This window comes from Streptomyces sp. NPDC001920 (assembly GCF_053594495.1).
The window spans coordinates 229,420-287,090 of record NZ_JBSFEP010000001.1 but is presented as its reverse complement, the minus strand read 5'-3'; the positions used below and the strand labels follow the sequence as shown (position 1 = coordinate 287,090).

Below are 57,671 nucleotides of genomic sequence, written 5' to 3'. Positions count from 1 at the left end.
CAGCGACCAGCCATGCCGCGATCACCCGCCAGGGATGGCGGGCGGCGCTTGCGCCCAGGCGCAACAGGGCTTTCGAGAGCATCGGTTCCTCCAACCACCTCGTCGGCCGTCCTTGTACGGCCGCCGATGCCGAGGCTCGTCGCCACGGCGCTCCGCGGCATCGGCTCGCGGGCCGCGGATCCGTCGGCCCCAAGTCGGAGTGACGTCCCGTCCTTTCGGCCGATGCGCGGCACGGCGCGGTCCCTACGCTGAGAACCGTGCTGCGAGAAGACCTGCGAACCCTGTGGACCGAACCCCGGCCGCCCGACGCGCCCGCCCGGGTGTGGCGGGACTGGGTGCTGCTCGCCGCGGGCGTTGCCGGCGTGGTGCTGGAGGCCACCCTGCGCGAGAACGTCGTGTGGCGGCCGGTGGCGGTGGTGTTCACCGTATGGCTGTGCCTGCTGCCCCTGTGGCGCCGGACCCGCCCGCTGGCGATGGTGACGCTGGCGTTCGGCTCCGTGATCCTGCTCCAGGTGGCCTCGCTGGTCGCCGCACCGCGCGAGCCCGTCGGCCTGTACACCGGCGCGGTCGTGCTCCTGCTGGTGTACGCGCTGCCCCGGTGGGGATCGGGACGCGAGATCGTGCTGGGCGTCGCGGTGGTCCTCGCGGCCGCCGCGCTGTGCTCCGTCACGGACGAGACGCCGGTCGTCGAGAACCTCGTGGGCTTCGTCTTCCTGCTGCTGCCCGGCGTGTTCGGGGCTGCCGTGCGGTTCTGGGTGACCGCTCGCGAGCGGCAGTTGGAGCAGGTGCGCTCCCGCGAGCGCGAGCAGCTCGCCCGGGAACTGCACGACACGGTGGCCCACCACGTGTCGGCCATGGTGATCATCGCCCAGGCGGGCCGGGTGCTCGCGGGCGCCGACCCGTCCGCCGCCGTCGAGGCGCTGGAGGGGGTCGAGGAGGAAGGGGCGCGCACACTGGAGGAAATGCGCGCCATGGTCGCCGCGCTGCGCGACCGCGGGGTCGGCGCCGAGCTGGCGCCCCCTGCCGGAGTCGCGGATCTGGAGCGCCTGGCGCGCACCCCTGGTGGCCGCCTCAAGGTCGACCTGGGGCTCGACGGCGAACTGGACGCGCTGCCCCCCGCCGTGGACGCGGCCGTCTACCGGATCGTGCAGGAGTCGGTGACCAACGCGCTGCGCCATGCGGTCGACGCGACCGAGCTCGTCGTCCGGGTCGCCGCGGAACGCCACACGGTACGGGTGAGCGTGCGCGACGACGGCCGGCGCACCGGCCGGGGCCGCGACGGATACGGACTCACCGGACTGCGCGAGCGCGCGACCCTGCTCGGCGGCACACTACGAGCCGGCCCGGGTACCGACCGGGGCTGGCATGTCGAAGCCGAACTGCCGAGAGCGAGGAACGAGAGCGGTGTCCATTCGCGTCCTCGTCGCTGACGACCAGACGATCATCCGTACCGGATTGCGGATCATGCTGAACGCCCAGCCCGGCATCGAGGTGGTCGGCGAGGCCGCCGACGGACGGGAAGCGGTACGGCTGGCCCGTGAACTACGCCCCGACGTCTGCCTGTTCGACATCCGCATGCCCGTACTCGACGGGCTCGATGCCACCCGGCTGGTCGCCGGCCCGGGCGTCGCCGACCCGCTGGCCGTGGTCGTCATCACCACGTTCGACCTCGACGAGTACGTCTACGGCGCGCTGCGTGCCGGCGCCCGCGGATTCCTCCTCAAGGACACGGGACCGGACCTTCTGGCCCAGGCCGTACGGTCGGCGTCCGACGGTGAGGCGCTCATCGCGCCCAGCGTCACCGTCCGTCTGCTCCAGGCATTCGCGGACCTGCCCGCCGGCCGGCCCGCGGCCCAGCCGGTCTCCCCCGTCACCGCCCGCGAGGAGCAGGTGCTCCTCGCCGTCGCCCGCGGGCTGACCAACACCGAGATCGCCGACGCACTGCACATCAGCCTCAGCACGGTGAAGACGCATCTGGCCAGCCTGATGGCCAAACTCGGCGCCCGCAACCGGGTCGAGATCGCGATGTGGGCCTACGAAACGCGCCGTATCCTCCCCGGAACCTGAGCCGGGTGCCGGGCAATATCCCACGAGTCCCCGCCCGGACTTCAGTGCGGGGACGGTGAGACACCCGATACGGCAAGACTCCCGACAGCTACCTTCGCCAACCTCCACCTGCACGCCTCGACCTGGATGCCCTCGTCCCGCTCACCTCATGGGGCACGGTGACCGTCATGGCCGGTGGCTTACACCCCACGGCGGACCCCCGCTTTCAGCACCCGACCTTTGTGGCTCGGAGTCTCACAGGGCGATAGCGGATTGCTCCCGTGCGACGGCTGCCGATCGCGGCCAACTGGGAGCACTCCCCATGAGGCCGCGAGTCCCTGAGAAGTCCCGGACGCGCCGCCGCATCCACCCCGACCTGTGTTGGTACTGGTCAAAATGAGTGCAGCGGCGTTCATCCGGAGATGCGTCAGATGTCCCGGAAGATCTCGATCTGCGCCCCGATCGAGTTCAGACGCTCGGCGAGGTCCTCGTAACCCCGGTTGATGACGTACACGTTGCGCAGCACGGACGTGCCCTCCGCCGCCATCATCGCCAGCAGCACGACCACGGCCGGCCGCAGGGCGGGCGGGCACATCATCTCGGCCGCGCGCCAGCGGGTGGGGCCCTCCACCAGGACCCGGTGCGGGTCCAGCAACTGCAGCCTGCCGCCGAGGCGGTTGAGGTCGGTCAGGTAGATGGCGCGGTTGTCGTAGACCCAGTCGTGGATCAGCGTCTTGCCCTGCGCGGAGGCCGCGATGGCCGCGAAGAACGGGACGTTGTCGATGTTCAGGCCCGGGAACGGCATCGGGTGGATCTTGTCGATCGGCGCCTCCAGCTTGGAGGGCCGGACCGTGAGGTCCACCAGGCGCGTACGGCCGTTGTCCGCGCAGTACTCGGGCGTGCGGTCGTGGTCGAGCCCCATCTCCTCCAGGACCGCGAGCTCGATCTCCAGGAACTCGATCGGCACCCGGCGCACCGTCAGCTCCGACTCGGTGACGACGGCGGCGGCCAGCAGGCTCATCGCCTCGACCGGGTCCTCGGACGGCGAGTAGTCCACGTCGGCGTCGATGGTCGCCACGCCGTGCACGGTGAGCGTGGTGGTGCCGATGCCCTCGACCCGGACGCCGAGCGCCTCCAGGAAGAAGCACAGGTCCTGGACCATGTAGTTGGAGGAGGCGTTGCGGATGACCGTGACTCCGTCGTGCCGCGCCGCGGCCAGCAGGGCGTTCTCGGTCACCGTGTCGCCGCGCTCGGTCAGCACGATGGGCCGGTCGGGGCGCACGGCCCGGTCGACCGTGGCGTGGTAGTGGCCCTCGGTCGCGGCGACGTCCAGGCCGAACCGGCGCAGCGCGATCATGTGCGGCTCGATGGTCCGGGTGCCCAGATCGCAGCCGCCGGCGTACGGCAGCTTGAAGCGGTCCATGCGGTGCAGCAGCGGACCGAGGAACATGATGATGGACCGGGTGCGCACGGCGGCCTCGGCGTCGATCGCCGCCATGTTCAGCTCGGCCGGCGGCACGATCTCCAGGTCGACACCGTCGTTGATCCAACGGGTGCGCACGCCGATGGAGTTGAGCACCTCCAGGAGGCGGTAGACCTCCTCGATACGGGCCACGCGGCGCAGCACCGTGCGCCCCTTGTTGAGCAACGAGGCGCACAGCAGGGCCACACAGGCGTTCTTGCTGGTCTTGACGTCGATGGAACCGGACAACCGACGTCCGCCGACGACCCTCAGATGCATCGGACCGGCGTAGCCGAGGGACACGATCTCGCTGTCCAGGGCCTCACCGATTCGGGCGATCATCTCAAGGCTGATGTTCTGGTTGCCGCGCTCGATGCGGTTGACGGCGCTCTGAGAGGTGCCGAGCGCCTCGGCCAGCTGCGTCTGTGTCCAGCCACGGTGTTGCCGGGCGTCACGGATGAGCCTGCCGATGCGTACGAGGTAGTCGTCTGCCATGAGGTTGAGGTTATCTCAGATATGAGATGGCACATCCCTGCGGGGGCCATCCGGGTGATGGATCGTCAACGTCGCCTGGTCGTACGGGTACGACGCCACCCGAAAGGTCCAGGCAAATCCACCGATGTCGTACGACGTCCGGTGCTGCTGTGGGTGTGTCGCGGGCCGTTCTTGCCGCCGGTGGTGATGGACCAGGAACGCCGGTTGATGTTCAGGCGCACTCCGGGCAGGATGCGGAAACTCTTGCGGAACGTGAGGGGCATGGACGCCTCCTTCTCGGGTCGCTTCCCTTCGAGGTCGCGTGCGTACCCCTTCGGTTACCCCGACTCGGCGAACTGATGGCATGCCGGAAGGCCGGCTCGACGCCCTGGGCGCCGGCCGGCCTTCCGGTGTGGTCCGTCCTCTCGGCCGCGGTCAGTCCGTGCCGGACTCCATCGCGGCGCGGTCCAGCCACGCGTCCTCCTCCGAGACCTCGCCGCGGGAGGCGATGGCCTCGGCGCCGCCCTCCGGCAGCTCCGGCATCGTGCCGATCAGGCCGGTCGCGGCCGCCTGCGAGGCGCCGATGGTGGGGGAGCCGGTGCCGATCAGGCCGAGGCCGGCGTACTGCTCCAGCTTGGCGCGCGAGTCGGCGATGTCGAGGTTGCGCATGGTGAGCTGGCCGATCCGGTCGACCGGGCCGAACGCCGAGTCCTCGGTGCGCTCCATGGACAGCTTGTCCGGGTGGTAGCTGAACGCCGGGCCCTTGGTGTCGAGGATCGAGTAGTCCTCGCCGCGCCGCAGCCGCAGCGTCACCTCGCCGGTGACGGCCGCGCCCACCCAGCGCTGCAGCGACTCGCGGATCATCAGCGCCTGCGGGTCCAGCCAGCGGCCCTCGTACATCAGGCGGCCGAGGCGCCGGCCCTCGTTGTGGTACTGGGCGAGGGTGTCCTCGTTGTGGATGGCGTTGACCAGGCGCTCGTAGGCCGTGTGCAGCAGGGCCATGCCGGGCGCCTCGTAGATGCCGCGGCTCTTGGCCTCGATGATCCGGTTCTCGATCTGGTCGGACATGCCGAGGCCGTGCCGGCCGCCGATGGCGTTGGCCTCCATGACCAGGTCGACGGGGGAGGCGAACTCCTTGCCGTTGATCGTCACCGGGCGGCCCTGCTCGAAGCCGATCGTCACGTCCTCGGTGGCGATCTCGACCTCGGGGTCCCAGAACCGCACGCCCATGATGGGCTCGACGGTCTCGATGCCGGTGTCGAGGTGCTCCAGCGTCTTGGCCTCGTGGGTGGCGCCCCAGATGTTGGCGTCGGTGGAGTACGCCTTCTCCGTGGAGTCCCGGTAGGGCAGGTTGTGGGCGACCAGCCACTCCGACATCTCCTTGCGGCCGCCGAGCTCGGTCACGAACTTCGCGTCCAGCCAGGGCTTGTAGATCCGCAGGTTCGGGTTGGCGAGCAGGCCGTAGCGGTAGAACCGCTCGATGTCGTTGCCCTTGAAGGTCGAGCCGTCACCCCAGATCTGGACGTCGTCCTCCAGCATCGCCCGTACCAGCAGCGTGCCGGTGACGGCGCGGCCCAGAGGCGTGGTGTTGAAGTACGCGCGCCCGCCCGAGCGGATGTGGAACGCGCCGCACGTGAGCGCGGCCAGGCCCTCCTCGACCAGCGCCGCGCGGCAGTCGACCAGGCGCGCGACCTCGGCGCCGTAGGTCTTGGCGCGGCCGGGCACCGAGGCGATGTCGGGCTCGTCGTACTGGCCGATGTCGGCGGTGTAGGTGCACGGGACGGCGCCCTTGTCGCGCATCCAGGCGACCGCGACCGAGGTGTCGAGACCGCCCGAGAAGGCGATGCCGACGCGCTCGCCGGTGGGGAGGGAGGTGAGGACCTTGGACATAGGAAGAGTATGCATCATCCCGCATGATCATGCAAAGGGCTCGGGTGTGAGCTCGCGGGACCCCTGCGGGGGTGATGGTCAGGGGGTCGCCCCACGGGGTTGGGGGAGCTATGGGCGTGCGTGCCCCGCCGTACGGCTCCTGCGGTGGAGCGCGGAGGCGTGAGCCGGATGCGTGGAATGTCGCGGCGGGGTGTGGGCAACGACACGGCCGGACGCAACGCGACAGGGAGGCCGGGCATGACCATCCCGGCCCCATGTACTAGAGTTATCTCGACATCGAGATATCTGCCGAGGCGTACCGCAGTCGCACGCTCTCGCTGGGTCTGGCAGTAAGGCATGCCTAACTTAGCCTTACCTTAGCGGATCGGCCAAGACGGCGTGGCGGCAGGATGCGGTGGTAAGCGCACAAAAATGAAGGAGACTGTCGTGTCGGCGAACAGCTTCGACGCCCGCAGCACGCTGCAGGTGGGCGACGAGTCGTACGAGATCTTCCGGCTGGACAAGGTCGAGGGCTCCGCGCGCCTCCCCTACAGCCTGAAGGTGCTGCTGGAGAACCTCCTCCGCACCGAGGACGGCGCGAACATCACCGCCGACCACATCCGCGCCCTCGGCAGCTGGGACTCGCAGGCCCAGCCGTCGCAGGAGATCCAGTTCACGCCGGCCCGCGTGATCATGCAGGACTTCACCGGTGTGCCCTGTGTCGTCGACCTCGCCACCATGCGTGAGGCCGTCAAGGAGCTCGGCGGCGACCCGGCGAAGGTCAACCCGCTCTCCCCGGCCGAGCTGGTCATCGACCACTCCGTCATCGCCGACAAGTTCGGCACCCACGACGCCTTCGCGCAGAACGTCGAGCTGGAGTACGGCCGCAACAAGGAGCGCTACCAGTTCCTGCGCTGGGGCCAGACCGCCTTCGACGACTTCAAGGTCGTACCCCCCGGCACCGGCATCGTCCACCAGGTGAACATCGAGCACCTGGCGCGCACGGTCATGGTCCGTAACGGCCAGGCATACCCCGACACCCTCGTCGGCACCGACTCGCACACCACCATGGTCAACGGCCTCGGCGTCCTCGGCTGGGGCGTCGGCGGCATCGAGGCCGAGGCCGCGATGCTCGGCCAGCCGGTCTCGATGCTCATCCCGCGCGTCGTCGGCTTCAAGCTCACCGGTGAGCTCAAGCCCGGCACCACCGCCACCGACCTGGTGCTGACCATCACCGAGATGCTCCGCAAGCACGGTGTCGTCGGCAAGTTCGTCGAGTTCTACGGTGAGGGCGTGGCCGCCACCTCGCTCGCCAACCGCGCCACCATCGGCAACATGTCGCCGGAGTTCGGCTCGACCGCCGCGATCTTCCCGATCGACGACGAGACGATCAAGTACCTCAAGCTCACCGGCCGTTCCGAGCAGCAGCTCGCGCTGGTCGAGGCGTACGCCAAGGAGCAGGGCCTCTGGCTGGACCCGGCTGCCGAGCCGGACTTCTCCGAGAAGCTGGAGCTCGACCTGTCGACGGTCGTGCCCTCCATCGCCGGCCCCAAGCGCCCGCAGGACCGCATCGTCCTCGCCGAGGCCGCCCAGCAGTTCGCGAAGGACGTCCTCAACTACGTCGAGGCCCCGATCGCGCAGACGCCGGCCGCCGCGGCCTCCCCGGTCGACGAGGCGAGCGCCGAGTCCTTCCCGGCCTCCGACGCGCCCGCCTACGGCAGCCAGGAGAACGGCGCCGGCGCCCCGCAGCACGCCGACGGCACCGGTGCCGCCGTCCCGTCCAACCCGGTCACCGTGACCGCCCCCGACGGCTCGACGTACGAGATCGACCACGGTGCCGTGACGGTCGCCGCCATCACCTCCTGCACCAACACCTCCAACCCGTACGTCATGGTCGCCGCCGCGCTGGTGGCCAAGAAGGCGGTCGAGAAGGGCCTGACCCGCAAGCCGTGGGTCAAGACCACCCTCGCCCCGGGTTCGAAGGTCGTCACCGACTACTTCGACAAGGCGGGCCTGACCCCGTACCTCGACAAGGTCGGCTTCAACCTCGTCGGCTACGGCTGCACCACCTGCATCGGCAACTCCGGCCCGCTGCCGGAGGAGGTCTCCAAGGCCGTCAACGACCACGACCTCGCGGTCACCTCGGTCCTCTCCGGCAACCGGAACTTCGAGGGCCGTATCAACCCCGACGTCAAGATGAACTACCTGGCCTCCCCGCCGCTGGTCGTCGCGTACGCCATCGCGGGCTCCATGAAGGTGGACATCACCAAGGACGCCCTGGGCACCGACCAGGACGGCAACCCGGTCTTCCTGAAGGACATCTGGCCCTCCGAGGCCGAGGTCAACGACGTCGTGGCGAACGCCATCGGCGAGGACATGTTCTCCAAGTCCTACTCCGACGTCTTCGCGGGCGACGCCCAGTGGCAGGCCCTGCCGGTCCCGACGGGCAACACCTTCGAGTGGGACGCCGAGTCGACGTACGTCCGCAAGCCCCCGTACTTCGAGGGCATGACCATGGAGACCACCCCGGTCTCGGACATCACCGGCGCCCGCGTCCTCGCCAAGCTGGGCGACTCGGTGACCACCGACCACATCTCGCCCGCCGGCGCCATCAAGGCCGACACCCCGGCCGGCAAGTACCTCACCGAGCACGGTGTGGAGCGTCGTGACTTCAACTCCTACGGCTCCCGCCGAGGCAACCACGAGGTCATGATCCGCGGTACGTTCGCCAACATCCGCCTGCGCAACCAGATCGCGCCGGGCACCGAGGGCGGCTACACGCGCGACTTCACGCAGGAGGGCGGCCCGGTCTCCTTCATCTACGACGCCTCGCAGAACTACCAGGCCGCCGGCACCCCGCTGGTCATCCTGGGCGGCAAGGAGTACGGCTCCGGCTCGTCCCGTGACTGGGCGGCCAAGGGCACGGCCCTGCTCGGCGTCAAGGCCGTCATCACCGAGTCGTACGAGCGCATCCACCGCTCGAACCTCATCGGCATGGGCGTCCTGCCGCTGCAGTTCCCGGCCGGCCAGTCGGCCGACTCGCTCGGCCTGACCGGCGAGGAGACCTTCTCCATCACGGGCATCACCGAGCTGAACGAGGGCACCACCCCGAGCACGGTGAAGGTCACCACCGACACGGGCGTCGAGTTCGACGCGGTCGTCCGCATCGACACCCCCGGTGAGGCCGACTACTACCGCAACGGCGGCATCATGCAGTACGTCCTGCGCAGCCTGATCCGCAAGTAGGCGCTACGGCAGGGCGGCAGACGCCGCGAAGGGCCGCATCCCCGGCGAGGGGGTGCGGCCCTTCGCCGTGCCCCGGCGAGAAGCTCCAGGGCTCACCCCCGCGCTCACCGACCCGCAGCCGGCTGTGTACGCCTGTCGCGCGTCAGGCGTTTACAACTGCGCCACATGGCGCTACTTTCCGGAACAGGCGGTGGTGGGAGCGCTCCCATATGGGTGGACCGGAACCCGCCCCGGGTCGCTCCCGCCCCCGCCTGTCCTCACTCGCGCGCCCGTCATGGCGTGCTTCGGTATGACCTCACACGCATCCGCACGGCCGTACCTGAAGGAACGGACTCGACTGTCATGATCCTGACAAAAGTGGAGCCGAGCGCACCTTCGGCTCGTCGGTTGACTCTCCCCACTCGCGCCAGAGCCCTCTTCCTCGTCCTGGTCTCCCTGCTCGCGACGATCCCGGCGGTCGCCCTCGTCATGAGCACCGGGGGTGAGGCGGAGGCCCACGGGACCCCCATGAAACCGGGCAGCCGCACCTTCCTGTGCTGGCAGGACGGCCTCACCGACACCGGTGAGATCAAGCCGGTCAACCCTGCCTGCCGGGCCGCCCAGCAGGTCAGCGGCACCACGCCGTTCTACAACTGGTTCTCGGTGCTCCGCTCCGACGGCGCCGGCCGCACCCGCGGCTTCGTGCCCGACGGCGAGCTGTGCAGCGGCGGCAACACCAACTTCACCGGCTTCAACACACCCAGCAAGGACTGGCCGCTCACCCACCTCACGTCGGGTGCCACGGTCGACTTCTCCTACAACGCCTGGGCCGCGCATCCGGGTTGGTTCTACGTGTACATCACGAAGGACGGCTTCGACCCGACCAAGACCCTCACCTGGAACGACATGGAGGAGCGGCCCTTCCTCTCCGTCGACCACCCGCCGCTCAACGGCTCCCCGGGCACGGTCGAGGCCAACTACTCCTGGAAAGGAAAGCTCCCTGACAACAAGTCGGGCCGCCACATCATCTACATGGTCTGGCAGCGCTCCGACAGTCAGGAAACCTTCTACTCCTGCTCCGACGTCGTCTTCGACGGCGGCAACGGCGAGGTCACCGGCATCAAGGAACCCGGCACCCCGACCGACCCGGTGCCCGGCGAGTGCTCCGCCACCCGCCGCACGACCGGCAGTTGGAACGGCGGCTACCAGTCGGAGGTCACCGTCACCAACACCGGTGACGTCCCGATGCTCGGCTGGATGGTCGACTGGACGCTCCCCGCAGGTCAGAAGGTGGAGAGCCTCTGGAGTGGCAACGCGACCTACAACGGCCAAGCCGTGATGGTCCACAACGCCAACTGGAACGGCTCCCTGAGTCCCGGTCAGAAAGCGACCTTCGGCTACGTCGTCTCCGGCTCCGGCGGCGACAGTACGACGATCCTGCCCTGCCGGGTGGGCTGAACCTCCGCCGCGCACAGGTCCGGTGGGCGTGAGCCGTCGCCCATCGGGCCCCTCGCCGTGCGGCGTTCGAAGAAGTGTTTGACAGGAGAACAAACTGATAACAGCGGGCAACCGAAGGGGAGAAGACACGGTCTAGCTCGCCATGAAGATCTCTTTCCTGCTGCACAACGCCTACGGGATCGGAGGCACGATCACCACCACGTTCAATCTGGCCCAGGCGCTCGCCGAGCGGCACGAGGTGGAGATCGTCTCCGCGTTGCGGCACCGGGAACGTCCCAATCTCGCCCTGGACCCGAAGGTTGCCTTGCGGCCGTTGGTGGATCTGCGGCACGAGAAGGAACATCCCCTGCACCTGAGACCGGCGAGAGTGTTCCCCGACGCCGAGTACCGCCATCACCAGTACAGCGAGCTGACCGACGAGCGGATCGGCGCGTACCTGGCGGCGACCGACGCCGACGTCGTCATCGGCACCCGGCCGGGACTCAATGTGCACCTCGCGCTCCAGGCGCCGGACCATGTCGTGCGGGTCGGGCAGGAGCACCTCTCCCTCGACAACCATCCGCCCGCGCTGCGCACCGCGCTGCGCCGGGCCTACCGCCGGCTCGACGTGCTCACCACCGTCACGCAGGCGGACGCCACCGCCTACCAGCGCAGGATGCGGCTGCCGGGCGTACGGGTGGCGGCACTGCCCAACAGCGTCCCCGATCCGGTGCTGCCCCCGGCGGACGGCACCGCGAAGGTGGTGGTCGCGGCGGGCCGGCTCGGCCCGGTGAAGCGGTACGACCTGCTCATCGAGGCGTTCGCCCGGGTGGCCGCCGAACGTCCGGACTGGCACCTGCGCATCTACGGCAAGGGAGACGAGCACGCCCGGCTCCAGGAGCTCATCCAGCGCCTCAACCTGTGCGAGAACGTCCTCCTGATGGGCGCGGCCTCGCCCATGGAGGCGGAGTGGGTCAAGGGTTCCATCGGGGTGGCCGCGTCGGACTTCGAGGCGTTCGGCATGACCATCGTGGAGGCGATGCGCTGCGGGCTGCCGGTCGTGAGCACCGACTGCCCGTACGGACCCGGCGAGATCATCGAGGACGGCGTCGACGGCCGACTGGTGCCGGTCGGCGACCGCGACGCGCTCGGCGCCGCGCTGCTGGACCTCGTCCGCGACGACGAGCGTCGCCGGCACATGGGTCGTACGGCCATGGAGAACGCGCGCCGGTTCGCCCCGGCCCCGGTCGTGGAACGGGCCGAACGGCTGCTCGACGAGGCGATGGCGGCCCGCAGGTCCGGGCGACGGGTGGCACCCGAACCCGGCCGCATGCGCAACCTCCTGATCAGCCAGGGCCTCGCCGCGCGCGACACCGCACACGCCGCGGCCTCCCGCGCGCTGCGCACCGTACGAAAGGGACGGCCATGACGACAGACCCCGGCGCCTCGCGTGACACGCAGCTGCGTGCCGACTGCACCATCGACACGGACGGCCGGATCACCTTCTCCCTTCGCCCACCCGCGGCCGTCGACTTCCGCTCGTCCCGGTTGCTGCTGCGGCTGCGCCCCAAGAAGGGGCAACCGGAGAAGGTCGTGCACACCCTCGATCTGGATCCCGTGGACGACGGCAGCCTGCGTGCCGTCCTGGAGCCGGATCCCGCACTCGCCGAGGGGCGATGGGACGTGTACGTCCTGGCCGAACCGGGAGAAGCCGGTGAGTCCGGTGAGTCCGGTGAGTCCGGAGCGCGACGGCAGCGCGTCCGCCCCGGTCTGCGTGATCTGCGGGCCCTCGTCGGCGGACAGGCACGTGACCGGTCGTCACCGGTGGCCGTGCGGATTCCGTACACCACCAAGGACGGCTACCTCGCGCTGCGGGCCTGGCTGCGCACCGCCCACGCCGAGGTCGAGCGCGTCGATGTCACGGACCGGTCGATGACGGTCAGGGCCCGGCTGCACGGCGCCACACTCGACGACGGAGCCACCGTACGGCTGCGCCTGCGGGGCGGGGACGGCGTCGTACGGGCGCTGGAGCCGCAGGCCGCGAGCGACGGCCGGGCGTTCTCCTTCACCGTGGCCTACGGGGAGCTCACCGCCGGCCACGGCGCCGCAAGCCGTGTCTGGGACCTGTCCGTCCAGCCGCGGCCCGATGCGGGCGCTGCGGGCGCTGCCCCGATCCGGCTCGGCCGTCTGCTGGACGACATGGCCGACCGCAAGGAGATCTTCGTCTACCCGCGTGCCGCGGTGGCCGGATTCGCCGTGCGTCCCTACTACACGGTCGACAACGACCTCTCCGTGGAGGTGGCGGCCGGGAAGGCGTGATGGCGGCCCCGCTCACGAAAAGCCCGGCACCGCCTTCAGCCAGTCGAGTTGGCGGCGCACATGCACCGCCTCGCCGCCTTCGTGACCGTTGAACGGATAGGCGTGGATCTCCTTGCGCGGATCGGCGCCCGACAGCTCCGCATAGCGGTTGAAGGCGCCGTACGCCCCGCTCGGCGGGCACACCGTGTCACGCAGGCCGACTCCGAAGTGGGCCGGGGCGTGCGCGCGCCGCGCGAAGGAGACCCCCTCCAGGTAGGAGAGCGTGTCGTACGCGGCCCGCTCGGCGCCCCGGTGCACGGAGAGATACGCGGTGATCTCGCCGTACGGTGACGCGTCGGTGAGGTCCAGCGCGCGCCTGATACCGCACAGGAACGGGGCGGTGACCAGCAGCGCCGCGAGGTCGGGGACCAGACCCGCGACGGCCAGGGCGAGCCCGCCGCCCTGGCTGTTGCCGACGGCGGCGACCCGGGAGCCGTCCACGCCCGGCAGCGTGCGTACCGCCGAGACCGCCCGGACCGCGTCCGTGACGAGCCGACGGTAGTGGTAGTCCCGCGGGGACAGCAGGCCGCGCACCGCCGGGCCCGGGCCGCCCGGGGCCGTGGCGTACGGGTCGGGGGTGGCGCCGCCGTTGCCGTACTGGTCACCCTGGCCCCTGTTGTCCATCACAAGATGGGCGTACCCGGCGTTCACCCAGGTCAGCCGCTCGTGGGGGAGGCCGCGGCCGCGACCGTACCCGACGTACTCGACGACGGCCGGCAGCGGATCGTCCGCCCCGGCCGGTCTGCTGTACCAGGCACGCACCGGATCGCCGCCGAAGCCCCGGAAGGTCACGTCAAAGGTCTCGGTCAGCCGCAGGCCGGTCGCCACCGGGTGTACCGACACCAACACCCCGGTCTGTGCCGCCCCCTTGAGGGTGTCGTGCCAGAACTCGTCGAAGTCGGCCGGCTCCAGGGGATCCGGGCGATAGCGCTTCAGGTCTTCCCAGGGCAGGTCGAGCACGGGCACGACATCACCTCCGATAGTTGCGTTGGCTCAGCAGAATGTTTCGGGTCGTTCGGTTCGCTTGATTACGGGCAATCCTCACTCCCCTTCCCCGTCAGCACCATTGACAGCCATTACACCCACCCATAACCTCGCCGCAAAGTTGCCGGTACGATCCCGAAACTTTCGGTGCCAACCGGGAGGCCACCGTATGAGCACCTCCACCACGTCGGCTTTACCGCCCGGCACACAGGAGCCTCCGCCGGCGAAGGCACCGCCCCGCCGCCGACGTCATCCGACCCGCACTGGTCTGCGGCGGGCGCTGCGCCGGGACTGGCAGCTGTACTCGCTGGCCTTACTGCCGCTGCTGTTCTTCCTGGTCTTCCGCTATCTGCCGATGCTCGGCAACGTCATCGCCTTCAGGCGCTTCGAGCCGGGCGGCTCCCTCTTCGGAGAGCAGTGGGTGGGGCTGCGCTATGTCGAGATGTTCCTCAGCGACCCCACCTTCTGGCAGGTGTTCCGCAACACGCTGTGGCTCGGCGGACTCACGCTCGTCTTCTGCTTCCCGATCCCGATCGTGCTGGCGCTGCTGCTGAACGAGGTGCGCCAAAGGGCGCTGAAACGGTTCGTGCAGTCGGTGTCGTACCTTCCGCACTTCCTGTCGATCGTGATCGTCGCGGGCATCACCCTGCAGATGCTCGCCACGGACGGACCGGTCAACCACGTCCTCGGCTGGTTCGGGCACGACCCGATCCGCTTCATCCAGGAACCCGAGTGGTTCCGCACCGTCTACTTCGGCTCGGAGATCTGGCAGACCGCCGGCTGGGGCACGATCCTCTACCTCGCCGCGCTCACCACCATCGACGACGAACTGTACGAGGCCGCCCGCATCGACGGCGCGGGCCGCTGGCGGCAGATCTGGCACGTCACACTGCCCGGCATCCGGCCCACCATGATCACACTGCTGATCCTCAACGTGGGCACGTTCATGGCCGTCGGCTTCGAGAAGGTCCTGCTGCTGTACAACCCGCTGACCTACCAGACCTCCGACGTGATCTCCACATACGTCTACCGGACCGGTGTGGAGTCCAACAGCTTCAGCTACGCCGCCGCCATCGGCCTGTTCGAGGCGATCATCGGCCTGGTCCTGATCACCTCCGCCAACCAGCTCTCGCGCCGCACGGTGGGGACCAGCCTGTGGTGAAGCCGAGCCGTTCCCACCGGGTCTTCCAGGGCGTCAACGCAGTGATCCTCACGGTCGTCGTGGCCGTGACCCTGTATCCCTTCGTCAACATCGTCGCCCGGTCCTTCAGCGGGGAGCGCCAGATCAGGGCCGGTGAAGTGACCCTGTGGCCCAAAGGGTTCGACCTCACCACGTACAAGATCGTGTTCCAGGACTCCATGTTCTGGCGCAACTACGGCAACACCGTGCTCTACACGGTCGTGGCGACCGCGGTCGCCATGGTGCTGACGACCTGTTACGCCTACGTCCTGTCCAAGAAGCACCTCAAGGGCCGCTCCGTGCTCGTCGGCGTCGCCGTGTTCACCATGTTCTTCACCGGCGGGCTGATCCCGAACTACGTCCTGATCACCAGCCTCGGCCTGAAGAACAGCGTCTGGGCGATCGCGCTGCCCAACGCGATCAGCGTCTTCAACCTGCTGGTGATGAAGGCCTTCTTCGAGAGCCTGCCGACCGAACTGGAGGAGGCCGCGCAGATCGACGGTCTGAGCACCTACGGCATCCTGCTGCGGATCGTGCTGCCGCTGTCCAAGGCCGTCGTCGCGACCATGGTGCTCTTCTACTCGGTGTCCTTCTGGAACTCCTGGTTCAGTGCCTTCCTCTACATGGACCGGACCGATCTGATGCCGGTCACCGTCTACCTGCGCAACCTCATCCAGGGCGCCACCGGCGGCTCCAACGCCGGTGCCGGCACGGAACAGCTCAGCCAGGTCGGGGCGAACATCCAGGCGGTCACCATCGTGCTCACCGCTCTGCCGATCCTCTGTGTGTACCCGTTCGTCCAGCGCTACTTCGTCTCGGGCGTGATGCTCGGCGCCGTCAAGGGCTAACAAGGGAGCAACTGTGAAGAACACGGGACAGCTGTCGCGGCGTCAGGTCCTCGGCGCCGCCGGTCTCATCGGTCTGGCGACCCTCACCGGTTGCGGCAGCGGCGACGACGGCCCGGACGCCAAGGACCTGTCGAAGAAGCGGAAGGGCGCGATGAACGAGTACCGCGCCGGCCGGCAGTTCAAGGCCGCACGGCCGCTCTCCTTCTCGCTGCTGCACAACAACAACCCCGTGTACCCGATGAAGAACAGCTGGCTGTTCTGGAAGGAGGTCACCAAGCGCACCAAAATCACGCTCGAGCCGGTCGATGTACCCCTCGCCGACTACGAGAAGAAGCGCAGCGTCCTCATCGGCGCGGGCGACGCCCCCTTCCTGATCCCCAAGACCTACCACCCCTCCGAGGTCGCCTTCGTGTCGTCCGGAGCGATCCTCCCGGTCAGCGACTACGTACACCTCATGCCCAACTTCCAGGACAAGGTGAACAGATGGAGGCTTGAACCGGAACTCGACTCCATACGCCAGTCCGACGGCAAGTACTACCTGCTGCCCGGTCTGCACGAGAAGCCCAAGTCCACCTACTCGCTGTCCCTGCGCACGGACGTCCTCGACAAGCACGGCCTGTCCCTTCCCACCAGCTGGGACGAGGTGTACGACGTCCTGAAGGCCCTCAAGGCCGAGTATCCCGACAAGTACCCCTGGACCGACCGCTGGAGCACCAACACCCCCTTCCCGTGCGGGGCCCTGTTCGGCTATCTCGGCCAGGCGTTCGGGGTCAGGGCGGGCTGGGGGTACGACAACATCAGCTTCGACACCGAGGCGCGGCAGTTCGTCTTCACCGCCGCCCAGGACCGCTACCGGCAGATGATCGAGTACCTGAGGAAGCTCGTCGCCGAGAAGCTGCTGGACCCCGAGAGCTTCACCCAGCAGGACGACCAGGCGGTGCAGAAGCTGCTCGCCGAGAAGTCCTACGCCATCAGCGCCAACCCGCAGGAACTGGTGCAGAACTACCGCTACAACCTGCAGAAGCAGGTCAAGGGCGCACAGATCGAGATGGTGCCGGTGCCGCTCGGCCCGGCGGGCCCGGTACTCATCGGCGGGGCCCGTTTGGAGAACGGCATCATGATCTCCAGCAAGGCCCTGGAGAGCGACAGCTTCGTCGCGATGATGCAGTTCGTGGACTGGCTCTGGTACTCCGAGGAGGGCCAGAAGTTGTGCAAGTGGGGCGTCCAGGGCGTCACCTACACCGAGTCCGGCGACACCTACGAGCTGAGGCCCGGTATCTCGCTCATGGGCTCCGACCCGGACGCCCCGAAAGACCTCCAGAAGGACTACGGCTTCTTCAACGGCGTCTTCGCCTACGGCGGCAGCTGGGCCCTGGTCTCCTCCAACTTCAGCCCGGACGAGAAGAAGTTCCAGGACGCCATGGCCCAGCGCGAACAGCTGCCCGTCGACCCCGCCCACCCGCTGCAGTCGATGGAGCAGGAACAGGCGACCCTGTGGGAGACACCGCTCAAGGACCACGCCATCCAGAACACCCTCAAGTTCGTCCTCGGCAAGCGCCCGATGTCCGAATGGGACGCCTATCTGGCCGAGTTGAAGGCCAAGAACATGGACCGGCTCGTCGACCTGCACAACAAGGCGTACGAACGCTTCAAGAAGGAGAACGGGTGAGCGGCGGCGTACCCACGGCCGACTTCGGCGCGGGAGCCCTCTCCCGCGCCGCCGCCCTGATCCACACCCTGGTGACGGTCGAGGCCCTGCTGCTCCTGGCCGCCGCACCCGGACTCGTCGGCCTGTTCCTGCTAGGGCCCGACCCCGCCGCCCTGCCGCTGGCCGCCGTATGCCTGCTGCCACTGGGCCCGGCGCTGTCCGCCGCCCTGTACGCGCTCCACCACCGCAGCAACGACCTCACGGACCTGCACCCGGCACGCACCTACGCGCGAGGCTGGCGGCTCAACGCCCTCGCCGCGCTGAAGCTGTGGACACCCCTGCTCGCCTGGCTGACCGTGATCGCCTTCACGCTCACGCACTTCTCCGCCACCGGCCTGCCGGGCTGGTGGGCGGGAGCGCTCGGGGCGATCGGCGCCGGCTCCCTGCTCTGGGGCGCCCACGCGCTGGTTCTGACCTCCTTGTTCACGTTCCGCGCCCGCGACACCGCCCGCCTCGCCGCGTACTTCCTGGCCCGGCACCTGCGCGCCACCCTCGGCGCCGCCTCCCTGCTCCTGCTGGTGGCCGCGACCACCGCACTGCTGACCGAGGCCCTGCCCGCCCTGCTGGCCGCCCCGCTGCTGCTCTCCCTGCTGCACAGCAGCCGCCCGGTCCTCGCCGAGACCCGGAAGGACTTCACCGCGTGACCGCGCCGAGCACCTGGCAGAGCAGACGAGCCCCCAGCCGCTCGACCGGCTGGGCACGGCGGTCCCGCACATCAAGGGGCGCGGTTGTCAGTGGATGCGCCGCCCATGTGCGTCGGCCACACCGGACTTACGGAAGAAGTAGCTGTTGATCTGATCCCGCCACTCACGGGCACTGCGGAGCTGCTCCTCGAACAGCTCCGCCACCCGTGCGTGGCGCGCCGGCTCCACCAGCCCGGCCAGCGAGTCCCAGGTCCGCCGGGCCTCCGCCACCTCCGCGACGCCCTCGAAGTGCGTGTCGTAGATGTGCTGGATCACCGTCTTGCCGCTGCGGAGCATGTGCCCGTACGACACGTGGTGGAAGAACAGCAGCAGCTCGTCGGGGCAGGTCTCCGGCGACTCGTACAGCTCGGCCCAGGGCTTGGCGTACTGCCCCGCGTACCCGGTGCCGGTCGCCACGCTGCGGTCGACGCCGACGCCGTCGCGATCGGCGAAGTGGTAGGTGCCCCAGGGGCTGTACTCGTAGCCGTCCACGCTCGGTCCGTAGTGATGACCGGGCTGCACCATCCAGCCCACCCCGAGCGGCGCGGTGTACTTCTCGTACGTCCGCCACGAGCCGTCGAGGATCGCGCGCAGCCCGGCCGCCGGACCATGGCCGAAGGTGAGCCGGATCCATTCGTCGAGGACCTCGTACGGATCGGCGTCCGGCTGCCAGGCCAGCCGCCCGAACGTGTACAGGTTCGCCTGGGCCAGTGGATGCCCCGTCCAGAACGGGTCGTCTCCGACATTGGACACGGCGACCAGACCGCCACCCGCCAGCTCCCCGACGGGCGACTCCCCGTCGGCCCGGAACCGCAGCACCTCGCTCCACATCGGCCCCAGCCAGCACACATGGCGCTGCTGCCCGGTGTACTCCTGCGTGGCCTGCACCTCCACGGCCAGCCGGGTGCGCGGCATCGCGCCGATCAGCGGTGAGACCGGCTCGCGCACCTGGAAGTCCATGGGCCCGTGCTTCACCTGGAGCACGGCGTTGCCGGCGAACTCCCCGTCCAGTGGCGCGAAGTGGTCGTACGCGGCCCGCGCCCGGTCCGTCGTCCGGTCCCGCCAGTCCTGGCGGTGGTCGTAGACGAACGCCCGCCAGTGCACCGTGCCGCCGTACGGCTCCAGCGCGGCGGCCAGCATGTTCGCACCGTCCGCGTGGCTGCGCCCGTACGCGAACGGGCCCGGCTGCCCCTCCGAGTCGGCCTTCACCACATACCCGCCGAAGTCCGGGATCGCGTCGTGAACCCGCGCGGTCGCCTCGGCCCACCACGCCCGCACCGCCCCGTCCAGCGGATCGGCGGTGGGCAGCCCGCCGAGCAGCATCGGGGCGGCGAACGTGACCGACAGATGGGTGCGGACGCCGTACGGTCGCAACGCGTCCGCGAGGTCGGCCACATCACCGATCCGGTCGGTCAGCAGACGCGCCTCCGCCCTGTGCACGTTGACGTTGTTCACACACAGCGCGTTGATCCCGCACGCCGCCAGGAGCCGGCCGTACGCCCGCACCCGGGTCAGATCACCCCGCGCCCGCCCGTCCTCCCAGAACAGCGAGCCGCCCGCGTACCCGCGCTCCACCTGGCCCATGACCGGGTGCACGGCCACGTTGTCCCAGTGGTCGAGCATGCGCAGTGCCGACGCCGGTCCGTGCCGTTCCCGTCCGTGCTCGCCGCGGAACGCGGCCTCTCCGAGACGTACGACGTGGAACAGGCCGTACAGCAGCCCTCGTCGGCCCTGGGCGGTCACCGTCGTACGACCGCCCTGCCGCTCGTGGGTGAACCCCTCCGAGGAGCCCTCGCCGGTCAGCTCCAGCACCAGGTCGAACGGACCGGGGGCCGCGTCGTGCTCGACGCGGCCCCCGAAGCGCGCACAGGACCTCGCCACCTCCGCGCGCACCGTGTCCACCAGCGGACCCGAGCCGCGGATCAGTGTCCGCCGGGTGCCGATCGGCCGGAACGCCTCGTCCGGCAGCCAGGCCGGATCGACACCCTGCATGGAACCCCCAACACGTGTGCTCAGGCGAGCAGTTCGACTTCCGAGACCACCGCCTCGCCGTCGAACACCAGGCGGTACTTCCGGTACGTACCCGGGGACCCCACGGTGAACGCGCGTGTCTGCCGGTCCCAGGAGAAGGACTGCCCGGAGCGCTCGTCGAGGGTGCGCCACGTGGTGCCGTCCCTCGACCCCTGCACCTTCCACCCGGTCGGCGCCTTCGTCCGGTCCGACGACGAGGTGAGGGTGTACTGCACGGCCCTGGTGCCCCCGGTCACCGGCAGGTCCACCGAGGTGACGCTCGCCTGGGTCGCCGACGTGTCGTCGAACAGCGCCCCGTCGCCCTTCAGGACGTCCGCCCGCGGCCGCGGCACCTCGTCGTCCTGGGTGATCGACACGGGCGCCGCGTGCCTGCCGGTGCCCCACGAGGAGGGCCGCGGCCCCATGTCGAACTCCAGGACGCCGCCCTTCGCGATCAGCGAGTGGGGGAGGGAAGTCGACCTCCACGTCACGCCGTTGACCTTCAGGCCCTGGACGTACACATTGCGGGCGCTGTTCTTCGGCGCCTTGACGACCAGTTCCCGGCCGTTCTCCAGCCGGACCGTCGCCTTGGTGAACAGGGGCGAGCCGATGGCGTACTCGCCGCTGCCCATCACCAGCGGGTAGAAGCCCAGCGCGGAGAACAGGAACCAGGCCGACTGCTCGCCGTTGTCCTCGTCGCCGTGGTAGCCCTGCCCGATCTCGCTGCCCACGTACAGCCGCGACAGCACCTCACGGACGTGTCTCTGCGCCTTCCAGGGCTGCCCGGCCGCGTCGTACATGTAGATCGCGTGGTGGGCCACCTGGTTGGAGTGGCCGTACATGCCCATGCGGACGTCCCGCGCCTCGGTCATCTCGTGGATGACACCGCCGTAGGAGCCGACGAAGTCGGGCGAGGCCGTCTCGGGGGTGGCGAAATACTCGTCGAGCTTGTCGGCGAGGCCGTCGCGGCCCCCGTAGAGGTTGGCCAGACCCCGGCTGTCCTGTGGGGCGGTGAACGCGTAACCCCAGCCGTTGGTCTCCGTGTAGTCATAGCCCCACACGCGCGGGTCGTACTTCGAGGACTCGACGCGCCAGTCGCCCTTCGCGTCGCGGCCCTGGAAGAAGCCCGCCTCGGCGTCGAAGAGGTTCACGTAGTCCCGGGCGCGGTCGAGGAAGTACTCCGACTCCTCCTCGTACCGCTTGTCGCCGGTCTTCCGGTACAGCGCCCGGCCCATCCGCGCGATGCCGTAGTCGTTGAGGTAGCCCTCCAGCGCCCAGGACAGGCCCTCGTGGGTCTCGGTGCCGGTGTAGCCGAGGAAGGGCGAGGTCGCCATGCCCTTGCGGCCCACGCCCGACGAGGGGGGCACCACGGTCGCGTTCTTCACGGCCGCGTCGTACGCCGACCTCGCGTCGAAGTCGACGCCCTTGACGTAGGCGTCCGCGAAGGCGACGTCCGAGGAGGTGCCGGTCATCAGGTCCGCGTAGCCGGGTGAGGACCAGCGGGAGGTCCAGCCGCCGTCCTTGTACTGCTGCACGAAGCCGTCGGCCATCTCGCCCGCCTGCCGCGGGGTCAGCAGCGAGTACGCCGGCCAGGTGGTCCGGTAGGTGTCCCAGAACCCGTTGTTGACGTAGACCTTGCCGTCGACGATCTTCGCGCCGGTGTGTGTCGGCGTGTCGGGGCCCGGCATCGGCGAGAACGGCGACGCGTACCGGTACCCCGACCCCACCTTCTCGAAGCCGGAGTTCGGGTACAGGTACAGCCGGTACAGGCTGGAGTACAGCGTGGTCAGCTGGTCCGGCGTCGCGCCCTCCACCTCGACCTTGCCCAGCAGCCGGTCCCACTGGCGCTGGGCGCGTGCCTTCACCGCCTCGAAGGAGGTGCCCTCGGGGATCTCCTGGCGCAGGTTGTCCTTCGCCTGGTCGATGCCGATGAGCGAGGTGGCCAGGCGCAGCGTGACGGTCCGGTCGTCACCCGCGTCGAAGCGCAGGTGCCCCTTCACCCCACTGGCGGAGCCCTGGGTCACGGGCTTGTCGAACACGCCGTACACGAAGAGCCGGGTGGCGCCCGTCGACAGCCCGGACTTCACGTCCGAGTAACCGGTGACGACTCCGTTCTCCTCGTCGAGGGTGAGCCCCGCCTGGTCGGTGACGTTGTCGAAGAGGACGCTCGCGTCGTCGCCCGGGTAGGTGAAGCGCAGCACCGCCGCGTGGTCGGTCGGTGTCATCTCCGCCTTCAGCCCGTTCTCGAACCGCACCCCGTAGTAGTACGGCCGCGCGGTCTCGTTCTCGTGCCGGAAGGCCAGCTCACGGGCCTCACGCCCCAGGTCCGGGGTGCCGGGGGCGGCCGACGGCATCACCTGGAAGGTCTGCCGGTCGCCCATCCAGGGACTGGGCTCGTGGCTGGCGCTGAACGCCTGGATCGTCGGCAGGTTGTCGGCGTTGTTCGCGCGTGCGTAGTCGTACAGCCAGCTCAGCGAGCCCGCGTTGGTCACCGGCGTCCAGAAGTTGAAGCCGTGCGGGACGGCGGTCGCGGGGAAGGTGTTGCCACGGGAGAAGCCGCCGCTGGAGAGGGTGCCGCGGGTGGTGAGCGCGTAGTCGGAGGGATGCGCCTTGGGCTTCTCGGGCGCCGCGCGCCGCAGGGTGACGTCGTCCAGCCAGCCGCGGAACTTCGCCGGGCCCTCGGGGGAGTCGTAGGCCACGAGGATCCGGTCGACGGTCCTGCCCGCCGCGACCGACCCGATCCGCGACGCCACGTGGTTCCACTGGTTGACGTACAGCACCTTGGCCGCGCCCTGCCCGCGCGGGGAGAGCGGGAAGCCGTGCTGGTCGGTGGCGCCGAGCTCGCTCAGCCGGGTGCCGTCGGTGAAGGCGAGGTCGACGGAGACGTTCGTGGCGGCGTAGTCGCGGTCGCCGTCGGCCATCGACGGGAAGACGCGGTAGGACAGCCGGGTGTCGCGGCCGACCGCCACGTTCACGTCGTAGACCTTGTTGTACGAGTACGCCCGCCCGTCTGCTGTGTGCCGTCCGGCGTACCTGAGGGCCCGCTTGCCGGTGAACCCGGCGCCCGCCTTCGCGGTGGGCGAGCCGCTGGGGCCGCGGTCGACGAGGGACAGCATGTCCTGGGGGACCGGCCCCTCGGAGCCCCCGGCCGAGAACTGGACGTCGGCGAGCTGGAGGATGCCCGAGGCGCCGTTGTTCCTGGTGACCTCCAGCCGGAAGTGCCGGTACTCGGCCGGCTCCGGGAGGTCGTACGTCTTTGTCCAAAACCGTTCGGTGAAGGTCTCGCCGGAGCGGGAGTCCAGGGTCTTCCAGTCCTTGCCGTCGGTGGAGCCCTTCAGGGTCCAGTCCCGCGGGTCGCGCTCGGCGTGGTCGTTGGCGGAAGTGAGCGCGTACCTGAGGACCCGCACCGGCTTGTCCATGTCGAACTCCACCCACCCGGTGGGTTCGAAGACCAGCCACTTGCTGCTCGGCTCCCCGTCGACGAGGTTCTCCTTCACCTCTGCGCCGCCGGTGTTCTCGCCGTTCGCCCGGACGTCGGTGACACGGTCGGTCACGTTGCCCGGTATGCCGCTGCTGTAGCCGCCGTCGACGCCGGAGGCACGCTTGTCGCCGTCCGGTCCGGTGTCGACGGTATTGAGCCAGTCGGGTGCCGGGTCGTCCGCCTCGAAGGAGGAGGCGAACTCGTGGTCGGCCGCCGCGGGAGCGTCCGGCAGGGCCACCGCGGCGCCCTGCGCGCTCACCGCCAGAGCGAAGGCGGCCGCCGACACGACCGCCCTTTCATGCCATCTGTGCCGAGCTCTCTGCTGCTTCAAGGGGTACCCTCCCTGCGCACGGGACAACGTTGTCAACTTCGATGCGCAAGGATCAGTTGTGGCCCAAGTGCTCAGTCATGTCAAGGGTGTTGGGTGTGGCATTCGGGGCCGATGACGGGGAATTTTCCGCCAAGGAACACACAGGCCGCTGGTATTTCCGGCAGGTCTCAACTCGGAAAAGACCACCGGCCAACCTTGCATTCGATCTTGATCCGTTGGCGGGAAGTGGACTATACCTGTCGGCGATTCACACGATCCGCACTTCCTGCACGACCCAGCCTGCACGACCAGCTCGACCCGATCGCGGTGCCGGGGAGGATCCGGTTCACCGCCTGAGTCCTGGAGAAGGCGAGGACTTGAGCATGGGATCCACTTCCGCCGAGAACACCGAGAACACCGAGACCGACGGCTCGGAGAACGCCGGCGCCCCGGGTGTGGGACGCCGCGACCTGATCAGGCGGTCCGTCGCGCTCGGTCTGGTCTCCGTCCCGACGATGAGCTTCCTGTCGGCCTGTGCCACCGGCGGGGGCGGCGACGGCGAGGCGAGCAAGGCGCCGGGTGGTGCGAAGTCCGCCACCAACCCGCTCGGTGTCAAGGAGGGCGCCGCGCTGGAGGCGTTCATCTTCAAGGGCGGCCTCGGTGACCAGTACGCCAAGGACGCGGAGGCCGACTACAAGGCGAAGTACAAGGCCGAGGTCAAGCACACCGGCACCCAGCAGGTCGGCCCCAAGCTCACCCCGCGCTTCGCGGGCGGCAACCCGCCGGACGTCATCGACAACTCCGGCGCCGACCACCTCGACATGAACAAGCTGTCCACGCAGGGCCAGCTGCAGGACCTGCAGGCGCTGCTCGACGCACCCTCCTTGGACGACGCGAGCAAGAAGATCTCGGACGTCATCCACCCGAGCACCATCGAGAAGGGCAAGCACGGCGACACCTTCGACGTGCTCTACTACGCCTTCACCATCTACGGCACCTGGTACTCGCAGAAGGTCCTCGACGACAACGGCTGGGAGTACCCCACGTCGCTCGACGACATGGTCAAGCTGTGCGGTGAGATCAAGAAGAAGGGCATCGCTCCCTGGACGTACGCCGGAAAGTATCCGTACTACGTCCATTTCAACCTCTTCGCCCAGATCGCCAAGATCGGCGGCATGGACGCCTGGATCGCCATCGACAACCTGGAGCCGAACGCCTGGACCGGTAACGACGCGGTGAAGCAGGTCGTCGGGCACTACGAGGAGCTGGCCGCCAAGGGGTACTTCCTGGAGGGCAGCCAGGGCCTGACGCACGTTCAGTCGCAGACCGCCTGGAACAAGGGCAAGGCCGTCTTCATCCCCAACGGCTCCTGGGTGGAGAACGAGGCCGCACCGACCACGCCCAAGGACTTCCGGATGTCCGTCGGGGCCCTGTTCGACGGGTCCGGTGACAAGATGCCGCACGGCACCCTGCGCGCCGAGCCCAGTGAGCCGTACATCGTGGCCGCCAAGGGCAAGAACCCGGCCGGCGGCATGGAGCTGCTGCGCATCATGCTCTCCAAGAAGCACGCCCAGAACTTCGCCACCAAGGTCAAGTCGCTGACCTGTGTCGTCGACGCCACCGAGGGCATGACTCTCTCGCCGGGCCTCGCCTCGGCGAGCAAGGCGTTCAAGGACGCCGGCGACAACATCATCAGCCTCCAGCTCCAGGAGTGGTACCCGTCGTTGACGGACGAGAAGATCGGCGGCCTGACCGGGCAGCTGCTCACCGGTGAACTGAAGGCGGCCGACTGGATCAAGAAGACCCAGGAATACGCCGACGCCGTGGCGAAGGACGACTCCGTGAAGAAGTTCAAGCGCGAGAAGTAGGCCGGGCAATCACCGAGGGGAAGGGCCGGGAAGCACACCATGCAACACGGCAAATACCGATTCATCGTGGGCTTCCTGGCCCTGCCCGTGATCGTCTACGCGATCTTCGTGATCTCGCCGTTCGTCCAGGCGTTCCAGATCTCGATGACCGACTGGTCCGGCCTTGTGGGAACCGCGAAGTTCGTCGGTTTTGAGAACTTCGAAAAGCTCTGGAACAACGAGGACTTCTGGAACGCGCTGTGGCACAACGTCTACATGCTGATCGCGGTGCCGCTCGTGACACTCGCGCTCGGTCTGTTCTTCGCCTTCATGCTCAACGTCGGCGGAAAGCGCCGTAAGAACGAAGTCATCACCGGGGTGGCGGGTTCGAAGTTCTACCGGTTCGTCTTCTTCTTCCCGCAGGTCATCTCCATCACCATCATCGCCGTCATCTGGTTCAACATCTACAACCCGGACCCGCAGGACGGCATGCTCAACTCCCTGCTCGGCGCGGTCGGCCTGGACGGCTGGCAGAACGCCTGGCTGGGGGAGAAGAGCCTCGCCCTGATGTGCATCATGGCGGTGATGATCTGGTCCCACGTGGGCTTCTACGTCGTGCTGTTCTCGGCGGCGATGGCGTCCATCCCCCGGGACATCTACGAGGCGGCCCTGCTGGACGGCGCGGGCCGCTTCCCCACCTTCTTCCGGATCACCCTGCCGCTGCTGTGGGACACCGTGCAGACCGGGTGGGTGTACATGGGCATCATCGCCCTGGACGGCTTCGCCCTGGTGCAGATCATGTCGGTCAACATGGGCGGCCCCGACGGCGCCACGGACGTCATGCCGCTGCGCCTGTACCTGACGGCCTTCCGCGACAGCCAGTTCGGGTACGCGTCCGCGATGGGCGTCGCGATGCTCATCGTCACCATGACGTTCGCAGTGCTCACCCTGCGCTTCGCGCGGCGTGAGCGGATCGAGTTCTAGGGGTACGGGGCGATGACGACCGACACCAACACCGGCACGGTGACCAAGGCGGCCGAGGCGGACCGTCCGGGGGTCGCCAGGAGCTTCGGCCCGGCTGACGGCCGCACCTCCGAGGGCGGGGTCCTGCATGTCTTCTCGCACGGCATGCTCGTCCTGTGGGCGCTGATGGTGGGCGTGCCGCTGCTGTGGGTGCTGTGGAGCTCCTTCAAGACCAGCAACGGCATCCTGTCCGACCCGTGGGGGCTGCCGGCCACGCTGCACTTCGAGAACTGGGCCAACGCCTGGAACAAGGCGAACATGGGCCAGTACTTCCTGAACACCGCCATCGTGGTGGGCGGTTCGGTGGTCGGCACGATGGTGCTGGGTTCGATGGCCGCCTACGTGCTGGCGCGCTTCACCTTCCCCGGCAACCGGTTCATCTACTTCATGTTCGTGGCCGGCATGTCCTTCCCCGTCTTCATGCTGGTCATTCCGCTGTTCTTCGTGCTGCGGGACTTCCCGGGCAGCCCGCTGCTGGCGACGTACCACGGGCTGATCCTCGTCTACATCGCCTATTCGCTGCCGTTCACGGTCTTCTTCATGACCGCGTTCTTCCGCACCCTGCCGACGTCGGTCGCGGAGGCCGCGCTGATCGACGGCGCCTCGCACACGCGAACGTTCTTCCAGGTGATGCTCCCGATGGCAAAGCCGGGCCTGATCAGCATCGGCATCTTCAACTTCCTGGGGCAGTGGAACCAGTACCTGCTGCCGATGGTGCTCAACCAGGACGAGGACAAGTACGTCCTCACCCAGGGCCTGGCGATGATCGCCCTCCAGCAGGGCTACGAGAACGACTGGGGCGCGCTGATGGCCGGCATGATGATCGCGATGCTGCCGGTGCTCGTCGTCTACTTCATCTTCCAGCGGCAGGTGCAGGCGGGCCTGACGGCCGGTGCGCTGAAGTAAACGCTGTCTGTTGGGCCCTGCGTAAGGAGCATGTCACTCCACGTCCAACGTGAGCCGCCCCACTCAGGGGCGGCTCACGTGTGCGCGTACACACTCCCGGATCCGGTTCAACCTCTTGACGGGAGGCAACCCGAACGGCTCAGCTTAGAGTTCACTAGTTGGACACGAACGGGGCCTCGTCGATGCGGTCCCGCGCGCAGGAGGTCGTCGTGGAGACTCCGGGGTCGCAGTCATCGCTGCACCGAGCCAACCTGGAGCGGGTCGTCCGTGCCGTCAGGCTGGCCGGATCGCTCACCCAGGCGGAGATCGCCAGGACCACGGGTCTGTCCGCGGCGACGGTCTCGAACATCGTCCGGGAACTCAAGGACGGCGGAACGGTCGAGGTCACGCCCACATCGGCGGGTGGCCGCCGGGCCCGCAGCGTCTCGCTCAGCGGTGACGCCGGCATCGTCATAGGGGTCGACTTCGGCCATACGCACCTGCGTGTCGCGGTCGGGAACCTCGCCCACCAGGTGCTCGCCGAGGAGTCCGAACCGCTCGATGTCGACGCCTCCTCGACCCAGGGGTTCGACCGGGCCGAAGAGCTGGTCAACCGCCTCATCGCGGCCACGGGCGTCGATCGGTCGAAGATCGCCGGGGTGGGGCTCGGCGTACCCGGACCGATCGACGTCGAGTCCGGCACCCTCGGTTCGACCGCGATCCTGCCCGGCTGGACCGGAACCAAGCCCGCCGAGGAGCTGCGCGACCGGCTCGGGGTACCCGTGCACGTGGACAACGACGCCAACCTGGGCGCCCTGGGTGAGCTGGTCTGGGGCAGTGGCCGAGGGGTGCGGGACCTGGCGTACATCAAGGTCGCGAGCGGTGTGGGGGCCGGTCTGGTGATCAGCGGCAAGATCTACCGGGGGCCGGGCGGCACAGCGGGAGAAATCGGGCATATTACCCTTGATGAATCCGGCCCGGTCTGCCGCTGCGGAAACCGGGGCTGCCTGGAGACCTTCGCGGCCGCCCGCTATGTGCTCCCGCTGCTCCAGTCCAGCCACGGCACCGACCTCACCATGGAGGGCGTCGTACGGCTGGCCAGGGACGGGGATCCGGGCTGCCGTCGGGTGATCGCCGACGTCGGCCGCCATATCGGCAGTGGAGTCGCCAACCTCTGCAATCTTCTGAACCCGAGCCGCGTGGTCCTCGGCGGTGATCTCGCCGAGGCCGGTGAGCTGGTCCTCGGGCCGATCCGGGAGTCCGTCGGCCGCTACGCCATTCCCAGTGCGGCGCGTCAACTATCCGTTCTTCCCGGGGCACTTGGTGGTCGCGCGGAGGTGCTCGGCGCCCTCGCGCTCGCACTCAGCGAGATGGGTGATTCGGCGCTTTTGGACGGGAGTGTCGCCGGGTCCCTGCCGGTGGCCGCCCCTGCCTTCACTTAGAGAACGGATGGCACCGTTGCCAACCCGTTAAGGATTTACTTCTTGACGTCGCACGTGTGGCCGAGTTGACTTCCAGCCACCTCGGCCGCAATGTCGCGGCCTCGTCAGGGAGGTTTCTGAAGTGAACACGCTTATGCGTCGTGCCGCCGTAGCCGTTGCCGCTGGTGCGATGGCCGTCTCGCTGGCTGCCTGTGGCAGCGCCGAGGAAGCGGGCGGCGGCAAGGACTCGACCGCTTCCGCCGCCAAGGGCGACGACATCAAGGTCGGTCTCCTGCTCCCGGAGAACCAGACCGCTCGCTACGAGAAGTTCGACCGGCCGCTGATCGAGGAGAAGATCAAGGAGCTGACGAACGGCAAGGCGACCGTCGACTACAACAACGCCAAGCAGGACGCCAACCTGCAGGCCCAGCAGGTCGACACCATGATCACCAACAAGGTGGACGTCCTCATCCTGGACGCCGTCGACGCCAAGGCGATCAAGAACTCCGTCCAGAAGGCCGTCGACGCCGGCATCAAGGTCGTCGCCTACGACCGCCTGGCCGAGGGCCCGATCAGCGCCTACACCTCCTTCGACAACGTCTCGGTCGGCAAGACCCAGGGTGAGGCCCTGCTGAAGGCGCTGGGCGACAAGGCCAAGGACGGCCAGATCGTCATGATGAACGGCTCCGTCACCGACCCGAACGCCGCCCAGTTCAAGGAGGGCGCGCACTCCGCCCTGGACGGCAAGGTGAAGGTCGGCAAGGAGTACGACACCAAGGAGTGGAAGCCGGAGAACGCCAACCAGAACATGGAGGCGGCGATCTCGGCGCTCGGCAAGGACAAGATCGTCGGCGTCTACTCCGCCAACGACGGCATGGCGGGCGGCATCATCACCGCCCTGAAGGCCGCCGGCATCGACGTCCCGGTCACCGGCCAGGACGCGGAGCTCGCCGCGGTGCAGCGCATCGTCGCCGGTGAGCAGTACATGAGCGTCTACAAGCCGTACGCCCCCGAGGCCGAGGCCGCCGCCGAGATGGCCGTCGCGCTCGCCCAGGGCAAGTCGCTCGACTCGATCGCCAAGGACAAGGTCGACAGCGGCAGCGCCAAGGCCGTCCCGTCCGTCCTCGTGCCGGTCACCTCGCTGACCAAGGACAACATCAACGACACCGTCATCAAGGACGGCGTCTACACCGCCGCCGAGATCTGCACCGGCAAGTACAAGGCCGCGTGCGACAAGGCCGGCGTCAAGTAAGCAGGAACCCCGGCAGTCCCAGCTCCCTTCAGGTGCGGGAATCCGTCCCCGGATTCCCGCACGGGACATGACTGCTCCAGACTCCTCCGGCGCCCCGCGCGTCATTCAGCCCCGCAAGCTCGACGCGGGGCGCCGGACGGAAAATCCCCCAACTCTTCTGCACTACCTTCCGCCGGGTCAGGCGGCGAAGGAGATGGTTCACGTGTCCGCTACGCCCGTGCTGGCGTTGCGAGGGGTCTCCAAGCGGTTCGGTGCCGTCCAGGCGCTCACCGACGTAGAGCTTGAGGTCCACGCCGGTGAAGTGGTCGCCCTGGTGGGCGACAACGGCGCCGGAAAGTCCACGCTGGTCAAGACGATCGCCGGCGTGCACCCCATCGATGAGGGCGTCATCGAGTGGGAGGGCAAGGCCGTTTCGATCAGCCGGCCGCACGACGCCCAGAGCCTGGGCATCGCGACGGTCTACCAGGACCTCGCGCTGTGCGACAACATCGATGTCGTCGGCAACCTCTTCCTGGGCCGCGAGCTGAAGAAGCGCGGTGTCCTCGACGAGGTGGAGATGGAGCGCCGCTCACGCGAGCTGCTCCAGACGCTGTCGATCCGCATCCCCAGCGTGCGCATCCCGATCGCCTCGCTCTCCGGCGGTCAGCGCCAGACGGTGGCCATCGCCCGCTCCATGCTCGGCGAGCCCAAGCTGGTCATCCTCGACGAGCCCACCGCCGCCCTCGGCGTCGAGCAGACCGCCCAGGTCCTCGACCTGGTCGAGCGGCTGCGCGAACGCGGGCACGCCGTCATCCTCATCAGCCACAACATGGCCGACGTGAAGGCCGTCGCGGACAAGGTCGCCGTGCTGCGCCTGGGTCAGAACAACGGCGTCTTCGAGGTCAAGACGACCTCGCAGGAGGAGATCATCTCCGCCATCACCGGCGCCACCGACAACGCCGTGACCCGCCGTGCGGCGCGCACGACCGGGGAGGTTTCCAAGTGAGCATCGACAAGACCTCCACCACGAAGGACGAGCACGAGGTCCTCAACACCGAGGCCGCCGCGGCCGCGGTGACCGCGGTCGACCCCCGCCTGCTGGTGCAGGAGCAGGGCCTGGCCGGCTACGTCACGGAGTTCCGGCGCAAGATCAAGGCGGGTGAACTCGGCTCCCTGCCGGTCATCCTCGGCCTGATCGTCATCTGCGTCATCTTCCAGAGCCTGAACTCCGCGTTCCTGTCCGCGCAGAACATCAGTGACATCACCGTCACGATGGTCGGCACGGGCATGATCTCCGTCGGCATCGTCTTCGTGCTGCTGCTCGGTGAGATCGACCTGTCCGTCGGCTCGGTCAGCGGCGCCTCCAGCGCCATCGCGGCCGTCCTCGCGGTGAACCAGGGCTGGCCGGAGTGGGCCGCCGTGCTCTTCGCCGTCGCCGCCGGTGCCGTCATCGGCGCGGCGCACGGCTTCTTCTTCGCGGTGCTGGGCGCCCCCGCCTTCGCCGTCACCCTGGCGGGTCTGCTGTTCTGGCTCGGCTTCATGCTCCAGACGCTGGGCGAGAACGGCACGATCAACCTCGACAGCGACGGCCTGATCGGCAAGCTCACCACGTACTTCTTCACCGACGTGGCCGCCGCGTACGGCCTGGCGGCCGTGGTGACCGCGGTGTTCTTCATCACGTCCTTCCTGGGCAACCGCCGCCGCGAGGCCGCCGGGATCCCGTTCCGGCCGCTGAGCGACACGGTCCTGCGCACGGTACTGCTCGCCGTGGTCTCGTTCGCCGCGGCGGTCATGTACAACCAGTACAAGGGTCTGCCGCTGGCCACCGTGATCTTCCTGGTGTTCCTCGTCGGCACGGACTTCCTGCTGCGTCGCACCTCCTACGGCCGCAAGGTCTTCGCCCTCGGTGGCAGCGTCGAGGCCTCGCGTCGAGCGGGCATCAACGTGACCGCGGTGCGGATCTCGGTCTTCGCGATCTCGGGTGGTTTCGCCGCCCTCGGCGGTCTCTTCCTCGCCTCGAAGATCGCCTCCGCCAACCAGAGCGCCGGTACCGGTGACCTGCTGATGAACGCCATCGCGGCGGCCGTCATCGGTGGTACCTCGCTGTTCGGCGGACGAGGCCGCACGTGGAACGCGCTGCTCGGTGTCCTGGTGATCGTCTCCATCCAGTACGGCCTCCAGCTGGAGTCCATCGCCGAGCCGGTGAAGTACATGATCACCGCCGGTGTCCTGCTGACGACGGTCGTGATCGACTCGATCACCCGCAAGACGCAGAAGACGGCGGGGCGCGCGTAGCGCCGCCCGAAGCGAGACAGTGCCCGGCGCCTTCCAGGTGCCGGGCACTGTCGTGTCGTACGAAGCGTTGCTCATGGGTAGAGCCGAACGCGTGACGCAAGACCCACCGCCCGGGCGTCGGCCGCAAGGGCGGAACATTAGACTCGACAAGCCCGGCAACAGCTCGAACAGCTCTACTGCAAGGAGGCACGGGTGCCGCTGCTGACCCGCATCACGGGACCGCGCGATCTGGACCGGCTCAGCCCGGAGCAGCTGGACCAGCTGGCGGAGGAGATCCGGACCTTCCTCGTCGACGCGGTTTCCAAGACCGGCGGCCACCTCGGCCCCAACCTCGGTGTCGTGGAGCTCACCATCGCCCTGCACCGGGTCTTCGACTCGCCCAAGGACAAGGTGCTCTGGGACACCGGCCACCAGTCCTACGTCCACAAGCTGCTCACCGGCCGCCAGGACTTCAGCCGGCTGAAGATGAAGGGCGGCCTGTCCGGCTACCCCTCGCAGGCCGAGTCCGAGCACGACGTCATCGAGAACTCGCACGCCTCGACCGTCCTCGGCTGGGCCGACGGTCTCGCCAAGGCCAACGAGCTGCTCAAACGCGACGACCACGTCGTGGCCGTCATCGGTGACGGCGCGCTGACCGGCGGTATGGCCTGGGAGGCGCTGAACAACATCGCCGAGGCCAAGGACCGCCCCCTCGTCATCGTCGTCAACGACAACGAGCGCTCGTACGCGCCCACCATCGGCGGCCTCGCCAACCACCTGGCGACCCTGCGGACCACCGACGGCTACGAGCGCTTCCTGGCCCGCACCAAGGAGATCCTCGACCGCACGCCCGTCGTCGGCAAGCCGCTGTACGAGACCCTCCACGGGGCCAAGAAGGGCCTGAAGGACTTCATCGCCCCACAGGGCATGTTCGAGGACCTCGGCCTGAAATACGTCGGTCCCATCGACGGCCACGACATCGAGGCCCTGGAATCCGCCCTGGCCCGTGCCAAGCGCTTCGGCGGCCCGGTCATCGTGCACTGCCTCACCGAGAAGGGCCGCGGTTACCAGCCCGCCCTGCAGGACGAGGCCGACCGCTTCCACGCCGTCGGCAAGATCCACCCCGACACGGGCCTGCCGATCGCCACCTCCGGCGCCGACTGGACCTCCGTCTTCGGTGACGAGATGGTCAAGCTGGGCGAGGAGCGCGAGGACATCGTCGCCATCACCGCCGCCATGCTCCAGCCGGTGGGCCTCGACAAGTTCGCCAAGCGGTTCCCCGAGCGGGTCTACGACGTCGGCATCGCCGAGCAGCACGGCGCCGTGTCCGCGGCGGGCCTGGCGACGGGCGGCGTGCACCCCGTCTTCGCCGTCTACGCCACCTTCCTCAACCGCGCCTTCGACCAGGTCCTGATGGACGTGGCGCTGCACAGGTGCGGGGTCACCTTCGTGCTGGACCGCGCCGGTGTCACCGGCACCGACGGCGCCTCCCACAACGGCATGTGGGACATGTCGATCCTCCAGGTCGTCCCCGGCCTGCGGCTCGCCGCCCCGCGCGACGCCGACCAGGTGCGGGCGCAGCTGCGCGAGGCCGTCCAGGTCAAGGACGCCCCGACCGTCGTCCGCTTCTCCAAGGGCGCCGTCGGCCCCGCCGTGCCCGCCGTCGGCCGCGTCGGCGGCATGGACGTGCTGCGCGAGCCCGGCACCGACACCCCGGACGTGCTGCTCGTCTCGGTCGGCGCCCTCGCCCCGATGTGCCTGGAGATCGCCGGTCTCCTCGACAAGCAGGGCATCTCCACCACCGTCGTCGACCCGCGCTGGGTCAAGCCCGTCGACGAGGCCATGGCCCCGCTCGCCGAGCGGCACCGCGTGGTCGTCACGGTCGAGGACAACTCCCGCGTCGGCGGTGTCGGCTCGGCGATCGCCCAGGCCCTGCGCGACGCGGGCGTGGACGTGCCGCTGCGTGACTTCGGCATCCCGCCGCGCTTCCTCGACCACGCCTCGCGCGCCGAGGTGATGGCGGAGATCGGCCTCACCGCCCCCGACATCGCCCGCCAGGTCACCGGACTGGTCTCCAAGCTGGACGGCCGGTTCGACCGCGCCGCCGCCGAGGTCGACTCGGTGGAGCCCGCGCGCGACTGACGGCGGCCGTAGAGCCGTACGGGCCGGTTTCACCACCGCACAGGGTGGTGAAACCGGCCCATCTGTGTGAATCCGCCCGTGCCGGGGCAGGCGTACCACGCCCCCTCTCGATCATGTCGAGGACGACAAGCGTGGGAGGTATGACCGTGAGCAGCACACTCTTCCGGACGAAGAGAGTCGAGCAGTCCATCCTCGATACCGAGGAGCCAGAGCACGCGCTCAAGAAATCCTTGTCCGCGCTGGATCTGACCGTCTTCGGCGTCGGTGTCATCATCGGCACCGGCATCTTCGTCCTCACCGGTACCGTCGCCAAGAACAACGCCGGACCCGCCGTGGCCCTGGCGTTCGTGGCGGCTGGCGTCGCCTGCGCGCTGGCCGCGCTCTGTTACGCCGAGTTCGCGTCCACGGTCCCGGTCGCCGGGTCCGCGTACACGTTCTCGTACGCCTCCCTCGGGGAACTGCCCGCCTGGATCATCGGCTGGGACCTGGTCCTGGAGTTCGCACTCGGGACGGCGGTGGTGGCCGTCGGCTGGTCCGGCTACGTCCAGTCGCTCATGGACAACGCCGGCTGGGCGATGCCCGCGGCCCTGGGCAGCCGCGAGGGCGCCTCCGACTTCGGCTTCGACATCCTCGCCGCCGCACTCGTCCTCGTCCTCACGGGCATCCTCGTGCTCGGCATGAAGCTGTCCGCGCGCATCACGTCCCTCGTCGTCGCCATCAAGGTGACCGTCGTCCTCACCGTGATCATTGCGGGCGCGTTCCTGATCAAGGGCGACAACTACGACCCGTTCATCCCGAAGGCCCAGACGGTCGACGCCGGCAGCAATCTCGACGCCCCGCTGATCCAGCTCATGTTCGGCTGGGCGCCCTCCAACTTCGGCGTGATGGGCATCTTCACCGCCGCCTCGGTGGTGTTCTTCGCGTTCATCGGCTTCGACGTCGTGGCCACGGCCGCGGAGGAGACCAGGAACCCGCAGCGGGACATGCCGCGCGGCATCATCGGCTCCCTGCTGATCTGCACCACCCTCTACGTCCTGGTGTCGATCGTCGTCACCGGCATGCAGCACTACAGCCGGCTGTCCGTCGACGCCCCGCTCGCCGACGCCTTCAAGGCCACCGGGCATCCCTGGTTCGCGGGCTTCATCAGCTTCGGCGCCGCGGTCGGCCTGACGACCGTCTGCATGATCCTGCTCCTCGGCCAGACCCGCGTCTTCTTCGCGATGAGCCGGGACGGACTGCTGCCGCGGTTCTTCTCCCGGGTCCACCCGCGGTTCAAGACCCCGCACCGGCCGACGATCCTGCTCGGCGTGATCATCGCGGTCCTCGCCGGTTTCACCCCGCTGACCGAACTCGCCGCGCTGGTGAACATCGGCACCCTGTTCGCCTTCGTCGTGGTCGCCATCGGCGTGATCATCCTCCGCAGGACCCGCCCCGACCTGCACCGGGCCTTCCGCACCCCGTGGGTGCCGTTCGTCCCGATCCTGTCGGTCTGCGCCTCGCTGTGGCTGATGATCAACCTGCCCGCCGAGACGTGGGTGCGGTTCGCGATCTGGATGGCGGCCGGCTTCGTCGTGTACTTCCTCTACGGCCGCTCGCACAGCCGCCTCGGCCGGCACGAGGAGACGACGGTGACGGAGGTGGAGAAGGGGCACGGAGGCACCGCGTAGTCCGGCGCACCCGCACGGGGCCGCGTACGGCGCCCGGCTACGGCCGGACCGTACGCGGCCCCGCCACGTCCGCCCCCAGTTCCGTGACCCTGCGCCGCAGCTCCCGGTCCGCGGTCACCACCAGGCAGGGCCGCCCGCCCGCCAGCGCGACGAGCTCGACCATGTGGTCGTCCCCGCTGCCGGCCGCGGACTCCACCCGCACCCCGGGCACGGACTCCACGCCCCGGGCCGCCCCCTCCACCACGAGCACGATCTCCACGGGCTCCGGGTGCCCCGGCACCCCGTCCGCCGCCAGCCGGTCCCGCAGCCGCTCCGCGGCCCCCCGCCGGTCCCGCCACCACCCGTCGGGCACCGACCCCACGACGTTCGCGGCGTCGACGATCACCAGCAGGGGAGTGTCCTCAGTCATGGGGCAAGGGTGGCACGGCCTCCGCCCCGCGAGGAGCGCCCGGCTCAGTCGGCGGCCCGCTCCCCCTCCGCCGCGAAACTGGCGAAGTACGCCGCCGCCATGTCCTCGTCCCCGTGCCCCAGCGCGGCCGCCCGCTCGAAGCGCCGCGCGCCCGCCTCGGCCACGTCCAGGCGGGCGCCGTACCGCTCGCCGGCCTCCACGATGAGCCGCGCGTCCTTGGCGGCCGTCCCCACCGCGAACTGCGCCGGGACCAGACCGTCGTTCAGCACCAGGCCGGTCTTGGCGCGCAGGTACCCCATGTCGAGCGGGCCGCCGTCGATCACCTCGAAGAACCGCTGCGGATCCACGCCGAGGGCCTTGGCCAGGGCCAGGACCTCACCGGCCGCGTTCGTCACCGCCAGCACCCAGCTGTTGGCGACCAGCTTCAGACGCGTCGCGCTGCCGGCCCCACCGTCCTCGCCGGTCCACACCGTCCGGGCCCCTACGGCCTCGAACACCGGCGTCACCGTCCCGCGCCCCTCGGCAGGCCCCGCCGCCAGCACGGTGAGCTGACCGGCCTCGGCAGGCGCGCGGGTGCCGAGCACCGGGGCGTCGTAGAAGACGAGGCCGTGCTCGCGGGCGAAGGCGGCCAGGTCGGCGATCCGCTCGACGCCGGCGGTCGTCGACTGCACCCAGGCGACACCGGAGCGCAGCGCGGGCGCCGCCTCCCGCATGACGTCCAGGGTCGCGGGACCGTCGTACAGCATGGTCAGGACGACGTCGGCGTCCCGGACCGCCTCGGCGGGGGAGCCGGCGACGAACGCCCCGTCGGCGGCCAGGGGGTCGGCCTTGGCACGGGTACGGTTCCAGACCCGGACGGCGTGCCCGGCCTTCGCGAGGTTACGGGCCATCGCGGCACCCATGATGCCGGTGCCCAGGACGCTCACGGTGAGCTTGTCGGTCATGGCGTCGACTTCCTGTTCTCGTACGGAGGCTGCTGCGAACCAGCTTGCCCGCCGTGCGGGGCGATGCCACGGACCGAACCTGGTCGCCCAGGGCCCCGGGCGCGGCACGGCTGCCCTCGCGTCGTCGGGGGCCGGAAGAGGCGCAGGGGACGGCGGTTCGGTGCCGGCCGGGGCACGACCGGACGCGACGGGCGTGCACCGAGGGGCGCAGGTGGTCCGCTGCGCCGACGGAGCGGTGGACACGGGCGTCGGCGAACCGGACGGCCCCGCAGCGAGACGGCCCTGGTCCGCGAACGGTGCCCGTTTCCGGATCGTGCGCACCGGGGGATCCTCGATCGCTTCGCGGACACGCGGACCATGCAGAAAGCCACCGGAGGGACGGCCTTCGACGACTTCCGCCCCATCCACGACACCCGTGCCGCCGAACTCACCGCGGTGCTCGCCCGGCAGCGCCCCCGCGTCGACGCCGTGCGCCTCGGCGGGGCCAGGGAGCTCACCCGTGAGCTGAGAGCACGCCTTCCGTCCCGTGGCGTTCCCCGAGGCGGGTGCTCGTGCCCGACGGCGCTCACCACCGATTCCCGCCGGACACCGTCCGACGCCGCCGGACCGTTGACCAGGCAGGGGGGCGGGACACGGCCGAACTCCCGCCCCGCATATGGTGAACCGGTGAACGGCGACTGGCTCATCCGCGGCCGTGACGGCCGCCTCAGCGTCTATCTCCCCACCGACGACGCCGTCCTGTGCCGGGTGGAACTCGGACGCGGTGGCCCCTGGGAACCCCCGCGCCGGGTCGGCGGCGACCAGAAGCTGCGCCCGGGCCCCGGGATCGGCCAGGGTGCCGACGCCTACGCGCATCTGGCCGCCTGGCGGCCCACCGAGCCCGGTGAGGCGGGGCTCGTGCACACGACCCAGTTCCGCCCCCGTCTCGCGGCCCTGGACTGGGCGTCGATCGGCCATCCCGACAAGACCGGTGACCGCACGGGGACGCCTGCCGTCGCGGTCGACGTCCGGGGGCGCGGCCATGTCTTCGTCCGCAACGGGAACGGCGGGGTGAGCATGCGCATGCAGAAGGAGAAGGGCGGCTGGGACCCCTGGCGGGACCTCAAGGGGCATGACGTGCAGGGCCGGCTCGCGGCCGTGACGGGGGAGTCCGGCCGCGTCGAGCTGTACGCGGCCGCCGCCGGGGCCGTACTGCACTGGCGGCAGGAGGAACTGGCGGCCGTACCGACGCTGGTCGAGGAGAGGGAGGCCTCGGTGCGCCCGGACACGCTGCACGCCCTGGCCACCTCGCCGGACGCGACCACGCTCTTCTACGCGAACGACGCCGGCGACCTGTGCGCCTGGCGTTCCGGCAGCAAACCGGTGACCCTGCTGCCCTCCGCGGGACCCGGCCCCGTCTCGGCGGTCCGCTGCGAACTCGACGGCCACGACTGCACGTTGCTCGCCCAGCGCTCGGCGAGCGGCCGGGTCGCCTTCGCCGCCTATCCGACGGAGCGGGAGTCGGCGGGCGCGTGGTGGACGGAGTCAGGGCCGGAGCTTGCGGCGGACGCGGTGGTGGCGCTGGCGCTCGACGAGGAGGAGCGCGTGGTCGCGGCCACGTGGTCGCCGTCGACGGGGCGGCTGCTCGTCACCCGGCGCAAGGACGAGCCGGGTCTCGCGCTGGAGGCGTGGTGTGAGGCCTGAGCGGACGTCATTCGCGGGACCGCACGGGCGTCCCTGAGCCAGGATGGCCCTCATGGACGCGAAGAGTACGGACAGCCTGGTCGAGGTCTGGCGGCGGATCCTGGAGCCCTCAGGGACCTCCTGGGTGCTTTTCGAGCACGGCACATGCGTGCTGCTGAAGGAGCCCGGGGGAGACCTGGCGGAGCAGGCTTCGGCCATCCTCGGCGAGTTCGGCCCGGTGCACGTCGGCTCCTCGGCCGGTGACTTCAACGTGCTCACGCTCAAGGACGACCTCGGCTGGCTGGTCACCGGCCACCACCCGGACGTCGTCACCCACGTCGCCCTCGACGAGCCCGTCGATCCGTCGCACCTGGCCGTGGGCATCCACGGCCGTTCCAAACGCCATCAGGACGGGACGGGCCTCCACGTCGTCCATGTCGAGGACCGGCGCCCCGCCGCGGGCTGAACGCCCGGACGCGGGCTGGAACGCCGGTGCCCCGCACGCCGGCAGGCATGCGGGGCACCGGTGCTCACAGCGCAGCGGTCACGCGGGGACGCTCGCGACGCCCGGCGCCAGGAACTTCTTGCCGTTCACACGCTCGGAGACACCCTCGCGGTCCAGGTACGGCGTGATGCCGCCCAGGTGGAAGGGCCAGCCGGCGCCCGTGATCAGGCACAGGTCGATGTCCTGGGCCTCGGCGACGACGCCCTCGTCGAGCATGAGCCCGATCTCCTGCGCCACCGCGTCCAGGACACGGTCGCGGACCTGCTCCTCGGTGAGGACGACATCGCCCTGCTTGAGCAGCGCGGCGACCTCGGGGTCCAGCTCCGGCTTGCCGGAGTCGTAGACGTAGAAGCCGCGCTTGCCCGCCTTGACGACGGCCGCGAGGTTCGGGGAGACCTTGAAGCGGTCCGGGAACGCCTTGTTGAGGGTCTCGGAGACGTGCAGACCGATCGCGGGGCCGACCAGCTCCAGCAGGACCAGCGGCGACATCGGCAGGCCCAGCGGCTCGACCGCCTTCTCGGCGACCTCGACCGGGGTGCCCTCGTCGATGACGTTCTGGATCTCGCCCATGAAGCGGGTCAGGATGCGGTTCACGACGAACGCCGGGGCGTCCTTCGTCAGCACCGCGGTCTTCTTCAGCTTCTTGGCGACGGCGAAGGCCGTGGCCAGGGAGGCGTCGTCGGTCTTCTCGCCGCGGACGATCTCCAGCAGCGGCAGGACCGCGACCGGGTTGAAGAAGTGGAAGCCGACGACCCGCTCGGGGTGCTTCAGCTTCGACGCCATCTCGGAGACGGACAGCGAGGAGGTGTTGGTGGCGAAGATCGCGTGCGCCGGGGCGACCGCCTCGACCTCCGCGAACACCTGCTGCTTGACGCCGATCTCCTCGAAGACGGCCTCGATGACGAAGTCCGCGTCCGAGAAGCCCTCCGCCTTGTCCAGGACACCGCTGACCAGCGCCTTGAGGCGGTTGGCCTTGTCCTGGTTGATACGGCCCTTGCCGAGCAGCTTGTCGATCTCGGCGTGGACGTAGCCCACACCCTTGTCGACGCGCTCCTGGTCGATGTCGGTCAGGACGACCGGCACCTCCAGGCGGCGCAGGAAGAGCAGCGCCAGCTGCGAGGCCATCAGGCCCGCGCCGACCACGCCCACCTTGGTGACCGGACGCGCCAGGTTCTTGTCCGGCGCACCGGCCGGACGCTTGCCGCGCTTCTGGACCAGGTTGAAGGCGTAGATGCCGGCACGCAGCTCGCCACCCATGATCAGGTCGGCCAGCGCCTTGTCCTCGGCGTCGTAGCCCTGCTGCAGGTCGCCGTTCTTGGCGGCGGCGATGATGTCGAGGGCGCGGTAGGCGGCCGGAGCGGCGCCGTGCACCTTGCCGTCGGCGATGAAGCGGCCCTTGGCGACGGCCTGGTCCCAGGCCTCACCGCGGTCGATCACCGGACGCTCGACCTCGATGTCGCCCTTGAGGACCTGAGCCGTCCAGATCAGCGACTGCTCCAGGAAGTCGGCGCCCTCGAAGATGGCGTCGGCGATGCCCAGGTCGAAGACCTGCTGGCCCTTGAGCTGCTTGTTCTGGTTGAGGCTGTTCTCGATGATGACCTGCACGGCCTTGTCGGCACCGATCAGGTTGGGCAGGATCGTGCAGCCGCCCCAGCCGGGGACCAGGCCGAGGAAGACCTCGGGGAGCGAGAACGCCGGGAGCGCCTTCGAGACGGTCCGGTACTTGCAGTGCAGACCGACCTCGACGCCACCGCCCATCGCGGCGCCGTTGTAGTACGCGAAGGTCGGCACGGCGAGGCCCGCGAGGCGCTTGAAGACCTCGTGGCCGCCCTTGCCGATGGCCAGCGCGTCCTTGTGCTCCTTCAGCAGCTCGACGCCCTTGAGGTCGGCGCCGACGGCGAAGATGAACGGCTTGCCGGTGATGCCGACGCCGACGATGTCGCCGTCCGCGGCCTCCTTCTCGACCTGGTCGAGGGCGGTGTTGAGATTCGCCAGGGACTGCGGGCCGAACGTGGTCGGCTTGGTGTGGTCGAAGCCGTTGTCCAGCGTGATCAGGGCGAAGCGGCCGGCGCCGAACGGCAGGTCGAGGTGGCGTACGTGCGCGCTCGTCACGACCTCGTCCGGGAACAGCTCGGCCGCGCCCTTCAGGAGCTCAGCGGTGGTGCTCACTTGTTGCCTCCGTCGAAGTGCGGGTTCTCCCAGATGACCGTCGCGCCCATGCCGAAGCCGACGCACATGGTGGTCAGGCCGTAGCGGACGTGCGGCTGCTCCTCGAACTGGCGGGCCAGCTGCGTCATCAGACGGACGCCGGAGGAGGCCAGCGGGTGGCCGAACGCGATCGCGCCACCGTACTGGTTGACGCGCTCGTCGTCGTCCGCGATGCCGTAGTGGTCGAGGAAGGCCAGGACCTGGACGGCGAACGCCTCGTTGATCTCGAAGAGGTTGATGTCCTCGATCGAAAGACCCGCCTTGGCGAGGGCCTTCTCCGTGGCCGGGATCGGGCCGTAGCCCATGACCTCCGGCTCGACGCCCGCGAAGGCGTAGGAGACCAGGCGCATCTTCACCGGGAGGTCGTTCTCGCGGGCGAAGTCCTCGGACGCGATGATCGAGGCGGTGGCGCCGTCGTTCAGACCGGCCGCGTTACCGGCGGTGACCCGGCCGTGGACACGGAACGGCGTCTTCAGGCCCTGGAGGTTCTCCAGGGTGGTGCCCGGGCGCATCGGCTCGTCGGCCGTGACCAGGCCCCAGCCCGTCTCGCCGGCCTCGGGGTTCGTGCGGCGCACGGAGACCGGGACCAGGTCGGCCTGGATCTTGCCGTTGGCGTACGCCTTGGCGGCCTTCTCCTGCGAGCGCACGGCGTACTCGTCGGCGCGCAGCTTGGTGATGTGCGGGTAGCGGTCGTGCAGGTTCTCGGCCGTCATGCCCATGAAGAGCGCCGACTCGTCGACCAGCTTCTCGCTGACGAACCGCGGGTTCGGGTCCACGCCCTCACCCATGGGGTGGCGGCCCATGTGCTCGACACCACCGGCGATGACGGCGTCGTAGGCGCCGAAGGCGATGGAGCCCGCGACCGTGGTGACGGCGGTCAGGGCGCCGGCGCACATACGGTCGACGGAGTAACCCGGCACCGACTGCGGCAGCCCGGCGAGGATGCCGGCCGTCCGGCCGATGGTCAGGCCCTGGTCGCCGATCTGCGTGGTCGCGGCGATGGCGACCTCGTCGATCTTCTTGGGGTCGAGACCGGGGTTGCGGCGCAGCAGCTCCCGGATCGCCTTCACGACGAGGTCGTCGGCGCGGGTCTCGTGGTAGATGCCCTTCGGGCCCGCCTTGCCGAACGGGGTGCGGACGCCGTCGACGAAGACGACGTCCCTGACGGTACGAGGCACGATGGCTCTCCTCCAGGGTGCGGGATGGCACTACTGCTGCGCGGCACGCTGAGCGCGCGCTCAGGGCTCATGCTACTTATGAGTAACGTAGCTGCCCAGTCCTGGGGGGCGGAGCGGTGAAGGTCACACCTTCGGGGGTGCGGTCGATCCTCTCGGTGTCAGGACCGGAGTGGGCACCGGATGCGACCCGGGGCCGTCGCCCATGAATCAGGGAGGGGTGCCCGACCGCGGCACCGGCAGCCCGAGCCGCCGTACCGGCGCCGTGTCGGGTCGGTGCCCAGCCCGGCTCGCGCGGCCTGGAAGATCCGGTCCCGGGTCGTCTCCGACAGCCCCGGCTTGTGGTCGAAGGCCAGGGAGACGGCCCCGCGTCGGCCCTGTCGTCACTTCCCGCCTGCCCGGTGGTGTCCGGCACGCACGCTCGCCGCGTTGCCGAACCGCCCACGTGGCTCCGCGGCGAGGGCGCTCGCTCCGGCGCCGTGCGATCGCACGCCCCCACGCTCGAACCGAGCTTCGCCCGGCTCGAGGGGGCACCCCATCGCCGCGGCCGGGCCCGCCCTTCGGGCGGACGACGGGAGTGACGCCAGACCCTAGGCGGACAAGGCAGCGACCAGAACCGGCGTGACCTGCTCGACCTGCCAGGGCCGCGCCCCGTAGCCGACCAGCGCCTGAGCGACCGACTCGGCGTCGACGACCTTCGGCGGCTCCCAGCACAGCCGGCGCACGGTGTCCGGCGTGATCAGGTTCTCCTGGGGCATGGTGAGCCGCTCGGCCAGCGCGGACACGGCGGCCCGAGCGGCGGACAACCGGGCCGCGGCGACCGGATCCTTGTCGGCCCAGGCCCGCGGCGGCGGCGGCCCGGTCACCGGCTGACCGGGCGCCGGCAGCTGCGACTCGCTCAAGGTCTTCGCACGGTCCACCGCGGCCTGCCACTGCTCCAGCTGCCGCCGCCCCATCCGATGCCCGAACCCGTTGAGCGCGGCCAGGGCGTGCACGTTGGCCGGGATGGACAGCGAGGCCTCCACGATCGCGGCGTCGGACAGCACCTTGCCCGGCGACACGTCCCGCTTCTGAGCGATCCGGTCCCGTGTCTGCCACAGCTCCCGGACGACCGCGAGCTGGCGGCGCCTGCGCACCTTGTGCATCCCGGACGTCCGCCGCCACGGATCCTTGCGCGGCTCGGCGGGCGGCGCGGACGCGATCGCGTCGAACTCCTGCCGCGCCCACTCCAGCTTCCCCTGCCGATCCAGCTCCTTCTCCAGCGCGTCGCGCAGATCCACGAGGAGCTCGACGTCCAGGGCGGCGTACCGCAGCCACGGCTCGGGCAGCGGCCGGGTCGACCAGTCGACGGCCGAGTGCCCCTTCTCCAGGACGAACCCGAGCACGCTCTCCACCATCGCGCCGAGCCCGACTCGCGGGAACCCGGCGAGCCGCCCGGCCAGCTCGGTGTCGAACAGCAGGGTCGGCACCATGCCTATTTCCCGCAGACAGGGCAGGTCCTGGGTGGCCGCGTGCAGTACCCACTCCACCCCGGACAGCGCCTCGCCGAGCCCGGACAGGTCGGGGCACGCGACGGGATCGATCAGCGCGGAGCCGGCGCCCTCGCGGCGCAGCTGTACCAGGTAGGCGCGCTGGCCGTAGCGGTAGCCGGACGCGCGCTCGGCGTCGACGGCGACCGGACCCGATCCGGCGGCGAAGGCGGCGATCACCTCGGCGAGCGCGGCCTCGTCGGCGATCACGGGTGGAATGCCCTCGCGGGGCTCCAGCAAGGGGATCGGCGCCTCCGTAACAGAAGATCCGCCGTCGTCCGGAGGGGCGCCTCCGGTGGTTCGCAGTGAAGTGTCTGCTGCGGTTTCTTGGGCGTCGGTCACATGTCAAGGGTATCTGTAAGGGGGAGCGTCTGACCTGCGCGTTCTGGACACGTTGGCGCTGACCTGCGGAAACACGTCTCGTCGTTCCCACGGTTTGCCGGTGCCCCTCGATCGCGGTGCCCTGGACCTGCGTCGCGGATCGCCGTAATCCGCCGAAAGCGGCCCGACCGCGGGGCCCGCGCGAACCCATAGGGGCACCCCCGGGGCGTCGCCGGGTCCGGCGCCGGAGAGCCGCCCCCTCGGTGCGAGTCGATCGAGCCGGCAGCTCTGCTGACGGGCCTTCACCCGCTCCCTCCCCGGCCGGCGAGTGATCTTCACCCGTCTCCCGTCGCGCCGCCGCGGCCCATGGACAGCGCCCGCCGACGGAACGTTCCGTCGGCGGGCGCCTGAGGGTCGTCAACCAGTCGGCCGAGCGACAGATCCGGTTCACGACAGGTGGGGGACGCGGGCGGGACCAGCGGCCGATCCCGTACACGCCGGTGCGTCGAGCGTCAGTGGATGATGCCGGTCCGCAGGGCCACGGCGACCATGCCGGCGCGGTCCCCGGTGCCGAGCTTGCGGGCGATGCGGGCGAGGTGGCTCTTGACGGTCAGGGCGGACAGGCCCATGGAGACGCCGATGGCCTTGTTCGACTGGCCCTCCGCCACCAGCCGCAGCACCTCGACCTCACGACCGGAGAGTTCGCGGTAGCCGCCCGGGTGGCTCGGGGCACCCGGGTGGCGACGGTGCATACGGGCGGCGGCGGCGCCGATGGGGGCCGCACCGGGCCGGGTGGGGAGCCCGACGTTGGTGCGGGTGCCGGTGACGACGTAACCCTTCACGCCGCCGGCGAGGGCGTTGCGCACCGCGCCGATGTCGTCGGCGGCGGAGAGGGCGAGGCCGTTGGGCCAGCCCGCGGCGCGCGTCTCCGACAGGAGGGTGAGGCCGGAGCCGTCGGGCAGGTGGACGTCGGCGACACAGATGTCGCGGGGGTTGCCGATGCGGGGACGAGCCTCCGCGATGGACGAGGCCTCGATGACATCGCGCACACCGAGCGCCCAGAGATGGCGGGTGACGGTGGAGCGGACGCGTGGATCGGCCACGACCACCATGGCGGTCGGCTTGTTCGGGCGGTAGGCGACCAGGCTTGCGGGCTGCTCGAGGAGAACGGACACCGGGCCTCCTGGGGTGCGGGGACGGCTTTCAAGGTCACAGTCGTCTTCGGCACCAAACCCATGGCCCTTTAGGGAAAGATCACGATTTAGTGAGTAACAATTGGGGCAATTCAGACACTTGGTCGATCGTTCGGTGAATCAATCGGCTCGATCATGGATTGTTCCTGACCGAAAGTGGCCGTATCGACAAAGTGACGGTCAAGTCAGGAGTGTCGAGTGGTCGGCGGTCGAACAGGTGGCGTCAGCGGGAAGAGGGGGCGTCAGCGGGAAGAGGCGGCGTCAGCGGGACTGCGGGTCCCGGCGCTGGGGCAGCGTCACCACCGACGCGTCACCCGGGCCCGCCGGGGGCAGACCCGCTACCTGGGCCAGCAGATCGCACCAGGACGCCAGATGGGCCGCGGTGTCCGGAACGCCGCCCAGACCCTCACGCGGGGTCCAGGAGGCGCGGATCTCGATCTGCGACGCCGCCGGGCGCTCGGCCAGACCGCCGAAGTAGTGGGAGCTGGCGCGCGTGACGGTGCCGCTCGGTTCGCCGTACGACAGCCCGCGCGCCTGGAGCGCGCCGGTCAGCCAGGACCAGCACACGTCGGGCAGCAGCGGGTCGGTGGCCATCTCCGGCTCCAGCTCCGCACGCACCAGGGTCACCAGCCGGAACGCACCGTGCCAGGCATCGTGCCCGTCCGGGTCGTGCAGCAGCACCAGCCGGCCGTCGGCCAGGTCCTGGTCGCCGTCGACGACGGTGGCCTCCAGCGCGTACGCGTACGGAGCCAGCCGCTGAGGTGCCTTGGTCTGCTCGACCTCGATCTGCGGCCGCAGCCGGCTTCCGCGCAGAGCGTCGACCGCGGCACGGAAGGCCGGTGGAGCCGTACTGCTCGAATGCCGGTCCGCCTCCCCCGTCCCCTTCGAGTCATCCATCCCGCCAGTGCCGTCCGACAGTCGTCCCTGAGCCGCAGCCATGCGGGAAGATTAAGGGGAACCGGGGCTTCGTGCCGGGCTAGACACCCCGTTCCCGCTGTCGGCGTGGCCGTCATCGGGCCCGCCGCCCCCGGACCCCGGCAGGGCGGCGCCGTGCGAGACTTGCCACCGTGAGTGCCAACGACACCCAGCCGACGCCGCCGACCGCCACCTACGACTCCGCCTTCCTCCGGGCGTGCAGGCGCGAACCCGTGCCGCACACGCCGGTGTGGTTCATGCGGCAGGCCGGGCGCTCCCTGCCGGAGTACCGCAAGGTGCGCGAGGGCATCCCGATGCTGGAGTCCTGCATGCGGCCCGAGCTGGTCACCGAGATCACCCTCCAGCCCGTGCGCCGGCACGACGTGGACGCGGCGATCTTCTTCAGCGACATCGTCGTCCCGCTCAAGGCCATCGGTATCGACCTCGACATCAAGCCCGGTGTCGGCCCGGTCGTCGAGCGGCCGATCCGCACCCGCGCCGACCTCGCCCAGCTGCGCGACCTGACCCCCGAGGACGTCTCCTACGTCACGGAGGCCATCGGCCTGCTCACCCGCGAGCTGGGCAAGACCCCGCTCATCGGTTTCGCCGGCGCGCCTTTCACCCTCGCCAGCTACCTCGTCGAGGGCGGACCGTCGCGCACGTACGAGAACGCCAAGGCGATGATGTACGGCGACCCGGAGCTGTGGGCCGACCTGCTCGACCGTCTCGCCGACATCACGGCCGCGTTCCTGAAGGTGCAGATCGAGGCCGGCGCCTCCGCCGTCCAGCTCTTCGACTCCTGGGTCGGCTCGCTCGCCCCCGCCGACTACCGCCGCTCGGTGATGCCCGCCTCGGCGAAGGTCTTCGACGCGGTCGCGGGGTACGGCGTCCCGCGCATCCACTTCGGTGTCGGCACCGGTGAACTGCTGAAGCTCATGGGCGAAGCCGGCGCGGACGTCGTCGGCGTCGACTGGCGGGTCCCGCTGGACGAGGCCGCCCGCCGGGTCGGTCCCGGCAAGGCACTCCAGGGCAACCTCGACCCGACCGTGCTGTTCAGCACCCCCGAGGCGGTCGAGGCCAAGACCCGTGAGGTCCTCGACGCGGCGGCCGGCCTGGAGGGCCATGTCTTCAACCTCGGCCACGGCGTCATGCCGTCCACCGACCCGGACGCGCTGACCCGGCTCGTCGAGTACGTCCACACGCGCACGGCCCGCTAGCGACGCTCACCACGTGTGGGGCCGCGCCCGCCTGCCGAACAGCAGGCCGCGCGGCTCCGGTGGCGGCGGAGTACCCGGCTTGAGCGGCCAGGCGAGCAGCATGCCCGCGAGGAAGCCCACGATGTGCGCCGCGTAGGCCACGGTGCCCGCGCCGTCGGAGACGCCCTCGCCGCTGGAGTACACCGCCTGCAGCACGAACCAGAATCCGAGGACCGACCAGGCCGGCAGCCGCAGCGGCAGGAAGACCAGGAACGGGACCAGGACCCACACCCTGGCCTTCGGATAGAGCACGAGATAGGCGCCCAGCACAGCCGCGATGGCCCCGGAGGCGCCGATCAGCGGTTCGGCGGAGTCGGCGTTGAGGACCGCGAAGCCGTAGGACGCCGCATAGCCGCAGGTGACGTAGAAAAGCAGGTACCGCACAGGGCCCATGCGGTCCTCGATGTTGTTGCCGAAGATCAGCAGGAACAGCATGTTGCCCAACAGGTGCAGCCAGCCGCCGTGCAGGAACATCGCGGTGAGTACGGACAGCGCGGGGGACTTGTCGTAGCCCGGCGGGCCGACCACGCAGCCGGGGCCCTGCGGTCCGACGGCGACCTCGCCCGTGGGGACGACCCTCGGCATCTGGTCGTGGATCAACTCCCTTGGCACCGCCGCGTAGTGGTCCAGGAACGCGTGCAGATGGCACAGCTGGGCGAGGCCGCTCTCACCGGCCACGGATCCGGCCGTGCCGGGCGTGGACAGGAAGACGAGGACGTTCGCGGCGATCAGCGCGTATGTCACCCAAGGGGTGCGGCGCACCGGGTTCACGTCATGGACGGGGATGACCACGTCAGGTATGTGCCCGGGATACGTCCGGTGAATCGGTGAACGGGGCCGCCGGCGTGTGCGTATGTCTCGGCAACCGCCCGCGGCACGGGGAAGGCGGGTCGCGGGGTCTACGTGAGGAACAGGCGATGAACGACCGAGTTACTCCTCCGATGCACGCATTGCCCGACGGCGAGGCCGAGATCGCGGTGGTGCTGCGGCTGCCCTGGGAGGACGTCGCCCGGCTGGGCCAGGACGCGGGGCGTCTCGCGACGCAGATGCAGCGGCCGGTGACGCTGGACGAGGCCGTGAGCCACCGGCTGCGGTCGGCCCGGCCGGCCGCGGCACACGCGAAGCCGGCGGGGGAGCAGCCGGCCGCGATGCCTTCGAGCGTGAGCGCGTCCGTGTCGTCGCTGCCGTCTCGGCCGCCGACCGAGCAGGCCCGGCAGGCGATCGAGCGGATCAACGGGACCGCCGGGACCGCATAGCGGCCTTCGCCCCGGTGACCGGAGGAGCCGGTGAGTCGTTTCCTCGCCCCGCGCGAGCGAGGCGGGACTCACCCCGGCTCCTCCGGTCCGGTGGCACGCATGCGGACCCGGGCCCCTCGCAGGGGACGAGGCCGGCGGGGCCCTCGGCCCACGGGGCCGACGCGGGTCGTCGGTGCGCCGGTCGACCCGGCGACGGTCGGGCGTCGCGACGCGGAACAGGTCATACTCGCCGAGGAGATGGCCGCCGCCGTCACGCTGAGCACGACGATCCGTCGACCGCCCGAACATCCGAGAGGTGCCTCGTGAACACCGTCATGGTCACTGGCGCGGCCGGGTTCGTGGGCCGGCACGTCGCCGCCGAGGCGGCCGGCCGGGGCGTCGACTTGACACTTGTGTCCCACCGCCGTACTCCACCACGGCCCGGCCCGGCCCCCGTGCGTTCGGTGCAGGCCGACCTCGCGGATCCACGGTCGCTGCGCGGGGTGTGCGAGGGCGTGGACGTACTGCTGCACTGCGCCTCGCAGATCGGGGGGACGCCCGAGGCCAACCACAAGGTCAACGCCCAGGGGACCGCCGCGCTCGTCGCCGACGCCCGGCGCGCCGGAGTGTCCCGCATCGTGTACCTCAGCACCGCCGCCGTGTACGGCCGCGGCACCTACCGCAGTGCCCGTCCCGAGGAACTCGACCGCAGACCGCAGTCGCCGACGTCACGGTCCCGGGCGGCGGCCGAGGACGCCGTACTGGCCGCCGGAGGGATCGTGCTGCGTCCGTACCTTGTCTACGGCCGCGGTGACGAATGGGTCGTCCCCGGGCTCGCCCGGCTGCTGCGGGCCCTGCCCGGCAGACCGGCGGGCTGGAACGCCAGACTGTCCGTCATCTCGGTGGTCGAACTGGCCGCCCTCCTCGTGGCGGTCGGGCTGGCCCCGGGCGACAGGCTGACGGCGTCCGTCTACCACGCCGCATATCCCACCCCGGTCCCGGCGTCGGAGCTGCTGCGCGCGGTGGCCGACTGCGCGGGGCTCGCGCCGGCTCGGCGAGAGGTCACTCCCGCGCAGGCCCGCGACCATCTGCGCGAGGACGCCGGCGCTTCGTACGCGCTGAACATGGTGACCACGGACCACTGGTTCGACAGCACACGCATCTGGGCCGACGCGGGGCTCGCGGCACCGGGGGCCGCATGGGACGCGGACCTCGCGAGGATGCGCGAGTGGTACGCGGACCGGTCGGTGGCCTGAGCAACGCGTCGGCGGCCGCCGGCAGGTGCGGCACCGTGCCCGCCGAGGGCCGTCGGACGGACCGCGCCGGGCCCGGCTGCGATCGCCGCACTCACCTGCGGCGGGCCGCCTGCGACATCACGGACCGAGTCCGGCACCCGGCCGGCCCGAAGGCACCTGAAGGTTCACCGTCCCCCCGCGGCACGGCCGTTGCCCTGCTGCGGCGGTGTCCGGAACGTGCGCCGCCGAGACCGTCCGCCCCGCTGTCATGCCCGTGCGGCGTCGACCGCCTTCGCCGCCTTGCGGGCCGCCACCAGCACCGGGTCCCACACCGGGGAGAACGGAGGCGCGTATCCCAGATCCAGGGACACCATCTGTTCCACCGTCATTCCCGCCGTCAGGGCCACCGCCGCGATGTCCACGCGTTTGCCCGCGCCCTCCCGGCCCACGATCTGCACGCCCAGCAGCCGGCCCGTGCGGCGTTCGGCGAGCATCTTGACGGTCATGGGGGAGGCGCCGGGGTAGTAGCCCGCACGGCTGGTCGATTCGATCGTGGCCGTGACGTACTGCAGTCCCGCCCTGCGGGCGTCCTTCTCGCGCAGCCCGGTGCGTGCGATCTCCAGGTCGCAGACCTTGCTGACGGCCGTGCCGACCACGCCGGGGAACGTGGCGTAGCCGCCCGCGGCGTTCGTGCCGATGACCTGGCCGTGCTTGTTGGCGTGGGTGCCTAGGGCGATGTGGCGTTCCTGCCCGGAGACCAGATCGAGGACCTCCACGCAGTCACCGCCCGCCCAGATGTTCTCGTGGCCGCGTACGCGCATCGCGAGGTCGGTGAGCAGACCGCCGTGGCCGCCGAGGGGGAGGCCGGCCGCCCGCGCGAGCGTCGTCTCCGGACGGACACCGATGCCGAGGACGACCACGTCGGCGGGGTACTCGGCGTCCTGCGTGGCCACCGCCCGCACCCGGCCGTCCTCACCGGTGAGGACCTTGGTCACCTCGGCGTCGTCGACCATCGTGATGCCCAGGCCCTCCATGGCCTCGTGCACCAGGCGGCCCATGTCCGGGTCGAGCGTCGACATGGGCTCGCTGCCCCGGTTGACGACCGTCACCTCGTAGCCGCGGTTGATCAGCGCCTCGGCCATCTCCACCCCGATGTAGCCGGCGCCGACCACGACGGCGCGGCGGCCACGTGTGCGTGACAGCGTGTCGATGAGCGCCTGCCCGTCGTCGAGGGTCTGCACACCGTGCACTCCGGGCGCGTCGACGCCCGGCAGGTCGGGGCGGATCGGGCGGGCACCGGTCGCGATCACGAGTTTGTCGTACGACGTCCAGGACTCGGCTCCGGAGTCGACGTCACGGGCACGTACCCGGCCGCCGGGCACGTCGATCTCCGTCACCTCAGTCCGCATGCGCAGGTCGATGTCGCGGGCCCGGTGCTCCTCGGCCGTACGGGCGATCAACCGGTCGCGGTCGGGCACGTCGCCGCCCACCCAGTACGGGATGCCGCAGGCCGAGAAGGAGGTGAAGTGGCCCCGTTCGAACGCCACGATCTCCAGTTCCCCGGGCCCCTTGAGGCGGCGGGCCTGCGACGCCGCGGACATGCCCGCGGCGTCGGCGCCGATCACGACCAGTCGTTCCCCGGTACCTCGCACAGCACTCATGTTCATGCGAACACGCTACGAGAGCAGGGCATTTCAGTCCCGCTCACCGGGCTCCCCCGAGCGCTCGGGCTGCGGGGCGGGCCGTGCGGACGGCAGCGGCCCCAGGGCCGTAGTGGCGGGCACGGGCTCCGGGCGGCGCGGCAGCCTCGGCCGGACCACCTTCAGCCACACCAGCACGATCAGCGCCGCCACCGCGGCGAACGGCAGCACGGCGCCGAGCACCACCGCGAGCCAGCGCAGCATCGTCACGAACGCGCCCCAGCCGCCCGCGAGCGCGTCCAGGAAGCCGGGGTCGTCGTCCTCGGTCACCGCCTTCTTCACCGGCGTCTCCGCCAGGGACAGGGTGATGGTGGCCAGGCTCGTGCGGTCCTTCAAGGACGCCTGCCGGGCGAGCAGCGCCTCCAGGTCCGCCTGGCGGCTGCTCAGTTCGCCCTCCAGCGTGACCACGTCGCTGAGCCTGGTCGCCTGGTCCATCAGCTCGCGGATCCGGGCGACGCTGGCCCGCTGGGACTTGATGCGGCTCTCCACGTCGACGACCTGGTCGGTGACGTCCTGCGCCTTGGCGTTGCGTTCGAGCAGCTTGCCCGTACCCTCCAGGTCCGCGAGGACGTCGGCGTACTCGGCGACGGGCACGCGCAGGACGACACGGGTGCGCTCATGGCCGCCCTCGTCGCGCGTGGTGCTCTCGTCACCGACGTAGCCGCCCGCGTTCTCGACGGCGGCGCGGGCCTCGTCCAGGGCCTTCGGCACGTCCTTGACCTGCACGGTGAGCGAGGCGGTGCGGATGATGTGGCTCGCGGAGACCTTGGGCGGCGCGGTGGCCCGGCCGGCGCCGGAGCCACTGCCGGGTGCGCCCTGATCCGCGCCGGCCCGGGAGTCGGCCTGCGCGGCCTCTCCCGCGTCGGCCTTGCTGTAGCCGGACCCGGAACCGGAGTCTCCCGAGCCGCTGCAGCCGGTGAGCGTCAACGCCGTGGCGAGCAGGAGGCCGGCGAGGGCCGGAACCGGTCGTACGGATCGTGCGGTGCGTGGTGCGCGCATGTGGGCCTACCCCCGAGGGTCGTCGTGTCGACTGCTGTCTCTTCGACGCCGGGAGGGGGCGAGACGTTGGCGGAGAACGGTCCCGATGCGGTCACGGTCGGGACTCGTGAAGGACACCGGGGCGCGGGCCGACGGCCGGCGGGGTCTGAGAGGCTGTGGACATGAGCGAAGTTCACAGTCGTACGGGTACGGGTGGGGTCGTCGTCATCGGCGGCGGGATCGCCGGGCTCGCCGCGGCCCACCGGCTGCTGGACGCCGGCCGGCGGGTGACCGTCCTGGAGGCGTCGGACCGGGTCGGCGGCAAGCTCCTGCCCGGCGAGCTGGCGGGCGCCCGCGTGGACCTCGGTGCCGAGTCCATGCTGGCCCGCCGCCCCGAGGCCGTCGCCCTGGCCCGCGAGGTGGGCCTCGCCGAGCACCTCCAGCCGCCCGCCACCGCGACGGCCTCGATCTGGACCCGCGGCGCCCTGCGCCCCATGCCCAAGGGCCACGTCATGGGTGTCCCCGGCACCGCCGCCGCCCTCTCCGGCGTGCTGTCCGACGAGGGTGTGGCCCGTATCGAGCGCGACGCCGAACTGCCCCGCACCGAGGTCGGGGAGGACGTGGCGGTGGGGGAGTACGTGGCGGCGCGGCTCGGCCGCGAGGTCGTCGACCGCCTGGTGGAGCCCCTGCTGGGCGGCGTCTACGCGGGCGACGCGTACCGCATCTCGATGCGCTCGGCGGTCCCGCAGCTCTATCAGGCCGCACGGACCCACGACTCGCTCACCGAGGCGGTCCGCGAGATCCAGGCCAAGGCCGCCGCCGACCAGCAGACCGGGCCGGTGTTCATGGGTATCGAGGGCGGTGTGGGCCGGCTGCCGCTCGCCGTCGCGGAGTCGGTGCGGGCCCGGGGCGGCGAGATCCTCACCGGTACGCCGGTGACGGAGCTGCGGCGCGAGACGTCGGGCGGCTGGCGTGTGGTCGCCGCCGACCGTGTGCGGCACGCCGACGCGGTCGTGGTCGCCGTACCCGCCCCGGCCGCCGCCGCTCTCCTGCGCGCCGAGGCCCCCGCGGCCGCCGCCGAGCTGGACGGCGTCGAGTACGCGTCCATGGCCCTGGTCACCCTCGCCTACCGCCGCTTCGACGCCGATCTGCCCGCGGGCAGCGGCTTCCTCGTGCCGCCGGTCGACGGGCACACCATCAAGGCGTCCACCTTCGCCTCCCAGAAGTGGGGCTGGATCGCCGGGGAGAACCCGGACGTGGTCGTCGTGCGCACCTCCGTCGGGCGGCACGGCGAGACGGAGATCCTCCAGCGCGACGACGACCACCTCGTCGACGTCTCCCGCCGCGACCTGCGGGCGGCGACCGGCCTCGACGCCACACCGCTTCAGACCCGCGTGACCCGCTGGACCGACGGCCTGCCCCAGTACCCGGTCGGCCACCACGCGCGCGTGGCCCGCGTCCGCGAGCACGTCGCCGAGCTGCCCGGGCTGGCCGTGTGCGGGGCGGCCTACGACGGCGTCGGCATCCCCGCCTGCATCGCGAGCGCCTACGCGGCGGTGGACCAGATCCAGGGTGACCTGCGCGGTGTGGAGGAGCTCACCGCCAACCCGGTGCAGAGCCTGCACGGCGGAGCGGGAGAATAAGGGACATGAGTGACGACGCCTCCACCACCGAGCCCGGCAGGATCCCGAACAAGGGCAAGCTGGCCAAGGACCTCAACGAGGTCATCCGCTACACCCTCTGGTCCGTCTTCAAGCTGAAGGACGTGCTCCCCGAGGACCGCGCGGGCTACGCAGACGAGGTCCAGGAGCTGTTCGACCAGCTCACCGCCAAGGACGTGAAGATCCGCGGCACCTACGACGTGTCCGGGCTGCGCGCCGACGCCGATCTCATGATCTGGTGGCACGCCGAGACCAGCGACCAGCTGCAGGAGGCGTACAACCTCTTCCGCCGCACGAAACTGGGCCGCGCGCTCACCCCGGTCTGGTCGAACATGGCGCTGCACCGCCCGGCCGAGTTCAACCGCTCGCACATCCCGGCGTTCCTCGCCGACGAGACGCCGCGCAACTACGTCAGCGTCTACCCCTTCGTGCGGTCCTACGACTGGTACCTGCTGCCCGACGAGGACCGCCGCCGCATGCTCGCCGACCACGGCAAGATGGCCCGCGGCTACCCGGACGTCCGCGCCAACACCGTCGCCTCGTTCTCACTCGGTGACTACGAGTGGCTCCTGGCCTTCGAGGCCGACGAGCTCTACCGCATCGTCGACCTCATGCGCCACCTGCGTGCCTCGGAGGCCCGGATGCACGTCCGCGAAGAGGTGCCGTTCTTCACGGGCCGCCGCAAGACCGTGGCGGAACTGGTCGCCGGACTCGCCTGACCGGCTGATCAGCGCGGCAGCCGGGCGGTCGTGGTCCCCTGCGGCCGGCCGCCCGGCTTCGTCGCCGCCGCGGCGCCCAGCTTCTGCTTCGCCGCGCGCTCGCCCGGACGCTCCGGCTTCGGCTCGGGGTGCCCCTCGCACGCCGTGTGCCGGGCCGGGAGGCGGCCCTCCAGCAGATACGCGTCGATGTGGCCGTTGACGCAGGCGTTCGGGCCGTACGCGATGCCGTGGGTGCCCGCGTCCCGCTCGGTCACCAGGACCGACCCCGACAGCCGCCGGTGCATCTCCAGCGCCCCCTCGTACGGAGTGGCGGCATCCCGCTCGGCGGCCAGGATCAGGATCGGAGGCACCTCTCCCGGCCCGGTCCGCACGTCGAGGGGCTCCTGCCGGGGCGCCGTCCAGTAGGCGCACGGCAGGTTCATCCACACGTTGTCCCAGGTCTCGAACGGCGCCACGCGCGCGAGCCGCGTGTTGTCCCGGTCCCACACCGCCCAGTCCGTCGGCCACGGAGCGTCGTTGCACTCCACGGCCGTGTAGACGGCACGCGAGTTCTCGTCCTGGGCCGCCGCCTCCTTCACGGGCGCGGCCAGCTCGACCAGCGGCTTGGAGTCACCCTTCAGATACGCCGACAGCGCCTTCGCCCGCGCGGGCCAGTAGTCGTCGTAGTACCCGGCCTGCAGGAACGCCTCCTGCAACTGCCCGGGCCCGACCTTCCCGCCCGCCGGCTCCACGGCCAGCCGCTCGCGTGCCTTCTCGTAGCCGCGCAGCACCTCCTCGGAGGTGGTGCCGAGCCGGTACACCTCGTGGTGCTTGGCGACCCACTCCCGGAAGTCCGCCCACCGTCCCTCGAACGCGGCCGACTGGGCCAGGTTGTTGCGGTACCAGATCTGCTCCGGATCCGGGTTCACGGCCGAGTCGAACACCATCCGCCGTACGTGCGTGGGGAAGAGGGTCGCGTAGAGCGCGCCGAAGTAGGTGCCGTACGACGCCCCCATGAACGTCAGCCGCTGCTCGCCCAGCGCGGCGCGCAGCACGTCCAGGTCGCGGGCGTTGTTCAGGGAGTTGTAGTGCCGCAGCGCGCTGCCGGTGCGCTCGGCGCAGCCGCGCGCGTAGGCCTTCGCCCGGGCGACGCGCTCCTTCTTGTACGCCTCCGAGGGATGCGTCGGGGCCTGGGAGGGACCCGTGGCGAACTGCTTGGGGTCCTCGCAGGACAGCGGTGCGGACGGCCCGACTCCGCGCGGGGCGTAGCCGACGAGGTCGTACGCCCCCGCGAGCCGCTTCCACGCCGGCAGCAGGCCGATCAGCGGGAAGTGCAGGCTGGAGGCGCCCGGTCCGCCCGGGTTGTAGACGAGGGCGCCCTGGCGCGGCACCCGGCGCTTGCTGTTGCCCGGGTCCTTGTGCGTGGCCCGCACCCTGCTGACGGTGAGCCGGATCTGCCTGCCTTCGGGATACGCGTAGTCG

General features: G+C 70.1%; 44 protein-coding genes (2 of these 44 only partly in view). 26 read left to right on the top strand and 18 right to left on the bottom strand.

What is annotated here, in order from left to right; all coding sequences use genetic code 11:
• Window positions 1-82 carry the 5' portion of an MMPL family transporter gene (locus ACWCPI_RS01220; RefSeq protein ID WP_451036118.1) on the bottom strand. 2,189 nt of this gene lie to the left of the window's left edge, so only the first 82 of its 2,271 coding nucleotides appear in the window; its start codon is at window positions 80-82; the stop codon falls past the left edge of the window.
• A 175-nt stretch (window positions 83-257) separates the two neighbouring features.
• Between ACWCPI_RS01220 and ACWCPI_RS01215 the strand changes: the two genes are divergently transcribed.
• Together ACWCPI_RS01215 and ACWCPI_RS01210 are read left to right on the top strand one after the other, a co-directional pair.
• On the top strand, window positions 258-1,430 hold the full coding sequence (locus ACWCPI_RS01215) for a sensor histidine kinase (protein ID WP_451036117.1): 1,173 nt from the start codon (window positions 258-260) through the stop codon (window positions 1,428-1,430).
• Window positions 1,405-2,067 carry a response regulator gene (locus ACWCPI_RS01210; protein WP_451036116.1) on the top strand — a complete coding sequence of 221 codons (663 nt, stop codon included), beginning with the start codon at window positions 1,405-1,407 and terminating at the stop codon, window positions 2,065-2,067. The genes ACWCPI_RS01215 and ACWCPI_RS01210 overlap by 26 nt, the downstream gene beginning before the upstream one ends.
• Window positions 2,068-2,473: 406 nt before the next feature.
• On the opposite strand, the gene ACWCPI_RS01205 is transcribed toward ACWCPI_RS01210, so the two are convergent.
• The 3 genes from ACWCPI_RS01205 to argG form a co-directional block, all read right to left on the bottom strand.
• Complete coding sequence (locus ACWCPI_RS01205; RefSeq protein ID WP_451036115.1) at window positions 2,474-4,003, bottom strand: helix-turn-helix domain-containing protein; 1,530 nt, start codon at window positions 4,001-4,003, stop codon at window positions 2,474-2,476.
• A 65-nt stretch (window positions 4,004-4,068) separates the two neighbouring features.
• Window positions 4,069-4,266 carry a DUF4236 domain-containing protein gene (locus tag ACWCPI_RS01200; protein WP_451036114.1) on the bottom strand — a complete coding sequence of 66 codons (198 nt, stop codon included), beginning with the start codon at window positions 4,264-4,266 and terminating at the stop codon, window positions 4,069-4,071.
• A 151-nt stretch (window positions 4,267-4,417) separates the two neighbouring features.
• Window positions 4,418-5,872, bottom strand: a complete 1,455-nt coding sequence (gene argG / locus ACWCPI_RS01195; protein ID WP_451036113.1) for an argininosuccinate synthase — start codon at window positions 5,870-5,872, stop codon at window positions 4,418-4,420.
• A 411-nt stretch (window positions 5,873-6,283) separates the two neighbouring features.
• Here argG and ACWCPI_RS01190 point away from each other — a divergent pair, with 411 nt between their 5' ends.
• From ACWCPI_RS01190 to ACWCPI_RS01175, 4 genes are all read left to right on the top strand, one after another.
• A complete protein-coding gene (locus tag ACWCPI_RS01190; RefSeq protein WP_451036112.1) occupies window positions 6,284-9,097 on the top strand; it encodes an aconitate hydratase in 2,814 nt (937 codons plus the stop codon).
• A gap of 342 nt (window positions 9,098-9,439) precedes the next feature.
• On the top strand, window positions 9,440-10,534 hold the full coding sequence (locus ACWCPI_RS01185) for a lytic polysaccharide monooxygenase auxiliary activity family 9 protein (RefSeq protein WP_451036111.1): 1,095 nt from the start codon (window positions 9,440-9,442) through the stop codon (window positions 10,532-10,534).
• Between the two features lie 142 nt (window positions 10,535-10,676).
• Window positions 10,677-11,942, top strand: a complete 1,266-nt coding sequence (locus tag ACWCPI_RS01180) for a glycosyltransferase family 4 protein (RefSeq protein ID WP_451036110.1) — start codon at window positions 10,677-10,679, stop codon at window positions 11,940-11,942.
• Window positions 11,939-12,832 (top strand): transferase, encoded by an 894-nt coding sequence (locus tag ACWCPI_RS01175; protein ID WP_451036109.1) that lies wholly within the window; start codon window positions 11,939-11,941, stop codon window positions 12,830-12,832. The genes ACWCPI_RS01180 and ACWCPI_RS01175 overlap by 4 nt, the downstream gene beginning before the upstream one ends.
• 12 nt (window positions 12,833-12,844) lie before the next feature.
• On the opposite strand, the gene ACWCPI_RS01170 is transcribed toward ACWCPI_RS01175, so the two are convergent.
• Complete coding sequence (locus ACWCPI_RS01170; RefSeq protein ID WP_451036108.1) at window positions 12,845-13,837, bottom strand: acetylxylan esterase; 993 nt, start codon at window positions 13,835-13,837, stop codon at window positions 12,845-12,847.
• A 187-nt stretch (window positions 13,838-14,024) separates the two neighbouring features.
• On the opposite strand from ACWCPI_RS01170, the gene ACWCPI_RS01165 reads away from it, so the two are divergent.
• From ACWCPI_RS01165 to ACWCPI_RS01150, 4 genes are read left to right on the top strand one after another with little or no spacing between them, the layout of a single operon-like run.
• Window positions 14,025-15,017 (top strand): ABC transporter permease, encoded by a 993-nt coding sequence (locus ACWCPI_RS01165; protein WP_451036107.1) that lies wholly within the window; start codon window positions 14,025-14,027, stop codon window positions 15,015-15,017.
• A complete protein-coding gene (locus tag ACWCPI_RS01160) occupies window positions 15,011-15,883 on the top strand; it encodes a carbohydrate ABC transporter permease (protein WP_451036106.1) in 873 nt (290 codons plus the stop codon). Before ACWCPI_RS01165 ends, ACWCPI_RS01160 begins: the two co-directional genes overlap by 7 nt.
• A 13-nt stretch (window positions 15,884-15,896) precedes the next feature.
• A complete protein-coding gene (locus ACWCPI_RS01155) occupies window positions 15,897-17,552 on the top strand; it encodes an ABC transporter substrate-binding protein (protein WP_451036105.1) in 1,656 nt (551 codons plus the stop codon).
• Window positions 17,549-18,235: a hypothetical protein gene (locus ACWCPI_RS01150; protein WP_451036104.1), complete on the top strand. Its 687-nt coding sequence runs from the start codon at window positions 17,549-17,551 to the stop codon at window positions 18,233-18,235. Before ACWCPI_RS01155 ends, ACWCPI_RS01150 begins: the two co-directional genes overlap by 4 nt.
• A gap of 87 nt (window positions 18,236-18,322) precedes the next feature.
• Here the strand turns inward: ACWCPI_RS01150 and ACWCPI_RS01145 are convergent, their stop codons facing one another.
• Both ACWCPI_RS01145 and ACWCPI_RS01140 read right to left on the bottom strand, forming a co-directional pair.
• Window positions 18,323-20,266, bottom strand: a complete 1,944-nt coding sequence (locus ACWCPI_RS01145) for an alpha-glucuronidase (protein ID WP_451036103.1) — start codon at window positions 20,264-20,266, stop codon at window positions 18,323-18,325.
• A 20-nt stretch (window positions 20,267-20,286) separates the two neighbouring features.
• The gene (locus ACWCPI_RS01140) at window positions 20,287-24,030 is read right to left on the bottom strand and encodes a GH92 family glycosyl hydrolase (RefSeq protein ID WP_451036350.1); all 3,744 of its coding nucleotides are present in this window, start codon (window positions 24,028-24,030) and stop codon (window positions 20,287-20,289) included.
• A 428-nt stretch (window positions 24,031-24,458) separates the two neighbouring features.
• On the opposite strand from ACWCPI_RS01140, the gene ngcE reads away from it, so the two are divergent.
• The 9 genes from ngcE (at window position 24,459) to ACWCPI_RS01095 (ending at window position 36,565) form a co-directional block, all read left to right on the top strand.
• On the top strand, window positions 24,459-25,943 hold the full coding sequence (gene ngcE, locus ACWCPI_RS01135; RefSeq protein ID WP_451036102.1) for an N-acetylglucosamine/diacetylchitobiose ABC transporter substrate-binding protein: 1,485 nt from the start codon (window positions 24,459-24,461) through the stop codon (window positions 25,941-25,943).
• 39 nt (window positions 25,944-25,982) lie between these two features.
• Window positions 25,983-26,906: a carbohydrate ABC transporter permease gene (locus tag ACWCPI_RS01130; RefSeq protein ID WP_451036101.1), complete on the top strand. Its 924-nt coding sequence runs from the start codon at window positions 25,983-25,985 to the stop codon at window positions 26,904-26,906.
• Window positions 26,907-26,918: 12 nt separating this feature from the next.
• Window positions 26,919-27,851: a carbohydrate ABC transporter permease gene (locus tag ACWCPI_RS01125; RefSeq protein ID WP_451036100.1), complete on the top strand. Its 933-nt coding sequence runs from the start codon at window positions 26,919-26,921 to the stop codon at window positions 27,849-27,851.
• Window positions 27,852-28,060: 209 nt separating this feature from the next.
• Window positions 28,061-29,272, top strand: coding sequence for an ROK family transcriptional regulator (locus tag ACWCPI_RS01120; RefSeq protein WP_451036349.1), 1,212 nt, complete (start codon window positions 28,061-28,063; stop codon window positions 29,270-29,272).
• 133 nt (window positions 29,273-29,405) lie between these two features.
• Window positions 29,406-30,503 (top strand): sugar ABC transporter substrate-binding protein, encoded by a 1,098-nt coding sequence (locus ACWCPI_RS01115; RefSeq protein ID WP_451036348.1) that lies wholly within the window; start codon window positions 29,406-29,408, stop codon window positions 30,501-30,503.
• A 193-nt stretch (window positions 30,504-30,696) separates the two neighbouring features.
• Complete coding sequence (locus tag ACWCPI_RS01110) at window positions 30,697-31,488, top strand: ATP-binding cassette domain-containing protein (protein WP_451036099.1); 792 nt, start codon at window positions 30,697-30,699, stop codon at window positions 31,486-31,488.
• Complete coding sequence (locus tag ACWCPI_RS01105; RefSeq protein WP_451036098.1) at window positions 31,485-32,777, top strand: sugar ABC transporter permease; 1,293 nt, start codon at window positions 31,485-31,487, stop codon at window positions 32,775-32,777. The genes ACWCPI_RS01110 and ACWCPI_RS01105 overlap by 4 nt, the downstream gene beginning before the upstream one ends.
• Before the next feature lie 192 nt (window positions 32,778-32,969).
• Window positions 32,970-34,898, top strand: coding sequence for a 1-deoxy-D-xylulose-5-phosphate synthase (dxs, locus tag ACWCPI_RS01100; protein WP_451036097.1), 1,929 nt, complete (start codon window positions 32,970-32,972; stop codon window positions 34,896-34,898).
• Window positions 34,899-35,044: 146 nt separating this feature from the next.
• Complete coding sequence (locus tag ACWCPI_RS01095; RefSeq protein WP_451036096.1) at window positions 35,045-36,565, top strand: amino acid permease; 1,521 nt, start codon at window positions 35,045-35,047, stop codon at window positions 36,563-36,565.
• A gap of 37 nt (window positions 36,566-36,602) precedes the next feature.
• Here the strand turns inward: ACWCPI_RS01095 and ACWCPI_RS01090 are convergent, their stop codons facing one another.
• Together ACWCPI_RS01090 and ACWCPI_RS01085 are read right to left on the bottom strand one after the other, a co-directional pair.
• On the bottom strand, window positions 36,603-36,974 hold the full coding sequence (locus tag ACWCPI_RS01090; RefSeq protein ID WP_451036095.1) for an NTP pyrophosphohydrolase: 372 nt from the start codon (window positions 36,972-36,974) through the stop codon (window positions 36,603-36,605).
• Window positions 36,975-37,018: 44 nt separating this feature from the next.
• Window positions 37,019-38,026, bottom strand: a complete 1,008-nt coding sequence (locus ACWCPI_RS01085) for an NAD(P)-dependent oxidoreductase (RefSeq protein ID WP_451036094.1) — start codon at window positions 38,024-38,026, stop codon at window positions 37,019-37,021.
• A 558-nt stretch (window positions 38,027-38,584) separates the two neighbouring features.
• On the opposite strand from ACWCPI_RS01085, the gene ACWCPI_RS01080 reads away from it, so the two are divergent.
• Both ACWCPI_RS01080 and ACWCPI_RS01075 read left to right on the top strand, forming a co-directional pair.
• The gene (locus ACWCPI_RS01080; RefSeq protein ID WP_451036347.1) at window positions 38,585-39,601 is read left to right on the top strand and encodes a hypothetical protein; all 1,017 of its coding nucleotides are present in this window, start codon (window positions 38,585-38,587) and stop codon (window positions 39,599-39,601) included.
• A gap of 52 nt (window positions 39,602-39,653) precedes the next feature.
• On the top strand, window positions 39,654-40,046 hold the full coding sequence (locus ACWCPI_RS01075; protein WP_451036093.1) for a hypothetical protein: 393 nt from the start codon (window positions 39,654-39,656) through the stop codon (window positions 40,044-40,046).
• Between the two features lie 78 nt (window positions 40,047-40,124).
• Here ACWCPI_RS01075 and ACWCPI_RS01070 read toward each other — a convergent pair whose 3' ends face one another.
• The 5 genes from ACWCPI_RS01070 to ACWCPI_RS01050 all read right to left on the bottom strand — a co-directional run bounded on the left by ACWCPI_RS01070 (window position 40,125) and on the right by ACWCPI_RS01050 (window position 47,408).
• Window positions 40,125-42,254: a 3-hydroxyacyl-CoA dehydrogenase NAD-binding domain-containing protein gene (locus tag ACWCPI_RS01070; RefSeq protein ID WP_451036092.1), complete on the bottom strand. Its 2,130-nt coding sequence runs from the start codon at window positions 42,252-42,254 to the stop codon at window positions 40,125-40,127.
• Window positions 42,251-43,471 (bottom strand): thiolase family protein, encoded by a 1,221-nt coding sequence (locus ACWCPI_RS01065; protein ID WP_451036091.1) that lies wholly within the window; start codon window positions 43,469-43,471, stop codon window positions 42,251-42,253. The genes ACWCPI_RS01070 and ACWCPI_RS01065 overlap by 4 nt, the downstream gene beginning before the upstream one ends.
• A 587-nt stretch (window positions 43,472-44,058) precedes the next feature.
• Entirely contained in the window at window positions 44,059-45,339 is a 1,281-nt protein-coding gene (locus ACWCPI_RS01060; RefSeq protein WP_451036090.1) for an HRDC domain-containing protein, read from the bottom strand.
• Window positions 45,340-45,830: 491 nt separating this feature from the next.
• A complete protein-coding gene (locus ACWCPI_RS01055) occupies window positions 45,831-46,493 on the bottom strand; it encodes a response regulator transcription factor (RefSeq protein WP_003997051.1) in 663 nt (220 codons plus the stop codon).
• Between the two features lie 279 nt (window positions 46,494-46,772).
• On the bottom strand, window positions 46,773-47,408 hold the full coding sequence (locus ACWCPI_RS01050) for a DUF3000 domain-containing protein (protein ID WP_388810158.1): 636 nt from the start codon (window positions 47,406-47,408) through the stop codon (window positions 46,773-46,775).
• A 170-nt stretch (window positions 47,409-47,578) separates the two neighbouring features.
• On the opposite strand from ACWCPI_RS01050, the gene hemE reads away from it, so the two are divergent.
• Window positions 47,579-48,643 carry a uroporphyrinogen decarboxylase gene (gene hemE / locus ACWCPI_RS01045; RefSeq protein WP_451036089.1) on the top strand — a complete coding sequence of 355 codons (1,065 nt, stop codon included), beginning with the start codon at window positions 47,579-47,581 and terminating at the stop codon, window positions 48,641-48,643.
• Window positions 48,644-48,649: 6 nt separating this feature from the next.
• Here the strand turns inward: hemE and ACWCPI_RS01040 are convergent, their stop codons facing one another.
• Window positions 48,650-49,474 carry a rhomboid family intramembrane serine protease gene (locus ACWCPI_RS01040; protein WP_451036088.1) on the bottom strand — a complete coding sequence of 275 codons (825 nt, stop codon included), beginning with the start codon at window positions 49,472-49,474 and terminating at the stop codon, window positions 48,650-48,652.
• Window positions 49,475-49,599: 125 nt separating this feature from the next.
• On the opposite strand from ACWCPI_RS01040, the gene ACWCPI_RS01035 reads away from it, so the two are divergent.
• Together ACWCPI_RS01035 and ACWCPI_RS01030 are read left to right on the top strand one after the other, a co-directional pair.
• Window positions 49,600-49,938 carry a hypothetical protein gene (locus tag ACWCPI_RS01035; RefSeq protein WP_451036087.1) on the top strand — a complete coding sequence of 113 codons (339 nt, stop codon included), beginning with the start codon at window positions 49,600-49,602 and terminating at the stop codon, window positions 49,936-49,938.
• Window positions 49,939-50,240: 302 nt separating this feature from the next.
• The gene (locus ACWCPI_RS01030; RefSeq protein ID WP_451036086.1) at window positions 50,241-51,173 is read left to right on the top strand and encodes an NAD-dependent epimerase/dehydratase family protein; all 933 of its coding nucleotides are present in this window, start codon (window positions 50,241-50,243) and stop codon (window positions 51,171-51,173) included.
• Between the two features lie 245 nt (window positions 51,174-51,418).
• On the opposite strand, the gene ACWCPI_RS01025 is transcribed toward ACWCPI_RS01030, so the two are convergent.
• A complete protein-coding gene (locus ACWCPI_RS01025) occupies window positions 51,419-52,819 on the bottom strand; it encodes an FAD-dependent oxidoreductase (protein ID WP_451036085.1) in 1,401 nt (466 codons plus the stop codon).
• Between the two features lie 27 nt (window positions 52,820-52,846).
• Window positions 52,847-53,851, bottom strand: coding sequence for a DUF4349 domain-containing protein (locus ACWCPI_RS01020; protein ID WP_451036084.1), 1,005 nt, complete (start codon window positions 53,849-53,851; stop codon window positions 52,847-52,849).
• Window positions 53,852-54,012: 161 nt separating this feature from the next.
• Here ACWCPI_RS01020 and hemG point away from each other — a divergent pair, with 161 nt between their 5' ends.
• Together hemG and hemQ are read left to right on the top strand one after the other, a co-directional pair.
• Window positions 54,013-55,473 carry a protoporphyrinogen oxidase gene (gene hemG, locus ACWCPI_RS01015; protein WP_451036083.1) on the top strand — a complete coding sequence of 487 codons (1,461 nt, stop codon included), beginning with the start codon at window positions 54,013-54,015 and terminating at the stop codon, window positions 55,471-55,473.
• Window positions 55,474-55,478: 5 nt separating this feature from the next.
• Complete coding sequence (gene hemQ, locus ACWCPI_RS01010; protein WP_388808961.1) at window positions 55,479-56,210, top strand: hydrogen peroxide-dependent heme synthase; 732 nt, start codon at window positions 55,479-55,481, stop codon at window positions 56,208-56,210.
• Window positions 56,211-56,218: 8 nt separating this feature from the next.
• Here hemQ and ACWCPI_RS01005 read toward each other — a convergent pair whose 3' ends face one another.
• Window positions 56,219-57,671: the 3' portion of an alpha/beta hydrolase gene (locus ACWCPI_RS01005; protein ID WP_451036082.1), read on the bottom strand. It continues 218 nt past the right edge of the window; 1,453 of the gene's 1,671 nt are visible here — the last part of the coding sequence; its start codon lies off the right edge, out of view — the gene reads right to left on this strand; its stop codon occupies window positions 56,219-56,221.

What these genes read in the sequence shown, in the direction of transcription:
- ACWCPI_RS01180 (WP_451036110.1), top strand. Translation starts at nt 10,677, where the DNA reads ATGAAGATCTCTTTCCTGCTGCACAACGCCTACGGGATCGGAGGCACG.
- ACWCPI_RS01200 (WP_451036114.1), bottom strand. Translation starts at nt 4,266, where the DNA reads ATGCCCCTCACGTTCCGCAAGAGTTTCCGCATCCTGCCCGGAGTGCGC.
- ACWCPI_RS01075 (WP_451036093.1), top strand. Translation starts at nt 39,654, where the DNA reads ATGGACGCGAAGAGTACGGACAGCCTGGTCGAGGTCTGGCGGCGGATC.
- ACWCPI_RS01190 (WP_451036112.1), top strand. Translation starts at nt 6,284, where the DNA reads ATGAAGGAGACTGTCGTGTCGGCGAACAGCTTCGACGCCCGCAGCACG.
- argG (WP_451036113.1), bottom strand. Translation starts at nt 5,872, where the DNA reads ATGTCCAAGGTCCTCACCTCCCTCCCCACCGGCGAGCGCGTCGGCATC.
- ACWCPI_RS01115 (WP_451036348.1), top strand. Translation starts at nt 29,406, where the DNA reads ATGCGTCGTGCCGCCGTAGCCGTTGCCGCTGGTGCGATGGCCGTCTCG.
- ACWCPI_RS01125 (WP_451036100.1), top strand. Translation starts at nt 26,919, where the DNA reads ATGACGACCGACACCAACACCGGCACGGTGACCAAGGCGGCCGAGGCG.
- ACWCPI_RS01035 (WP_451036087.1), top strand. Translation starts at nt 49,600, where the DNA reads ATGAACGACCGAGTTACTCCTCCGATGCACGCATTGCCCGACGGCGAG.
- ACWCPI_RS01185 (WP_451036111.1), top strand. Translation starts at nt 9,440, where the DNA reads ATGATCCTGACAAAAGTGGAGCCGAGCGCACCTTCGGCTCGTCGGTTG.
- ACWCPI_RS01025 (WP_451036085.1), bottom strand. Translation starts at nt 52,819, where the DNA reads ATGAACATGAGTGCTGTGCGAGGTACCGGGGAACGACTGGTCGTGATC.
- ACWCPI_RS01020 (WP_451036084.1), bottom strand. Translation starts at nt 53,851, where the DNA reads ATGCGCGCACCACGCACCGCACGATCCGTACGACCGGTTCCGGCCCTC.
- ACWCPI_RS01090 (WP_451036095.1), bottom strand. Translation starts at nt 36,974, where the DNA reads ATGACTGAGGACACTCCCCTGCTGGTGATCGTCGACGCCGCGAACGTC.
- ACWCPI_RS01205 (WP_451036115.1), bottom strand. Translation starts at nt 4,003, where the DNA reads ATGGCAGACGACTACCTCGTACGCATCGGCAGGCTCATCCGTGACGCC.
- ACWCPI_RS01110 (WP_451036099.1), top strand. Translation starts at nt 30,697, where the DNA reads ATGGTTCACGTGTCCGCTACGCCCGTGCTGGCGTTGCGAGGGGTCTCC.
- ACWCPI_RS01175 (WP_451036109.1), top strand. Translation starts at nt 11,939, where the DNA reads ATGACGACAGACCCCGGCGCCTCGCGTGACACGCAGCTGCGTGCCGAC.
- hemG (WP_451036083.1), top strand. Translation starts at nt 54,013, where the DNA reads ATGAGCGAAGTTCACAGTCGTACGGGTACGGGTGGGGTCGTCGTCATC.
- ACWCPI_RS01145 (WP_451036103.1), bottom strand. Translation starts at nt 20,266, where the DNA reads ATGCAGGGTGTCGATCCGGCCTGGCTGCCGGACGAGGCGTTCCGGCCG.
- ACWCPI_RS01130 (WP_451036101.1), top strand. Translation starts at nt 25,983, where the DNA reads ATGCAACACGGCAAATACCGATTCATCGTGGGCTTCCTGGCCCTGCCC.
- ACWCPI_RS01165 (WP_451036107.1), top strand. Translation starts at nt 14,025, where the DNA reads ATGAGCACCTCCACCACGTCGGCTTTACCGCCCGGCACACAGGAGCCT.
- hemQ (WP_388808961.1), top strand. Translation starts at nt 55,479, where the DNA reads ATGAGTGACGACGCCTCCACCACCGAGCCCGGCAGGATCCCGAACAAG.
- ACWCPI_RS01050 (WP_388810158.1), bottom strand. Translation starts at nt 47,408, where the DNA reads ATGGATGACTCGAAGGGGACGGGGGAGGCGGACCGGCATTCGAGCAGT.
- ngcE (WP_451036102.1), top strand. Translation starts at nt 24,459, where the DNA reads ATGGGATCCACTTCCGCCGAGAACACCGAGAACACCGAGACCGACGGC.